Genomic DNA, 57671 nt, shown 5'->3' with positions numbered 1-57671 from the left:
CGATTATTGCCAATTTTTCAATTTTAACAAGTTAGTTAACTACTTGACTCACAAGCATTTACGACAAGGCTATTGAAGTTGTTTTTTTATATATAATTCTCCTGTCTAAATATCTGTATTGAAATTTATTATGTATTTATAGTGTCATTACAGAATTGACATAATAAATATTTGTGATAAATATTGCAATTCAATAAATTTACCAACATCCTATTAATGAAAATTAAAAGAAGGCCAAAAACTATGACTCCATATCTACCTGAAAGTGATTTATTCACTTCATAAAAATACCCTTAAATGCCTTATAATAAAGCATTTAGATTGACTAGAATTGTATATAATTTATATCGTGCTAATCCCAAATGAATCTACTACTTACAGGAAAGTTCTTCAACGAGCGTCCGGACTTCTTACTATGGTTAAGAAAAAATCATACCATCTTTATTGAGTTAGACCCGGGAATTATTTTTGAATTATTAGACAACCCTACTAATGCTTTTGATGCGATTATAATTGATGAGCATTTGTTTTCTTCAACTAAACAAAGTATTGAATTTGCATGGGGGTTAAACCGGAATTTTCCGGAGATTCCGACTATCATGATTATTTCGCCAAGAGATAATTATGAAGACATTTTTAGCCTCTATCAGAAGGGTGGTTTGTTTGATGTAATAGAACGCTATCAAGTTGACTCTAAAAGCCAATTTGCCGCCTTTAAAGCGATTCTTTTTAGAATTGAGCAATGTCTAAAAAGAAATAGCCTGATAAAAAATAAGTATGAAGAAAAAATAGTAAAACTGAATGATGATCTTCATTTAGCAAAATCAGAAGTCTCAAAAGATATAGAATCCCAAAAACATCATATTATTAATTATCTATTAGATTGTCTGAAATCAGAAAGAGAAATTTTTATTCAGGAACGTGAAATTTTTCGCTCCCTTTTCTTCAAAGACGCAGATATTGAGGATGTAGAAATACTAAAGCGTGTCCCCTATTTTGAGAAATCCTTTCTAGGTAAAAGTAAATTGGTTAAAAGCTTTTTTGATGAAACGATCAAAGCTATTTCATCTGGGAACAATATATTGATTTATGGTAAGTCTGGGATTGAGATTAAAGACCTAGCGACTTTTGTATATATATTCAGGAATCTTCCTTATGAAGTGCCTTTTATTGAATTAGATTGTGCGCTAATAAGCAAAGAGGATTTTGAGACTGAGGCATTTGGGCAATATAAGAGAATTCTTAATAATAGATATGTAACTAATGAAGGAAAACAAAAGATTGGAAAATTAGAACAAGCCAATCAAGGGTTTCTTTTTATTAATCATATTGAACAATTAAGTATAAGCAATCAAGAACTTTTATTCAAGGCTCTTAAAAATGGATATATGATTCCGGTAGGTGGATCAACTAAAGAGCACTGGGTTGAAATAGATTTTAATTTAATTGTAGGCAGTGTTAAAAATCTGCATACGATGATCAATAAAGGTGAGTTCAAATGGCATCTGCTTAATTATATAATGCAAGGTGAAGTTTTGAAAATACCTATGTTTCATGAACGATTAGAGGACTTCAAATTTATTTTTCATTATTCCTTAATTAATTCCGGAGCCAACATAGTATTAGACGAATCGGCTATTGAATATTTATCAAAACAGGAATGGCCCGATGGAGTGATTTCAATAGAGCATTTTGTAAATGTTTACTTGCAGAATTTGCGGAAGCCTGATTTCTTTGTAATAGACTGTTTTGAAATTGAAAAGCTTTTTAATAATTATATGAACGGTTTCTCAATAAATGAAGACAAACATCAATCTACATTATATCAAATTCATTTAAATACAAAAACTATCAGTACAGTCAGAAAGAATCTGGATTTTCTGGAAAAAACAGCTCGTGACTATTTTATTGACTTTGATGTAATTAAAGTTATTGATTTAGATAAATTGGCTTATCGCGAATTTCATACTTTAATAGCAGAAAAGAAATCTTCAAGAGGTAGAAAAAGAATAAATGAATGCATGACAGTAAACCGATATAAAACTTATAAAAACGGCAAAGTCAATCAACAAAGATTAGCTATTAAATACTTGTTTAAGCTTCATCCTGAAAAATGGTCTTTGCTTCGCAGAGTAACTTTTTTCAATGAAATATTGGCAGAAAATTCCGAAGTTTTCAGAAATGGAAGTACGGAGGCTCCTGTCGAAAAGTCGATAGTAAAAAGATTGACTTTCTAAATTTTACTCAAGACTTGCCACTTTCTGATAAAATTCTTGCAATTGATAGTCCTTTTTCAGTAAGATAATAATAACCGTTTTTCAGAGCACCTCTGAATTCAATCAGACGGTGCTCTTTTAGTATTTTTACCTCTCTGGCTATTGTCTCTCTGGAAACACCCAATTGCTTTATCAACACCTGGGTAGTACTATGTTTTGATTGGTTAAGGAATAAAACTATACTTGAAAGTCGTTCTTTCTTTTGCTCACTTAAATCCTCAAAAATAGACATAGGATTATTGGAAGAACTTTCTCTAGGTACAGAATTACTTATAATAGGAAATTGGCGCGGTCGAGAAATTTGCGGCGGGAAATCGCTTATTGAATCAATAACCAGAAAATCATCTTTTTTTGTTAAATCTACTTTTTTCTCTAGATCCTCATCTACAGCATTTTTCTTAGTGATCGGTGGTATTGAGGTTAAAAAAGTTGGCCCATCATGAAACTGCGGTTTTTCGTCAGAAAACTGTCTCACAAAAGCAGCAATTTTTTTTAACCCAAAACCCAATTCTTCTGCCAGTCCCAATTCTCTTAAAAATCTGCCAATAATTGGGTTTTTAGGTATTGGCTGATAATTATTGGGATCTATATTTTTATTCAGACTTGTTCTATTGCTATTGGCTGTAAAAGTGCCATCTACATGAGTAATGGCAAATTTGGCTGGTAGCCCTGAGCTATAATCCTGATGAGTCAGAAAATTGATAAAGACCTCACGATACATTAAATCTCGAATGCCTATTCTTGTGGTATTATTAATAACAAAAAAGTCAGGGAGGTGCTTGTGCACAAAATCCATCAAATGATAGTAGGTATCTATAAGATTTGTTGTAAAAGTTTCTCTGTCATAATAGCCATCAAAACCATCTTTTTCTCTTAAAGCATCTATTCTGAAACTTGGGAAAATTGCACGAATAACCTCGTCTTTTCCAAAAAGCAAAATAGCTGCTACAGTATAACCACTATCTTTGCTTTCTAAATCTATTCTCCATAAGCCAGAACTTTTCATTACATGTTCAAAGTCCATATTTAACCAAGGATGAGAAGGCCTTGTCTGCAATATCAGATTCATTGCTTTATTATAGACCTCCATATTGAAATGCTCAGACTCAATATATCTTACTATTTTATTATCAGGATAATAGAATCTTTTCCTCTCTTGAATTCGAAGCTGGTCGGAGATATTATCGACATGGATATTTAAGGTATCACGCCTTTCATAAATATAATTACCATTGTTGGTTGTATGAACCGACTGGCTATTTGGGATTTTCAGGTATAGGATTCTCTCTTGATGATAAAAAACCGTTTTTATCACAATTCGGGGTTTGGGATGAATTTTATTGGCATTATTAATTCCACCTATAATATTCTTTTCTAAAATATTAAATTCATTTTCTGTCAACCCTGTTAATCCATTCTCAAATGAATAGGCAATGAGAACCTCGCCTCCATTTGTGTTTAAAAATGCGCAAAGGGTATCAAAAAAATCAACTGGTAGTTTCTTTACGGTGCTTAATAATTGTGTTTGTTCATCATTCCCTCTTTCTATTAAATAGTTAATGTAATCGTTTGAAAACATGCGAATTCTTTATATATATCGAAAAGTAAGGTCATAAGGAATCAATCTTCTAGTTTTAATAGAACAAGCGTCGAGGAAATTTATAACCGTGGTCAGGTGTGTTTATAGGTTATGGTCGCATGACGAGTGGCAGCAAAAGTAGTAATTCACCCAGTAAATTAATTATTAAATATATTGTCTTTTTATTAAATATTTTAATAATCCTTAAGTTTTTTTGAGAAAAATTTTTCACAACTAAAATAAGCAACAATTTTACTATTCAACTCAATAGGACAAAATTACCCGATTGGTCGACTTTAATCTTATTTTTTGTATAAATAATCTAATAAGCTCAGATTTCTTCTTTAGATTTGCCTTGAAATCAATACGAAGTACCTGAACTAATGGATTATTCTTCTTTGTTGTTTGACAGAATTCAAAGTCAGGCATCAGCAAAAGAGTTAAGTTGGATAGAATCAAAAGCCAACGGAAGTTTACAATCTTTGCAAACGGCATTTGTTGCTGCACCAAGATTCATTAGTAAAGAATTCGTTCAATACCCCGAACCTATTAATGGTGTTTCATTTAACAATTGGACTTTTGATAGATTAGTTCGGGTTTATCTATTGTCTAAATTTAATAGCTCAGACAAAGACTCTTATATAAAAGCAATTGATACCTTATTTGATACTGCTGAAAATAATGAAGCAGTAGCTTTAATTTCTACTTTACCATTTTTAGCATATCCTGATTATTGGATGCTACGTGCAACTAATGCTGTGAGATCGAATATTGGCCCTGTTTTTGACGCCATTGCCTTTCAGAATCCGTTTCCTAAGAACCTTTTTTCAGAACTTGCCTGGAATCAAATGGTTTTGAAATGCATCTTTAATGATAAACCCATACATAAAATTGAAGGTGTATTAGACAGAGCAAATGCAGAATTGGCCCATTCAATTTCATATCTAGCGCATGAACGTTGGTCGGCCGGGAGAACAATTCCAGCATACGCATGGCGCTTGGTTATTAATTTTTTGAATGAAGAAATATTAAAAGATATACAGTATTTATTTTCTTCCAGTAGTGTACATGATAGAATTGCTGCAACTTTAGTTTGTATTGCAACAGATTTCCCTGGTGCTAAAGAAGAGCTGAAAAAACATAGAGATTTAGAACTAAAGGCGAAGACTGATGTGTTTAGTTGGGAAGGGTTAGAAAACTAACAGAGGAGATTACACAAAATACCACGAAAAAGATGTGTCAGAAGCATTCAGAAATATCACAGAATCCTTCACACTTTGAAGGAAGTGCAGAAGAATTCAAAATAGCCAGTACTGTTCAGGCTAATTATACCGATTATATTAAAGGTATGAAATTCTTCGACCCACATATACATATGACCTCCCGTACCACAGATGATTATACGGCTTTGATTGATGCAGGCGTGGTGGCGATTATAGAACCGGCATTCTGGTTAGGTCAGCCTCGTACAGGTTTATCATCATTTAAAGATTATTTTAGTAGTCTGGTTGGTTGGGAAAGATTCCGCTCTTCACAATTTGGTATTAAACATTATTGCACAATTGGTTTAAATTCTCGTGAGGCCAATAATGAAGCCTTGGCTGAGCAAGTAATGGAAATACTTCCTATTTTTCTATATAAAGAAGGGGTTGTAGGAGTTGGAGAAATTGGTTTTGATGACCAGACAGCCGCTGAAGAAAAATACTATCGTCTACAACTGGAGTTAGCGAAAGAAGCTAATCTCCCGGTTCAAGTACATACACCTCACCGTGATAAGAAAAGAGGAACAGAATTGAGTATGTCTATTGCTTTAGAGCATGGAATTGACCCTGGTATGGTTATTATTGATCATAATAATGAAGAAACCGTCGAAAGTGTACTTGAAAAAGGTTTTTGGGCGGCGTTCACCATTTATCCGTTTACCAAAATGGGAAATGAGCGCATGGTTGAAATCGTAAAAAAATACGGTTCAGAGAGAATTATGGTTAATTCTGCAGCTGATTGGGGCATTAGTGACCCCTTGGCTGTACCAAAAACAGCAGCTTTAATGAAAATCAAGGGAATTTCTGATGAAGACATTCGCTTAGTTACCTATCAGAATGCCATTGATGCTTTTGCTCAGAGCGGACAGATTAATGCAATTGATTTTGAATCACCCATGGAAGTTGACCAGAATTTGAAATTTAATGGGAATACAGTTCTCCGTGGTGGGCAGATTCCAAGAGTTGAGAAAAACTCAATAATTATTAGCTAATTTATACTTATGTAGATTCTTTGAATAGAATAATACGTATTTTAATTTTAGTGAATGTACATCATCGCTAAATAATATAATAAGGCCTTGAATATAAAACCCTATTTACAACTAACCCGACCAGCAAACATTATTACGGCCATATCCGACATTCTGGCTGGCATTGCTATTGCAGGATTTTCATTTTCCTTAGAACAAATTGATATCTGGAAGGCATTATTTTTATGTATTTCTACAATTGGATTATACGGCGGGGGTATTGTTTTCAATGATATTTTTGATTTAGAATTAGATTGTGTCGAACGGCCTGAAAGAGTTATTCCAAGCGGTAAGGTTTCTAAAGAAAACGCGATAGTTTTTGGCATTTCTTTATTGGCGGTTGGTGTAATAGCTGCTTGGATTAATAGCCCGCTTAGTGCAGGTATTGCCCTACTTGTAGCTATTTGCGCGCTTTTTTATGACAAAATAGGAAAGCATCATACTTTTTTTGGGCCGATCAATATGGGTCTTTGCCGTGGAGGGAATTTGATTCTAGGGATGAGCATCATAGAAAATGCAATTCCTGAATGGGGATTAATCAGTATTTTGCCAATATGCTATATTGCGGCAATAACCATGATAAGCCGTGGGGAAGTTCATGGTGGTAATAAGAATACGCTATATTTTGCGGCCTTTCTATATATATCAGTTAGTAGCTGCCAGCTATATGTTTCTTTTATATTAGGAAATATTTTGTTTGCTGTCGCGTTTGTAGCTTTGCACATATATCTGATTTTCAAGCCTTTACTTGGTGCGATTAATAATCCCATCGGACCAAATATCGTTAAGGCGGTAAAAGCAGGCGTTTTATCATTAATTGTTATGAATGCTGCGTGGGTAAGTGTTTCAGGCAATATTATTTTTGCTTTAGCTGTGCTTTGTTTATTACCTATTTCTATACGTTTAGCCAAGCTTTTTGCCGTGACATAGAAAACAGGATTTAAATTTTTGATTATTTTATTTTCAACTTATCAATGAGTGTCATTAATCAGGCTTTTCAAGTCCCATATTCATTTAATATAGTTTTTACGCAGAATCTTTTTTCGTCTGACAATAAAGAGTTTGTCAATTTCTTAACAAATTTTGGTGATACAACTTTTCAAAAAAAGATTTTATTCCTGATTGATGAAGGAGTTGAACAAAAGCATCCCTATTTAATAGAATCAATAAAACGATATTTTCAGAGTGAAAATCAAATTTCTTTAATCGATGAAATTCTGGTTTTACCTGGAGGAGAATTGGTTAAAAATGCCCCTCAATATTTAGAAAAAACGCTTCTGGCAATTAATGAATGCGGTATTGATCGTCATTCTTTTGTGGCGGCAATTGGTGGTGGTGCTTTTCTGGATATGGTTGGCTATGCCTCGTGTATTGCGCATCGTGGTGTGAAACATATTCGTATTCCGACTACAGTACTTTCTCAGAATGATTCAGGTGTGGGTGTAAAGAATGGTGTTAATTTTTTAGGTAAGAAAAATTTCCTGGGTACTTTCTCTCCTCCGGTTGCTGTTTTCAATGATTCCAATTTCCTAACAACATTATCAGACAGGGATTGGCGCTCGGGAATTTCAGAAGCGGTGAAGGTTGCCTTAATTAAGGATTTAGATTTTTTTGAATGGCTTGAAGAAAATGGTAGTGCAATGGCAGACCGAGAGTTGCTGGTTATGAATGAACAGATTTTCAGATCAGCGGCATTGCACACCAATCATATTTCAAGCGGAGATCCATTTGAAATGGGCTCGGCCAGACCGTTAGACTTTGGACACTGGGCAGCGCATAAATTAGAATACCTGAGCAATTTTGAAATTCGTCATGGAGAAGCTGTTGCTATTGGAATAGCGCTTGACTCTATATACTCAGAATTACTCGGTTTGATTTCGGGAGAAGACTCAGCCCGAATTATAAGCTTATTAAAAAAATTAGGTTTTACATTGTATCACGAATCTTTAGCAGAGAATGATAAATTGAATCTTTGGGAAGGATTGAATGAATTCAGAGAACATTTGGGTGGAAGACTAACTATTACCATATTGGAAAAATTAGGCAAAGGTAAAGAAGTGCATGAGGTAAATTTTGATTTGATGAAGCTTGCTGTTGATCGTTTGAAACTAACCCTTGACTAGACTATGCAAACTCCGTACGGACATTTAAGCTATTGCAGCAATATACATCCTGGTGAAGACTGGAAAGAGCATTTTGCCGTTTTGCAAAGCAGTATTCCTCAAATCAAGGCTGACATCTGCCCTGATGCATCTATGGGAATTGGACTTCGACTAGCCAATCAGGCAAGCATTGATTTATCGGTAAGTGAGAATTTTGAGTCTTTCAAAAACTGGTTAACAGAAAATGATTGCTATGTTTTTACTATGAATGGTTTCCCTTTTGGAAATTTTCACCATTCCGCTGTAAAAGACAAGGTACATGCACCAGATTGGACAACGAAAGAGAGAACAGATTATAGTATTCGCTTATTTCAATTATTAGCCAAACTGTTGCCTGAAAACTTGGCGGAAGGTGGGGTTTCAACTTCTCCTCTCTCCTATCGTTTCTGGTGGCAAGGTGAAGAAGCTTTGAAAGAGGCAACAATAAAAGCCACAAAAAACATGATTTCTGTGGTTGAAGCTTTGATAGATTTGAAAGAAAGTAGTGGTAAAACACTCCACCTTGATATAGAACCAGAGCCAGATGGTATTCTTGAAAATTCGGATGAATTTATTAACTGGTACAATAATTACTTAATTCCTTTAGGAATCGAGCAGCTGCAAGCAAAGGGGTTTTCGACAGAGCAAGCGACGCAAGCAATTAAAACACATATTCAATTATGCTACGATGTATGTCATTTTGCAGTTGGATTTGAATCTCCAATAGATGTGCTTTCCAAATTAGAGGCAGAACAACTGAAAGTTGGGAAAATCCAGATTAGTTCAGCTTTAAAAGTTGACTTTGCAAATCAAGCCAATGAAAAATTGGATGTGATTGCTCTATATAATGAACCTATCTACCTGCATCAGGTAGTAGCACAAAAAAAAGATGGAAGTTTTATTAAATTTCCAGATTTAAATGAAGCAATTGCTGGATTTGATAATACCATCAGTTCATGGAGAGTGCATTTTCATGTTCCTTTGTTTTTAGAGCAATATGGTTTGTTAAGTTCAACACAGTCAGATATAATAGATACTATTAATTTGCATAAAGAAAAACCATTTACTCAACATCTTGAAATAGAGACCTATACATGGGGCGTTTTACCTAAAGAATTTCAGGCTCCGCTGAACGAGTCTATTAGCCGGGAAATTAACTGGGTAAAAAGTATTCTCTAACCGATATTGAAATAACAACAGATAAGTCCTGTTCACGTTTAATTGGGTTCAAGTAGCTTATTTATATTTATCATGCAAAAAACCGTAGTTATTGATATTGTTGGTCTAAGTACCAGTGTGATTGGTGTACATACACCATTTCTCCAAAAATTTATTGCCAAAAATCAACTAACACATATTAAGCCTGCCTTCCCTGCAGTAACGACTACCTCGCAGAGTTGTTATATTACCGGAAAGAATCCTGATAAGCATGGTATCGTTGGCAATGGGTGGTACGACCGTGAGGCTTGCGAAATGAAATTCTGGAAGCAGTCTAATAAACTGGTGCATTCAGAGAAGATATGGGAGGCAGCGCGAAGAAAAAATCCTGATTTTACCGTTTCTAAGATGTTCTGGTGGTATAATATGTACTCGTCGGCAGATTTTTCTGCTACTCCCAGACCTCAATATCATTCAGATGGAGTAAAAGTTCCAGATTGCTACACCTATCCCGCCGATTTAAGAGATAAATTACAAGCTAAGTTTGGTACATTTCCTCTTTTCAAATTCTGGGGTCCAACTACAAGTATCGATTGTTCTAAATGGATTGCGAATGCAACGCTTGAGGTTGATAAAGAAAATGACCCGACTTTAACCTTAATCTATTTACCTCATTTAGATTATTGTTTACAAAAGTTTGGTGTCGACTTTGATAAAATTTCTAAAGATTTGCAAGAAATTGACTCTCTGGTTGAAGAATTAGTGACCTACTACGAGAAGAAAAATGCCAATATAATTCTACTGTCAGAATATGGTATAAATAATGTAAATCATCCGATTCATATTAATCGAATTCTCAGACAGAATGATTTGATCTCCGTGAGGGTGGAAAGTGGTCTTGAGTTACTTGATTGTGGAGCCTCTAAAGCTTTTGCGGCAGCTGACCACCAGATTGCGCATGTCTATATTAATGATTTAAGTCAGAAAGAACGAATTAAAGAAATATTATCAAAAGTTGATGGTATTGCTTTAATAATGGATGAGGAAGAAAAAAAGGCTCATCATATAAACCACGAGAGAGCTGGTGATTTAGTGTTAATGGCAAAAGCAGATAGCTGGTTTACTTATTATTATTGGTTCGATGATAAAGTTGCACCGGATTTTGCTCGTAGTGTAGATATTCATAATAAACCAGGCTATGATCCTGTTGAAATGTTTATGAACCCTGATAATCCATTTATTAAACTTAGGGCTGGGTATAAATTGGCAAGAAAGTTACTAGGTTTCAGATATAGAATGGATGTAATTCCATTAAATGCAAATTTGATCAAAGGTTCACACGGGACACTTGATATTAGCAAGGAGTATTATCCTGTACTAATTGGTAATCAGAAACGCAATAATGAGATTGCTGCGAAAGATGTGTATAATGTCATTTGGAAAAGCATTTTCGGAAAAGAAGTTTAATTTTAATTTTTTACGAATAAAACATTAAAAGTGCTTTACAATTCTAATTTATAGCTGCTCTTTTACTATGTTTCTTTGAAAAAATTGAACTACCAATTATTATTCAATTCTGAATCCCATTTCCGAAAGAGCCGCTCTTGCCTTACTATCAATGGTATTTTTATATTCATGGTTTTTATACGAAATGGCTTTTTCGAACCAGGCTTTTGCCTGATTTTTCTGGGCTTTCTCCTGAAAAATATATCCTAGCTGTAAAGCTGAACCTGCTCCGAAATACCAATGTTGCTTATCATTCAGAGAAATTGCTCTTTGATAATAAGCCGTAGCTTTATCTGTCTGGCCATTTTTCTGAAAGGCTTTTCCAGCTAGAAAATAGTATTCTGTTTTTTCTTTTTGTGTAATCAAGTCATCCTCAGATATTGTTTCAATAAAAGTAAGTGCTCTTGGAAAATATCCACCATCTAAGGATAATTTAGCCTGGAGCAATAATTTGTTTGGAAGTGTATGGCTTTTTGAATAATTCTCATAAAATTTTTCAGCGGCTTTATCAGCTTCGCTAACGGTATTTCCTGCAGAAGGTATTTTCAGCAAATAAGTCAAGGCTTGTTTTTCACCATTCAGGAGATAATTCGTCAAAAATAGCTTAAAATAAGTATCTTTCAGAAAAGTTTTTACCTTACTGTTTCTAAGATAATTTGCATAAAACCCAGTGGATTGTTGATAGTGCCCTTGCATTAAAGCAACATCAGCCTTATATAAATCGATTATAGGACAAGCCAGATACTCATTTCCTGTGGGAAGTCTTTTCAGAATTCGCTGTGCCTGTTCAGCATTATTCGACCTTAGTGAAACAGCCAAACCAATAAAATGAACATTCAGATTATCTGGCTGCGCATCAATAAACTTTAGTAAGGCAACTTGCTCTTTCTCATCCAGTTTTATTACAAACGCCTGAATATAATAAGAGCAGTATAGCGCTTCATTACCCCATATCGGGTCTTTCGCAGCTTTATCCAATTCTACGAGTCCTTGATTAACACTTCCTTTTAGTCCCAGAATTTTAAGTGCCCATCTGAAGTTGTCAGGTACAGAACCAATAATAATATGAAGGCAGCCTAATGATTTATAATTTGGCAGAAAGCCAGGAAATAGCTTTTGATTTTCTTCCAATAGCTTTGAGGCTTCTATAATATTATAGGCTGCTTTAAATTCATGTCCAAACCTTAGTTTGATTAATGCCCAGTGCATTTTTATTTCAGCTCGCAGGAATCGATTATAGGGAGATTTCTCATCAAGGTCTTCTATTAAATCAAGTCTGTCTTCTTCCCTGTGTTTTATTTTTTCATAATACTGCTCTTCATCCCAATTAAGCATTTCTACCAAATCAATGTAGTTTTCCAGATATGCTCTGAAAGGACTTTCTTTACTCTCGCTGAGCAAAATATTCTTGGCTGACTGAACTTTAAATTTAAAAACTTCCTGGTAAGCTTTCTGAAAATTAGGTGTCAATTCAAAATCTCCGGCATAAGAATACCAGGGAAAAATGAGTATGCCGATTAAAAGTCTGGTAGTAAAATTCATACGAGAATAATGCAAAGTTTAGATTGCTGCCGAATAGGTTTGCAATGCTTAATGCTTGCAAGGTTAGAGAGAATATTTTTAATATACTACTTAAAATATAGATTATATATTTTATTGTACTTTACTAAGTCCTTACTTTCTATTAAAATTGAATTTATTTTGGCGATTAAGCTATTTTTTGAAAAAATTGTTAAAGTTTGCTTATAAATATTGCGCTATAATATCGCCAATTATAGCATTAATTTACATATAACTTGTACTTTATCAAGAATATAGCAATTAGATTAAAAATACTTTGGAGTGGATTAAAATATTAATTTATTTTATCTATCGATTTAGTAGAGTAAACATTCAAAACTACACTTTAAACTAAATATTAACCTCCTAGTTTCTTAAACAATTAAATAAATTTAAACCAGAACAGACGTTTATTACAAAAAAATACCACCCTTGCTGGAACAAGAGTGGTAGGTCATAAAAAAGGCTCATTGCGAATGATTTCGAAAGCTAAAAATTAGCTTTCATTACCTTGTTTTATCTTTAACCAACACAAAGTAAATGAAAAAGAGCGTAAAAACACAGTTTTACGGCCTAATTTTCTTGAAACGGCACCCCAGATTTATTTCTGCTATAAAATCAGGAGTAAATAGTCTGATACATCTTAGGCAAGGTATCAGATCTGATAGTGGTGTAAGTTTTAAAACCTTTTCAGCTTCTTTTTACGACCACCCCGGAAATTTTGTAAGAAAGGCTTTTTTATTACAGATCTGTAATACCATTTCTTTCGCAATTCTGTCCTTTCAATAAGGACTAACACTGACGGCATTCAATGAAGGCAACTTAACGGTAAAGAGTTTATTGGCTCCGGGCTAAGGCTAGACCAATTAAATATCCCTACTCCTTTTCAGCATTTCTTATAACACACTTCGGAGGCTTTGTCTTTAAGACTTTGGGGAATACTTATTGCATTATTTAAAGAAATAACCTAGAAAATTCGGTCATTTAACAAAAGAACATTATGAAAATTTTAAAATTTACATTCACTATTTTATTCTTATTTTCCTTATCCTCACTCCTCTTTGCCCAGACAAAAACAATTACCGGGACAGTAAAAGATAAGGACAATAGCGAGGCTCTACCGGGGGTTTCGGTAACCATAAAAGGTAGTACTACCGGGGTCATTACAGACCTGACAGGTACTTACAAAATTAATGCTACTGAAGGAAACACTCTCGTATTCTCATTTATTGGTTACTCCACTATCGAAAAAACAGTTGGCAATAGCACAACACTTTCAGTCGACTTAGTTTCAGAAGCCAAATTGCTGAGTGAAGTTCGTGTAGTGGGCTACGGTACACAAACCAAAGCAGAGTTTACAGGTTCGGCAGCACGCATCAATGGTGATGTAGTAAAAGAGCAACCCATACAAAGTTTCGACCAGGCACTGGCTGGCCGTGCAGCAGGGGTGAGCATCGCACAGCCGAATGGCGTATTAAACAACCCTCCGGTTATCCGTATCAGAGGTATCAACTCGATTTCTTTAAGTTCATACCCTCTTGTAGTAGTTGATGGTATTCCAATCAATACCGGTAATATTTCTACCAGCACTGCCGTACCTAATAACCCTTTGGGAGATATAAATCCGGCAGATATTGAGTCAATTGATGTATTGAAAGATGCTGCATCAACAGCTATTTATGGTTCAAGAGCTGCAGGTGGGGTAATTCTGGTCACTATTAAAAGAGGTAAAACCGGAAAACCCCGTATAAATTATGAAGCCTGGGTGGGCGTATCTAATGTAGTTCGTTTACCTGAATTATTAAATGCAGAGCAATTCATCTCCATTAAAAACGAAGCTGTATTAAACGCTAAGATTTTAGGTGGCAATGCCAATAACGATAATGTAGCTTCTGCTTTATTTTTTCCGAATACTGATGCGAATAACAATCCTGTCGATACTCGTTGGTACGATTATATCTATCGCCAGGGAGTGTCGCAAAGTCATAATATCAGTGTTTCTGGTGGTACAAATTCTACCAATTACTTTTTCTCCGCCAATTATACAAAGCAGAATGGCTTTCTGGTAGGCAACGAGTTTGACAGAAAAGCGGTAAGATTCAATATCGATCAGGAATTGACTTCATGGCTTAAATTCAAAGGAGGTCTTTCATATAATACCAGTTATAATGAATCGCCGTATGCGGGTTCATTACCCGGTTCAATTTTTTTTCTGGTAGGCGTGGCTCATTTGGCAACTGCCCTACCGCCGAATGTAGGCCCATTCAATCCTGATGGCAGCTATAATGTAAACCCTGCCAGCCCTAATACGATTGGAGTTGGTAATAATAAATTCGTAAGTAACTGGGGAAATCCAGTGGCATTACTAAATGAGAACCGCTATACTTCTGCCAATGACAGGGTAATTGCAAACTTCGCATTGGATGCCGAGATTATTAAAAACCTGAGGCTACTTATTTCAACAATGATGTTGATGGTTTGATTCTGAGTGCACCACAGGCTGTTTCTAAGGGTATCCCAGGCAATGCTATTCTTGGTAACGTAGGCTCCATGTATAACAGAGGCCTGGAATTGGGTATAAATGCCAATATCTTACGTAAATCAGATTTCTCATGGAATGCTTAGTTTAATCTTACAACACTGAAAAACCGTGTAACGGCTTTAGCAGAAGGAAATACAGATATCGTTGGTACTACTCACGTATCTTACGAAACAACCAATATTACTCGCGTTGGCTATTCGGTAGGTAGTTTATATGGAGCCAGAACAGCGGGAGTGAATCCTGCAAATGGCCAGAGAATCTTTATCAATGCCAAAGGTGAGCAGGTGCAATTCAGTCAGGTAGTGTTACCGGGGCAAAGTCAATGGACTTATCTGGATGGCACCAAAGCTCCGGCCATAACAGGTGCAGACTATTATCTGATTGGCAATGCACTACCAACATTCTATGGTGGGCTTACCAACACTTTCAAATATAAAAGCTTCGACTTAAGTATTAACCTGAGTTATTCGGGTGGCAACTATATCATGAATGGAACACGTGCTACCCTACTTGACCAACGCGCTTACAATAACTCAACAGAAATCCTGAATCGTTGGCAAAAACCGGGCGATATTACGGATGTTCCTCGCCTGGTATATAATGACCAGACTTCAGGCGGTTCTTCATTTCCGGTTTCAACGAATGCCGAAAAAGCAGATTTTATACGCATACAAAATGCTTCATTAGGTTATCGTTTGCCTGATAACAAGGCATTTACAAAAATAGGCTTAAGCACAGTAAGAGTATATGCACAGGGTTCAAACCTTTTCTTATGGACCAGATATTCAGGCACAGACCCGGAATCTTCGGTGAATGGTAATTCAAACACCACGCCGGGTGTAGAGAAAAACTCTGTGGGTCAGGCACGAACTTTCACCTTTGGTATCAATGTAAACTTCTAAGACTGAGACCAAAAAATGAATCAGAAAAAAGGACAATTAAAATTAAAGAAGATGAAACAGGCATTTAAACATATCATATCTACAGGTTTTATCACAGGCTTACTTCTTGTATTATCAGGTTGTGATCAGGAAAAACTTCTGAACCCCTCTCCTGTCACTGCTATTAGTGGCGCCAACGCTTTTGATACTCCAGACCGTATTCTCGGTCTCGTGAATGGTGTTTATAAAGCAGCAAAAGGAGTTAATTTTTACGGAGGTAATTATTATACCTATACTGAGGCCCGGGGTGAAGAATTTATTAATAGAACCAGCAATACTTTTACAGCATTTGAAGCATGGAATCAGACCCTCAACTCAGGTTCTAATTTTGTAGCGGGTTTCTGGGAGGCAGGTTACCGTACTATCAACAATGCCAACGTATTGATTGATGGCTTGAAAGCAAATCCTAAAGTAGTGAGTGAAATATTAACCAAACAATACATTGCAGAAGCCAAATTTTTAAGGGCTTTAAGTTATTATGCTTTAGTAACATTATATGCCCGCCCATATAATGAAAACAAAGGTGCATCTAAGGGTTTACCTCTTCGCTTAACAGCCGAAAAATCAACCGCTAATAACGATTTAAAAAGAAGCACCGTAGCTGAAGTATATGCTCAGATAATAAAAGACCTGAATGAAGCAGAAGCTGATTTGCCTTTGACTTATTCATCCTCTCTATTAAATACAACACGTGCCCATCGTAATAGTGCCATTGCCCTTAAAACACGTGTGTACTTGAATAGCAGTAATTATGAGAAGGTCATTGAAGAAGCTAAAAAAATAGTTTCTGCCACTGCGCCTTTCAGCGCTGGTTCAGGGGTTAATCATAAGTTACAGAATATCGTTGAGATTTTTACGACAAATTATACCAGCACAGAATCTATCCTTTCGATTCCAATGACTGATTTAGATAATGTGACCGGGCAATCTTCTTTTCCCTATGTATTCAATGCCAATGCAGAATATAATCTGAATCCATCAGGTATCTGGGGAGAAAAAGAATGGAAATCTACCGATTTAAGAAGAACTTTTTCACGCACTGCCTCAGGGGTACAATTCCTGACGAAATACAATAAGCCATCTCCTTTCCTGGATTATATGCCGGTTATCAGATACGCGGAGGTTCTATTGAACTATGCCGAAGCTGCTGCTAAAACGGGAGATTTGAATAAATCGTTGGAATTACTGAAAGCCGTTCGTAATCGTTCTGATGTTTCTTATGAATTTCCATCTGCAGCTATTTCAACACAATCAGCACTTGTTACTACTATTCTGACTGAAAGAAGAATAGAGTTATTGGGAGAAGGTTTCCGTTCAAATGATTTGCTCAGAAATCTACTGCCACTTCCGGCTAAATCGAGCAGTTCATTAAACGCACCTGAAGTATTGCCATCGCAGGATAATTACATTTTCCCATTGCCAAATGTCGAGATAGTAACCAATAAATTATTGCTTGAATAAGCACAGGTTTTGTCTCTTTTACTCTAGTTATTCATCATTATACCAAGAGCTATGTTACGTTTTCTTTTCTTTCTATTGATTCCGGTAGGAATATATGCCCAAAGGGTTCGTGTCGGTGAACATCAGAACCATGAGAACACCGTGAATCATACAGAGGCGCACGACGGCGGTGTTACGCACGATGGACACAGCCACCTGGAGCATATTTTAGAGTATCGCAAAGAAACCGCCTATGTTCCAAATTTACCTCCTCCAATATTCTTCAAGGGTATTGGAGAGGTAGATTTTAAAATCACTACAAAATCGGCTAAAACACAGCAATATTTTAATCAAGGAATAGCCTTACTGCATTGTTTCTGGGATTTTGAAGCCTACCGTGCTTTCAAAGAGGCCATTAAACACGACTCATTGGCTATTATGCCGTACTATGGCTTATACAGCGCTATTGGAGCGATTGAGGGTGATGAGTTTAAGCCCGACCAGAAACTGGCACTTGATAAAATTAAAAAATTGAAAGAGAAGGCTACAGACAGAGAAAAACTATACGCTGAAGCCATTCTTCTGCGGGATGATGAAAAAACCGGAGGCAAAGCTGCTTATCAGTCTAAATTAGAACTAATTATTCATAAATATCCCGAAGACATAGACGCTAAACTATTTCTGGCGCTCAGTAAAATGGCCGGATATGATACCAGGCTCAATCCAAGAGATGGGCAGATTTACTCTGAATACTTACTCAAAGATATTCTTCGGGAGCATCCTGAAAATGCGGCAGCCCATCACTACTGGATTCACCTGAAAGAAAATTGCTGTCCGACAGAAGCTTTTCAAAGTGCTGAAACGCTATCAAGACTCGCACCGAATTCAGGTCATATGGTGCATATGCCAGGGCATGTCTATTACAAAGCCGGAGAATATCAGAAAGCTTACGAATCTTTTATTGCCGCAGTAAAAGTTGACTCTGTTTACATGAAAGAACAGAAGATTCCGGAGGTAGATGCCTGGAATTATATCCATAATATCAATTATATGCTTGCTAACTGTGCTGAAGATGGAAGATATGCTACGGCACTTTATTATGCCGAAAAGCTGAAAAGTATGCCGGCGACTAAGGAGAGAAAAAGAAAATATGAAGGCAGATTCTTTTATCAGGGTGTGATTGCTCCTGCTAAAATGGAATTATGTTTTGGTTTTTACCAAAAAGCTGCTGACAAGCTCTCTGCGATTCAGATTGATAAAGATAGTTTATTCACCAATAAAGCTATTGCTTATAAGAATGCCCTCTTTCACTTTGCTTCCGGTATGTGGCTGCCATTAAGAAAAACAATACGGCACTTGCCCGACAACATTCAGAAGCATTGGATGCAAATTTATGGAGAAATAGCAATCAATCCGTATCAAAAGACCAGATTAGTACCAAGCGCATTAATGATTTGAATGTAGCTTCTCTTGAATTGCAAGGGGTCATACAAAGTGCCGAAGGCAAGTATGAAGAAGCTATTAAGACACTCGAATCAGCCAGACAAAAAGAAGAAGACTTAGGTTATAGCGAACCTCCTACCTATGCCAGACCAGTGTTGATTAGTCTGGCCGAAGCGCATTTGAAAGAAGACAGGTTTGATAAAGCTGAAAAAACTTATCAGGAACTTCTGAAAAAACATCCTAATAGTGCCAATGGTATCTGGGGATTGTACAAAGTCTATAAGCAAACAAACGACCATCAAAAACTTCATGAGTATCAGGAAAAACTCAATGAAGTACTAAGACAAGGCGATAAAAGCCTGTTTCCACTGTAATCTGTCTGATTATCATACATATTTATTCACATTAAACATTTAATTCTTATGAACAATTACATAAAATCTCTGACTTTGCTACTATCATTTATAACATTCTCGTTCATAATAGAAACGCCTTATGAAGTTTCTATCAAAACCTGGCATCAAAAAAGAATCGAAAGTCTCAAAAGTGAAGAAGGCTGGCTGAATCTTGCCGGGTTATTCTGGCTTGAAGAAGGGGAAAATACGATTGGAGGAGATAAAAAGAACTCCATCGTATTCCCTGCCAATCATGCGGAACCATTTATCGGAAAAGTAATTTTAGACAAAGGCCAGGTAACGTTTCAATCTGCTCCAAATGCTACAGTTTTACAAGCAAATGACCCGGTAACAGAAGCGAGACTTTTTCCGTATATCAGCAATAGGCCTACTGTTTTAAAACATAAAACCTTGCGTTGGTTTATCATTCAGAGAGGTGATAAATATGCCATCCGGCTGCGGGATTTAGAAGGAGAATTTTTGTTGGGCTTTAAAGGAATCGAGACTTTCCCGATTAACGAAAGCTGGAAACTAAAGACTAAATTTGTGCCAACAGAAGGGAAAAAACTGAGCATCACAGATATAACCGGAAGAACGTATGAGCAGGATTCACCCGGAAAACTACTCTTTACTATTGATGGCAAAGAATACAGCCTAGCCGCAACCGGAACCAAAGAACATTTACACTTCGTATTCAGCGATGCCACCAGTAAGCATGAAACCTACGGCAGTGGCCGGTTTCTGGATGCAGAAGCACCGGATGCAGAAGGAAACATCTATTTAGATTTTAACAAAGCTTATAACCCACCTTGTGCTTTGACTCCTTATGCTACCTGTCCATTACCTGTGAAAGAAAATCAATTGACGGTAGCCATTAAAGCAGGTGAAAAATATAGTGGGTCTCACTAAGATTGTATTGGATAAGAAAGTACCATCCAGATTGAGAAATGCTAATTAAACAGATTTCACCGGGCGGCCGCCCGGTGAAATCTGTTTAATTATTCTATTCCGAAAAAACCTCAAAATACCTAAATGTCCGCCGTCTATAGAAGACATAAATTATGCGTAAGCAATTCCCCTTTAGGGGTTAGGGGTTAAACTCTCTGTTCCAACTGATACATCCCAGTGAGCATCCAGAATCTCAAAGCGCCGGGCTTCTTCTTTTTTGAATTTGGCCTGGTCAGGATAGAGCGTTTTTTTATAGGGTTCGGTCAGATTAGGGTCGAAAGCGGCTTGTACATTTTTGAATACCAATGTAATTCTATAATCCCATCTACCTTCTTCTATACCTTGTTGAAGAGGCTTTTCAAGTTTAATACTTAATAAATCACCTTTTTCGATGGCTTTTTTAATAGAGGATAATGATTCTTCTTATATAATTCTAAGAACTCAGCCTGATAACCCCATTTTACCCGATAGTAGCCTTCAACCGTGAAAGTTTCATCTTTTTGCGCTTGAGCAAATGCTGGCATGTTGAACAAACTAAGTAATGCTATTAAAATAATATTTCTGGTCTTCATATTTTGGATGGTTTAAATTATTATTTCGAAGTTTTATAAATTTGGATATTACTATTGGTTTCTCACAAAATGATACTTTAGGGTTCATATAGTAAATTGTACGTTTTTCACTTTACAAAATCGATAACTCTAGTAGATATACGCAAACAAGAATAACAGCCATTTGAATCAAACGGCTGTTTCTGGTCCAAAGAAATCTGCTACTTAGACATCTCACTCTTTTCGTTTGTTGATTTGAATATCGGATAACCCAGTTGAACATACCAAGGTTCTTCATGGTAATCATCAAGTCCTATTTTTTCAGGGAATTGTCTGGTTATCTTACCAGTTCCAAAAAGCACATCCCATATAAAAAACATATTCCCATAGTTGCCGTTGATGACACCAATACCGTCGTGGTCATTGGCAGCATGATGGGCATGATGCGTTGCCGGAGTTGAAATGATGCGCTCTATCACCCACATAATCGGGCTCAACCATTTAATTTTATAAAGAGGTTTATCCCATGGGATACTAGAGTAGGAAGCAATGCCAATCAGGATTTTCAGGAAATATCCCACAATAAAAGCCTCTCCAAAGCCCAAAAAGACTAAAGTGGCAGATACGATTCGTGAAGGGAATAATAATAAATATACCCACGAATTACGCCCTGAGAGCAGCACACTCATTTCAGGAGCACTATGATGTACCCTATGCCCCTTCCAAAGCCAAGGAAAAGTATGAGCTGCTCTATGCCACCAGTATTGAGTAAAATCTTCAAGCAAACAGGTAATTGCGAGACCAGCCCAAAAAGATACATCCGAAAAATAGTTATAATAATCAGAGAAAAAATAACTAAGTACATACGTAGTAAACAAGAAGCTAAGCGGGCGTGTAATTACACTTGAGAGAGCTAATCCGGCTACAGTAATATGCCATTCGTTCTTAGTCCATTTACCACTCTTAAAGGCTCCGGTAAAGAATTCTGCCAGACTAAAAAATATAAGTAGGCTAAGAATTTCATAATAGATTGTGCTTTCTGTAAATTTCATATTACAAAAATTTAATGGTAAATAATAATGATTGTAAGAAGTAAAATATGATACAGAGTAATTTGCTAAAGACAACAACAGTGAACGTCTTTTTTATTTACAATTTCTCTAATTGTTACGATGCTTAAAAATGAAATTGGCATGTGATTTTTTATTAATCTACTTAATCGATAGATAAAGTAAATTAATACTCACAACACTTCCAAAAATTTTGTTGATTTTTTTCCATTTTAATATATTTCTTTCTAGGAAAACTTGCCTTATGGCATCTCAGGAAAGTTTCATTGGTAAACTTCTCAATCTCTGACCAGTTAAATCAAAAACTGCTGCAGCAATAGCAGGAGCCACAGGCGATAAAGGCGGCTCTCCTACTCCCAGTGGCACCACTTCCCCTTCCACAATTACGACATTGATTTTAGGTGTATCAGCTAAAGTCACCATTGGATATTTATCAAAGTTGCTATTGATTATACGCGCATCCTCAATGATAATTTCCTCGTATAAAGCCGCTGTAATACCCATCATGGTAGCACCCTCTACCTGCATCCGAATACCATCAGGATTAATCGCCAGACCTGCATCTATTACTTGTGTTATTTTTACTACCTGAATTTTCTTATCCATAACCTTAACTTCAGCCACAACAGCAGAGATTGTTTTTCTATCATTGCAAATAGCCATTCCTCTACCTATACCACCAGCTTTTGTCTGGTTCCACTCGCTTTTTTCTCTCAGGGTTTCTAGTACTTTAACACATCTCTGATTGATTTTCTCCTTTCCTTGTAGCAATTCTATTCGAAATGCAATTGGGTCATTACTTGTTTTATAAGCTAATTCATTGAAAAAACTCTCAATAGCAAACGTATTGGCAAACATTCCTACGCCACGCCAGATTCCCACCTCTATCGGTAATTTATTGTGCCACATAGTAGCTGCTTTATTTTCTACATTGTACATGATACTTGCCCCATGACCTGCAGAAATAAAGTCTGCACCAAAAACAGTAGGACCCAAATCAGCTGGAATCTGTGCAAATATTTGGTCAGGTGTAGCCTGGTCATGCGTAACGGCTTCAACAGCACCAGTTTGAGAAATTTTAGCGGCTAATACATGATGTGTCTGAGGTCGATAAACTCCATTAAGAAACTCCTGCTCGCGGGTATTAAACAGCTGCACAGGTTTTCCAATAATCTTTGAAATTCTGGCTGCGCCGATGGCTAATTTTGTATCCATTCTTCTACCGAATGCTCCTCCTGCAAAGGTCAGTTCTATCTCTACATCATCAACAGATAAATCTAGTGCTGAGGCAACAGCCTTTCTCAATAAATCGGGTGCTTGAGTGCCTATAATAATTTTTAGCTTACCATTGTGATAATTGGCGATAGCACCATTAGGCTCCATGTGTGCATGAGCTCCAATAGACGTGCGATATTGCTCGGTAAAAACCTCATCGTTATTCTCTTTCAGTATTCCCTTTGCAGAACCAACTTTTTGAACACTCACCTCATTACCTACACCAACCTTCGTTAATTTTTCAATTTCAGCCTGTTGCCATTTTTCCGGAATATCCCATTCCACTCGTATTTTCTCAAGTCCTTTTTCAGCAGCATAACGGTTTTTGGCAATTACAGCTACCAGGTCCTCTTCCTGAATTACCCTTATAACACCTAGCTGTTTTAAAGCCTCCTTTATTTCCATATGCCTGATAATTGCTTCTATATAAGGTGATTGGAGTAAAGTCGCATAAACCATATCTGGCAAGGATTGATCTATGGCATAGATTGGTTCGCCAAAAACTTTTGGTCTCAGATCTGTACGCTTTACTTCTTTGCCTACAAATTTGAATTGACTGGCAGGTCTTAGCTCAGGTGTCGCAGGCTCTTCCCATTCTATGGTAGATTTCGCTAAATCTGCATAAGTAATTTTATGCGCTTCGGAAGACAATATCCCATCTTGCGTATTAACTTTAAATACAGAAACACTCCATTTTTTAGCCGCAGTTTCTTTGAGCATTTCTCTTATATATGCGGCCATTTCTCTGATTGACTTATATAACGAAGAGGTAGAACTACTCCCACCAGTACTGATTCTATCAACTGGCCCATCGGCAGTATTGGCATGAATCACTTTAATCTGATTTAATGAAACATCCAGTTCTTCTGCAGCCAGCATGGCAAAACCGGTAAAAATCCCCTGTCCCATTTCAATTTTAGGCGATTTGATGAGAACTGTATTATCAGGCAGTATTTCAAACCATATTAATGATTCATTATTGGCAATCAATGCGGGAGCATCCATATCTTCTGCCAGTTGTGCCGCAAATCTTCTTATAACACCACGTCCCAGATAAGTAGCCACTATCACCCCACCTAATACGATAGCCCCTCTCTGAAAGAATTTACGTCTCGAAAGCTTTTTAGTATTGGCAGTAGTCATAGCTTATCTTTAGGTTGAGTAGATTGCTTAATAGCCACAGCTCTTTTAATAGCTTTTATGATACGGGGTTGTGTACCACAACGGCAGATATTTGTAATACCCGATTTTATTTCTTCCTCAGTCGGATTATCGTTGGTTTCAATAAATTTAGCAGCAGCCATCATAAAACCCGGCTGGCAATAGCCACACTGAGGTACATTTTCATCAATCCAGGTTTGCTGAATAGGGTGCAGTGTTTCTTTATTGAGACATAGCCCTTCTAAAGTTCTTACTTTTTTATTGGCAACATACTGTACCGGAAACGAACATGAACGAATAGCGTCCCCATCAAGATGTAAGGTACATGCGCCGCACAATGCTTTTCCACAGCCGTACTTAGTTGCCTTTAGCCCTAATTCATCTCTAACTACCCACAAAAGTGGCATATCGGGGTCTACGTCAACAGAGATAGGCTTATCGTTTACAATAAAATCTATTTTCATTAATGCTTAGGTACTTTCTTTAAACTTACAGATAGAATTTGATTATCCTAAAGTCTGATTACTTGTTGTAAATTCCAAATAATTGTTTTGAAACTCTATCTGAAAGTTTCAGGCTTAAATAATACTCCTCCGTCTTTTTTTACCTGCCAGGCAGTAATTGGATTCATATGGTAGCCACCTTCGCTGCCCCTTGCTTCAAATAGTTGCTTTAAAGTTGGTTGAGTATAGCCTGTTTCGTCTGTTACCCGGCTTAAAATCTCAGTTTCCTCCCCTTTCCATTGCCATAAATGCCTGAATTGGATATGGGCTTTATCCAGAACCGGTTCATTAAGTTGAGCTATCTTCCAGTTTTTACCTGCATCTGTGCTTACTTCTACCCTCACAACTTTTCCTCTGCCAGACCATGCTAAGCCACGGATTTCTATCCAGCCTTTTTCAACTTTTTGTGGGTATGAGGGAAAAGTAATAATTGAACGTGCATCAATATCAAAACTGAAAATCCGGTATTTACCATCTTTGATTGGCTCGGTGTATTTCGATGTTTCCTCACGAGTATAATAGGGTGCATCTGATAGTTCTAATCTTCGAAGCCACTTTACACCAGTATTACCCTCCCAACCCGGTAGGAATAATCTTACTGGGAAACCCTGCTCTGGTCTTAACGGTTCCCCATTTTGTGCATAGGCAATAATGGCATCATCCCATCCTTTTTTTACCGGAATACTTCGCGTCAGAACAGCAGCATCGCCTCCTTCTGCCAGAAACCATGTTGCGTTTGGTTTTACACCTACTTCATTAAAAAGCGTTGAAAGCTTTACGCCAGTCCACTCGCTCTGACTGGTTAAGCCGCAGATTTCCTGAGGTGTAAGATTTTCTTTACCACCTCTGAAATTACCAGAACACTCTAAAAAGGCTATTCGCGAAACCGAAGGGAAACGCTTTAAATCTGTTACAGTGAAAATAAGTGGTTTTTCGACTAAACCATGAATAAGTAATTCATGCTTAGAAGGATCAATTGCCGGAACACCTGCATGATGACGTTCAAAATGCAAGTCAGATGGGGTAATAATACCATAAAAATCCTGTAACGGTGACCGTGATGATATATCAGATGGCTTTTTAACAGATTTCACAAACGGTGATCGGCTTCCAACTTCTCCCGCAGGCTTACCGAATTTCTTGGTTGGGTCATCTCCAATAAGATTTTCAGAAAGCCCTTTCTGGATGGTCTGACCCTTTGCCGTTTGAATAATAGCAACTGCGGCAGTAGCTGCCCCGCCCAGCAACTTTCTTCTGGATAGTTTCTTCGGAAATTTCTGAGCTATTTCAACTAATCTTTCCATTTTCATCTGATTTCAGGCCCTCCTTTGCGGTCGTCAGGGATAAATAAATCTCTGGCAGGCATCTCAATTTTAGGTAAGGTCTTAGCATTGATAACTGTATTTTCATCAATAATTTCATTGGCTCTTAGCAGATAGGCTGTCAGATGATAGACTTCTTCATTTGTGAGTGAACCTGGCTCATTAAATGGCATTGCCCGACGGATATAATCGAAAACAGTAGTAGCATAAGGCCAATAATTTCCAATTGTTTTTTCTTTCCGCGCAGCAGCTACTGGCGCTTTGTTTGTTACCAACGAACCATTTGGTCCACCAATACCACCTACTCCATGACAGGCAAAGCATTTAGCATCAAAAATTAATTTACCTTTTGCTGCTAAACCCGATCCTGCCGGTAGCCCCTTACCATCTGGTCGCACATCAATATCCAGACGGTCAATTTCAACCTGAGTTGCCTTTCTTCCGAAACCAAATGAACTGGGTAAGGTATCATTTGAAATCTCTCTCTTTTTTGAAACAATTGCATACTTTTCGGTGGAATTTTCCTGACTCATAGCTTGATAGCAAGCCTGAAAGGAGATTCCACCGAAAAGTAGCAATGATAATTTTATACTTGTTTTTTGATTATAAATCACGATTTATAAATAGAATTTAAAACTCAAAATGATGACATTACTAATAAATCTATAAGTATTAATCATATTTCCCAGCTTCAAGTGTGCTTCTTGATAATGCATATTTCTTATCATAACGATCTAAAACCACATGAATAGAGTCTTTATTTTCGTTGATACCTGATAGAATAACTCTTTCTCCACCATTCAGCACATTATACTTCAATACCATTCGATTACGTTTACCTGGGCGGCTTTCTGCCGCAATTCCTTTAGTACGACGTGCAGAATAGGCAATAGGCTCAATTTTCTTGTCTTCTGAGCCTATACTTGCCTTCGCTTCTTTTGGGATCCAATTATCAGTTTTCGATTTTTCTCCTTTTTTCCTGGCTTGAGCATTGGTTTTACCATCTCCACCAAAATCTGTTCTATTACCTAAAAACTCACGACCTTCCTGACGGTTACCACGGTTTTTATCCTGCAAATACAATACATGGTTTACAGTATCGGCTTCATAATAAAATACCCGCTGACCACCTGCTACTCCCGTTAACTCAAAAGTCCGGTTAATGTCTCTCATAGGAGCTCCGCCCCCATTTGATAAGTCTAACTCAACCGGTTTATTGGTTTTGAATGTCAGGGTTGTCCATTTTTCAAAAGTTGCCTGCTGCCATCTGGTAGTATCTAATGGTGAGTAAGGTATTGCCTGATTATTGATTTTAAATTCTGTTACGTTATAATTTCCCCTTAATTCTTTTATACCCTTCAAAGCTGGTTGTTTGTAAGGGTCATACAAAAAGTTTACAATTGCCAGATAAAGAAATACAGGTAGGAATAAGACAATAGTGGCAGTTTTTAAGGTAATACGAGTAATTCTCTGCCATGCATTTGAGAATACCGGATAGTATACAAATGGTACCGTATATTTTTCAAGAATCAACAGATTGTAGATTCTCGGAATATAAGCAATCAGCAAAAAGGCCGAGAATAATACGAAATATGAGCTGTATACATGTACACCACCATCGTATGCAAAATTAACATAAACAATATCAGCTAATGCACCGAAAAGCAGAACTGCACCCCAGAAGGTTGTAGCTCTGAAAAATAATAATGCTCCGGCGGCTACCTCAACAATACCTGTAAAGACTTCGTACCATGGCACAATACCTATAGATAACCAGTATATTTTCTGCAATGTCAAATCACCAAAATCGGTATTGAGCACACCCCATGAAGGATAAGGTAATTGTGTCGGTGTTAGTTTTGTGAAGCCAAAACCAATGATGCCAATACCTGCGCGGTAACGAACAATGACATTCAGCCAATAATATAGTTTGGTATATTCTGCACTTTCTTTTTGTCTGATTTTTGCAATAGCTGTCCAGATTATGCCTACGGCAATGGCAAAAATCAGCGTAATAATCCAAACGGCATAGCCATTAAGAGGTGAGCCAAAAATCCGGCTACCAAAAAAATTAAGCCCTGATCCGAAACGGGCAATATCATATAAATCACGATAGTGTAAATGAAGCCAGTCGAAAGTAAAAATCTCTTTGTACCAATCAAGGCTATTAGGTAATGTCATAGCTATGAAAAATACAAAAGCTATTCGAAAAGCTATTTTTTGCCAGTTTTTCCAGGGTTGTGGTTTAGCAGCTTTTTTAATTTCTAAAGTTTCTTCAGGTAATTCTACTCCCAAATCTTCCTGAACTATCTTTAAGTTTGAATCAGACATAATTGTATTGAGTTGAAATGGTAAGAATTATAATTTTAAGGCATTTCTGCGACCTGCTTTCTTTGCCTCGATTGTCAGGTATTTTTTATTGATTTTGTTCAAAACCGCATAGACTGAATCTTTTCCTGTACTTATTCCCGACAATACAATAGTTGAATCATTCAGCTTTTTGAACGATAAAGAGAATTTATCAAAAGGATGATTTTTGTTTCGGTTTTGCAGAGAAAGTGTTGATCTGGTAGAATCAAAATCATAGCTATAGTAATGACGTCCTTGTGTACCTGCCAGTTCATAGATGCGGCTGGCATCATCGTTATAAAGCTCTTCGGTTGGTAAATTCTCAATAATAACATGCTTATTCGATTTAATGCTTATCGTATTCCATTTTTCAAATACAATATTTTGCCAGCGGGTTGAATCTGTTTTTGAGTACGGAATCACCTGGTTATTCCATCTGAATTCGCTTACATTATATAATCCGCTGATATTTTCAATTCCTTTAGTTTTGGGGAAATGATAGCCTTTGTTTTTATAGCCAGCATATGTCCTGAGGCCATAAAAAACTACAAAAAACAAAATGAAAATCGTTTTTAGTCCAATACGATAGCGCTTCCAATTACCACTAAAAACCGGTTGGAAACGATTTGGAGCCGTTGGTTTATCAAGTGATAGTAGGTTGAACAAGCGAATAGCGTCAAAAGCGAAAAGGTAAAGTGCCAAGCTAACCAGATAGAAAGCATACACATATTCGCCGCCCTCATAAGCTATATTTGAAATAGCAACATTGCCTGCAAATGGTAATATAATCAAGGTAGCAATAGTTGTGGTTTTGCGATTCAAAAGCAATAAACCGCTGATAATCTCAACCAAACCTAGAAAAGACTGATAATTGGGTACAACTCCCAATCCAAGCGAAAATAATTTCCAGGCATTGAAATCACCATAATTGGTATTCAGATTACTGATAGATGGAAATGGTGCCTGAATTGGGAAGAATTTTAAAAAACCATAAGCAATAATACCTATGGCTAATCGATAACGTACCAGTACTCTCAGCCAGTAATAAAGTTTATCGTAATTTATTTCTTTGGTATAAATTTTATCCCAAAGAAATGTGCCGATAGCGGCAATAATGATAATAATTAACCAATTAATAAAGCTATCATAGCCTGTAAATGTTGGTGAATACCTTGATAAATAGAAAATATCACGGTATTGTACATGAAGCCAGTTAGTTGAGAACAGGTGCTTGAAGAACCGTAAATCTATTGGTAGCACATGTAAAAAGAAATAAATTCCGAAAAACTTAAAGGCTGTTTTTTCAGAATTACTCCAGTGACTTTGAGAGTTAAGTTCAAGAATTTTAGACATAGTATAAAATTTTAGGTAAGAATAGTCATCTTAGGATTTAATGAAATCTGCAAGATTACCTTCTTGCAGATTTCATTATTATAAATCTTAATACCCTGGGTTTTGGGTCAAAGCTTTATCTATCTGAATCTCTCCAACCGGAATAGGCAATAAAAGCCTGTTCTGGTCTGTTATATTGAAAACGGGTGTTGCACGACCTGTACGGACTATATCGAACCAGCGATGTGGCTCCAATGCAAATTCCAATCTTCTTTCGTTTTCAATATCTAGTAAAAGTTCTTCTTTGGTTGAAGCCGTGCTTAGATCTATGCTTGCGCGGTCGCGTATGGCATTCAAATCCGCCAAACCATCTGTTATTTTATCCAGATTAGCTCTGGCTTCTGCACGAATCAGGTATAATTCAGCGATTCGGAAAACATAGCTGGGATCAGTAGCAGGTGTACGGTAGTACAAATTCCCATACCAACGATTCTGGTTATCTTTTGCAACCAATGCACTGCGCCCACCCCCCACTTTTGGGTCGTTTAAAAGTGCCACTAGTGCATCGTTTGGTGCCCATTGGCGAGTACCTCCATTCGTTTGAGGCTGCCATTGCCCACGATGAGAATTCTGTTCGTTAGCACTGTAAAAAATCTCAAAGACAGATTCCTGTGTGCCTCTGGCATCATTGGCAAAAAATGAACTATAAGGTTTCAGAAGTTTATAATTAGTATCGCTGATTAGTTTTGAGGCGTATTCATCAGCCTTCGCCCATTCTTTCAGATACAAATGCAAACGCGAACGTAAAGCCCACACAGTTTTACGCGTTGCACGATAACGATCTGTTGTTGATGGTAGCAATGACTCTGCGGTTTCCAGGTCTTTTAAAACAAGCGCATAGGTTTCTGCCTGAGTGCTTCTCTTGACACCACTGTTTTCAGTCGGGTTGGCCGTCGGTTTGGTAATCAAAGGCACACCTCCCCAGGTACGGGCTAAATCAAAATACGATAGAGCTCTGATAAAATAGGCTTCTCCAACTATCTGATTCTTCAAGGCTTCTGTCAGAAGCGGATCCTTCACAATTGGTACTTTGTCAATAACATTATTGGCTCTGTTAATGGTACGATAGATGGCCGTCCATGCACCTGAGATAGTTGAGTTTTCAGGATTTATTTTTTTATTGATAAATTCCTGCACTTGCGATTGTGACCCTGTCCACTGGATATTATCACCTGATAAATAGCCGATTGATTGAAAGGTCGTTCCGTAATATCCCCCGTTACTCAACGCTGAATAAACACCTCTTAACGCTGTTTCAGCTGAGCTTTTATCAAAAATAGTTTGGGCGTCAGAAATAGACTCTAAAGGCTTTACATCTAAAAAATTACTGCAGGAAGCTGATAGGGCTAATAATCCAACAGATAATATATATTTGAATGATCTCATTTTTCTTAATTTCGTTTTTGATGATTACTTAGAAAGTAAGGCTTAAACCTGCCTGAAAGCTACGGGGCTGAGGAGGAGTTCCTAAATCAATACCTTGTGCATTCTGGTCACTGCTCGAGCTTGATTCAGGGTCAAGGCCAGTATATTTAGTTAATAAAAACAGGTTAGTACCGTTTATGTATATTTTCAAATTATCTGCCTTTAACTTAGCGGCAAGCGATTTCGGGAAGTTATAAGCTAAGTTCAAGCTGCGAAGGCGTAAAAATGAGCCATCTTCCAACCAGCGGCTTCCACCATCGCGGTAGTTATTTACATTTACTCCGTCTGGTCTTGGCACATCGGTAATATCACCCTGTTTCTGCCATCTGGCGTTGTTGCTGGCAAAAATTATACGGGCAGCGTCTCTAGCACCACCGCCTTCGCCAAAAAACTTATTGTGATTGTAAACTTTATTTCCGTATTGGAAGGCAAGGAATGCTGATAGTTCGAAGCCTTTATAGCTTAAATTATTAGTGAATCCACCGAAGAACTTAGGCCAGATACTGCCTAAAATCTGACGGTCCGCTACGGTAATTTGTCCATCTTTGTTTACATCTTCATACACCACATTTCCGTTCTCAGGATTCACATATAATTGTTTATATACCCAGAAAGAATACAATGGCGTACCTTGCTGCTGAAGAATCAACTCACGACTGCCATAACGAAGCGGGTTATCCAGTTTTTCAATTTTATTGACGTTTTGTGCTAGATTCAGGTTACTTGTCCATCTGAAATCACCTCTTTCGTAGTTTATAGTATTGATATTCAGCTCAAAACCCTTATTGCTGATTTCAGCTGCGTTGCTCCAGTAGTTGGCAAACCCTGTCGTGCTTGGCAATGCCAATTGCAGCAGCCCATCACGTGTATACTTGTTATAATAGTTTATTTCGAATCCAATTCTACCATTTAGGAATGAGGCATCTAAGCCTACATTAAACTGGTTAGTACGCTCCCATTTCAAATCCGGGTTAGCCAACTGCTGTGGTGCAATACCCGGATTACCTTGGTACGGTGCACCGCCAGTCCAGAGTCCTTGAGCAGCAAAGTTTCCGATACCATTCTGATTTCCAACAATTCCGTAGCTGGTGCGTAATTTTAAATCACTCAAAAACGCTACATCTTTCAGGAAATTTTCCTGTTTGATTCTCCATGCAGCACCAAAGGCCGGGAAGTACCCCCATTTACGGGCATTACCAAACCTTGAAGAACCATCGGCTCTCACGCTAAAATTGACAAGGTATTTTCCATTAAAGCCATAATCTGCTTTGGCGAAGAAAGAGGCCAAAGTACTTTTGCTCCAGTTCTGGCTACTGATGGTCGTAGCAGCCGAAGAAATAATTTTGAATGAATTATTGGCAAATCCGCGGCCTTCGGCATAAGTTCTGGTTAAAACATCGCTTTGCAGGGTATTCCCTACTATTAAGCCAAATGAGTGTTTTTTGCCGATTTTTTGGCGATAAGTAAGTGTTTGCTCATTTAATAAGGAAGTAAACTGGCTGATGGATGAAGTGGCAAGCCCACCCTGAGCACCTAGCAATAGAAATGTATTCCAGTATTCAGATTCATTATAATTATTATAATCAACTCCCCAACTTGAACGAAGTTTCAGGTTAGGCAATAGTTCTGCTTCGGCATATAAGTTACCAACATAGCGCAAGCTGGTTGAGTGGACATCGTAATTCTGAAGGAGTAATGTTAGGTTATCAAAACCTGCACGGCCCACGAAAACACCGTTTTCAGTAGGAGAAAGATAAGTTGGTGTATGTAATGCTGCTTGTAACAAACCGCCTTGTGGACCATCTCCTGCACGTGCCTGATTACGATAGGTGCGACTGAACGAATTACTTACACCAATCTGGATTCTATCATTTATTTTCTGGTCAAGGTTTACTTTAAAACTCGCTCTATTAAATGTAATAGGTCTTAAAATTGCTTCCTGAGAGTTGTATCCTCCACCAATATAATACCTGGTTGTTTTAGTACCTCCGACCAGTGAGATATCATAGCTTTGCAATGTAGCAGTACGGAATGCTTCACCTAATCTATCATATGTCTGTTGTTCTTCCGGTAATCCTCTCCCACCTTCTGAAACTGGTCTGAACGGACGGTTGGCAGTTGTTCTGTTCAATGAAGGCGTATCTTTTCCTGTATTAATCCACCATTCATTTACTAATTGCGCATGTTCCGGGCCTGTGGTCAACTCCCAAAGTTTTATGGCTTTGGCTTGTCCATAGCTTACATTAAAGTTTACTTTCGGCGCTTGCTCAAAGTTTCCCCTTTTGGTAGTGATTAAAATCACACCATTTGCCCCTCTTGAACCATATAAAGCTGTTGCTTCGGCATCTTTTAATACCTCAATACTCTCAATATCAACAGGATTCAGGTCAGCAATTGGTGAGGTTGATTTACCACCGGTGCTAATCGTTTGCAAGCTATTACTATTCACAAAAACCCCGTCAATTACATATAAAGGATCATTATCCGCATTAATTGACGTAGCACCACGCACTCTTACATTAACCGTTTCACCGGGTACACCCGTTGGCGAAGAAATCTGAACGCCTGAAACTTTACCCTGTAGTTGGGCATCAATGCTTCCAACCGGAATGGCGTTTACTTCTGTAGGGTCAACTTTTGTTATGGAGCCAATAAGGTTTTTACGTTCCTGAGTACCGTATCCAACCACCACTACCTCGCTCAATTGTTTGGCATTGGTTTGAAGTGTGATAGTAATGGTGTTTGTATTGGCCAAAACTTCTTTTAACTCATATCCTATATAATTAACTATAAGTATATAAGGAATTTTCTGTCCGGTTCTGAATTGAAACTTACCTTCAGCATCAGTAATAACACCGTGCGTTGTGCCTTTAATCTGAACGGTAGCACCAATAAGTGGTTCGTTAGTTTTCTCGTCAATAACCCGCCCGGAAAGTGTAGAATTAATGGTGGCATCGGTATTCTGGGCTATTATTATCGATGGAATCAGCAGAATAGCCAATAAAAACTGTACAAGTACATTTTTTTTCATTTACTTTGTAATGGTTAAATTAAACAATAAGGTACCGGGACGATTGCCTGGCAATCTCCTGAATCATTCCGCAAATGAGCCTTTTATTTGACCAGCCACTCTTGTTCCCGCAAGAGTGGCATTTTTAGGCTTTTTATAAACGTTGTGTGTTAACCGAGTTTCCTAAACGAACACTCAATTTCAATTCAATAGCTTCGATTTATCTTAATCTTTAATCGTCAGATTCTTTTTATTTGATTTTATAAGTGATGACCTCATCAGTTAAATCTTGCTTCAATAAATATTTTCAGTCTCCATAACCTAAGATTATAACAAAGCTACTATTATTATATTTAATCTACCAAATAAGTAGATTAATATTTTTCAATTTTATTGGTTTTCTTATATAAAATATAGAAAAAATTCCTTTATTCGCTCTTTAAGGTACCTTTAATTGCTAAAATATAGATTTTGGTACTCGGATATATTTTTGCAGAAATAATTAAAATGAAAAATAATACTGTTCTGGTAGCATTAAATCTAAAATATCGCTTAACTTACGAAGTATTGGAATAAGGCGATTAAATAATAGAGATATATTGGGCTAGTCCTTACTTAATTTCATTTGCAGGGTATTACACAAACAAAAAGCAGTTACATTTTTGATATGTAACTGCTTGATTATCAATGTAGCGGGGAGCAGGATCGAACTGCCGACCTTAGGGTTATGAATCCTACGCTCTAACCATCTGAGCTACCCCGCCAAAATATAAAAGAACCTAAAAATTAAGTGCTGTTTGCCCTCGTTTTTAAATTATGTTGCAAAATTAGGGAAAGTTTTCATACATTGCAAAAAATAAAATTCACCAACATGAATTTTAAGAAAAATTCATATAAATTCTTGAAATAATCATTCATTCATACTAAATAGAATCGGGTATGAATGATTAACGACTTTTTGATATGGGAAAATTTAAGTTTACACGGGAGTACGAGTTTAAGGCATCACCTAAAGTCTTATATCAATACATCAGCACTCCTTCAGGATTGCAACAATGGTTTGCATCAAAAGTCAAATATGTGAATGACGGAAATTTTGACTTTATATGGGATAATGAAAGTCATCCTGCACGTCTTACCTCTCAGAGAATGAACAAAGCCACTAAGTTTGATTTTCTGAATGAAGACCAACGTGGAAATTACGTCGAATTTAAATTAGAACAAAGTGAATTAACAAACGCTACTTTCTTTAAGATAATAGATAATTCTGACAATACTGATGCCTCTGAATTAGAAGATTTATGGGACGGAATGGTAGATAAACTTCGGGAAATAGTAGGTGGATAATTTGTTAAATATGCTTAACAGACTTGCGCAAACAAAATTCATTTAAGAATTTTGTGCGGGCAATGATTTATGTGTTTAATGAAGAAAATTGATTTCTTAGTAATAAAGTCTTTTATAGGACCTTTTATATTAACTACCTGTGTGGTAGTTTTTATTTTTTTAATGCGTTTCCTAATGCTTTACTTCAACGATTTTGTAGGTAAAGATTTAGGATATGATGTTTTTGCGAAGCTTTTTGTTTATTTTTCATTAATAACAGTACCTATCTCTCTTCCTCTGGCTACTCTTCTCGCTTCATTAATGTGTTTTGGGAATCTGGGCGAACATTCAGAGCTTACAGCCATTAAGGCATCAGGAATTCCGATTTCAAGAGTACTTTTACCAACCTTAATTTTTGCTTTTGGGGTGAGTATTTTCTCATTCTGGTTTAATAATAAGGTTAGTCCCTGGGCCAATTTGAAGGGTTACAGTTTGCTCTATGACGTTAAAACTACTAAAGTTACACTCAATATTAAGGAAGGAATTTTTTATGGAGAGTTGCCAGGGTATAAAATAAAAGTATTAAAAAAATACCCTGATGGGAAAACATTAAAAGGAGTGACTATTTATAATCATAGTACTAACGAGGGGAATATCAATGTGACGATAGCTGACTCTGGTAAGATGTATACAATGTTAGATAATAGTTATTTAGTGTTTGAACTATATAATGGAGTTAATTATGTGGATTATAAAAACACTTCAGGGGGAAATTATAATGATACACAATTTGTAAAAAACTCTTTCAAAAAAAACAGGCTGGTATTTGCGCTGGAATCTTTCGGGATGAAAAGGACTGATGAATCTCAATTCAAGTATCATGAATATATGAAAGATGTTCCTGCACTTTCTAAACAAGTAGATTCCATTCGTAAGGAAATTGCAATAGCAAAAAAAGTGCAACTTGGCTCGATGGATCAATTCTATACTCATCATTTGAAGCGAATTATTAAAGATACCTTAAGCAAAAGAGTTATTTTACCAGGTAAGTGGGTTGATGAAAGAATGAAACCCTTACATGAGGAATCAAAAATGATGGAATCGTTTGAGACAGCCTTTACTCAAGCCAAAAGTGTACAAGACCATTATAAAACGAATGTCGATATTGAAAAAAGTAAATTAAAAGATGCCAATCGAGCCGATGTAGAACTCTGGCATAAATTTACAATGGCGTTTTCCTGCTTTGTAATGTTTTTAATAGGCTCTTCTTTAGGTTCAATTATAAAAAAAGGGGGCTTTGGTATGCCGGTTTTAATCTCAATTACATTTTTTATTTTAATGTATGTTTTAATGCAATTGGGCGATAAATATGCCAAAGAGGGTTTATGGTACGTACTTGCAGGTGTTTGGATGCCAAATACTATATTATTGGCCTTTGGTATTTATTTCCTATATAAAGCTACGAACGATGCACGTCTATTTGACAGCGACATCTACGATGTTTATTTCGATAAAATCAAGACTTACTGGAAAACAAAAATCAGGAAAAAGCGCGAATTTAAGACTGTCTGAATACCCTGATTAATCTACCTATCAGACTATTATCTATTAGAAGGGATTAATTTCCAGCTGTGTGCCTACATTAATATTTTTGTCTATTAATTCAAGTATACGTTCAAAATCCTTTTCATTTTCTGCATAATCTAAGTTGTTGACATCAATAATCAGGAGTTTTCCATGAGTATAAAGATGTACAAAGTCTTCATACAATGCATTCAGTTTGAGTAGGTAGTCTGGATCTATATTTCTTTCAAAATCACGGTTACGTTTGTTTATCTGTCGCTGCAGTTTAGGTAAATCTGCTCTCAGGTAAATCATCAGATCAGGGTGAGTAATGGCCTGAGTAATGGTATTAAACATACTTCTGTAAGTCTGATAATCTGTTTCATTAAATTTACCGGATTCATATAAATTGCGTGCAAAAATATAAGCATCTTCATAAATAGAGCGGTCTTGAATAATGGTTTTATCTTCTGCCAGTTTTTTAATTTTCAAAACCTGTTCAAAGCGGCTATTGAGGAAATAAATCTGGAGATGAAAGGCCCATTTTTCCATATCTTCGTAGAACGGTGGTAGGTAGGGATTACCCTCAACGGCTTCGTACAATACCTCCCATCCATAATGTTCTGCTAATTTTGATGCTAATGTAGTTTTTCCTGCCCCTATATTCCCGGTAATCGCAATGTGCATTTAATGAAATTTTTATTTTGTAGATATTTTTTCCAAAATAAATGCTAAAATGACTAAAATCATAGAACATCAAAATAACTTTTGTAATTTTGCAGTATTCAAATCAAGTCTGCGCCTTGAAATATTGAATTTTATTATGAGAACAGAAGAAATAACAACAGAAAACAACACACCAAATCAATCGCCAATCGACGAAAAGGGCAAATACTCAGTATTACTCTATTATATATACTCTCCAATCGACAATGTAGTTGAGTATCGTGACGTTCACCATCAATATTGTATTGATAACAATCTGCTAGGCCGTATAATTGTTGCTCCGGAAGGGCTCAATGGTACAGTTTCAGGCTTAGTTGAGGATTGTGACAAATATATGGCCTGGGTTAAATCTGACCCTCGCTTTGCTAAAGTAGATTTTAAAGTTGAGAACCATCCAACACATGCTTTTACCAAATTGTATGTGAGGATCAAAAAAGAGATTGTTCATTCAGAATTGCCTGTTAATCCTTTGGAAAGAACTGGGAAGCATTTGGAACCTAGCGAATTTAAAGAGATTATCAAGAATGATCCGAATGTAGTATTGGTTGACATGCGTTCAAATTATGAGCATTCAGTAGGAAAATTCAAAGGAGCAATTACCTTTGATATGGAAAATCTTCGCGAGTTGCCAGACCATATGCAAGAAATTGAGCATCTGAAAGATAAAAAAGTTATTACTTACTGCACTGGAGGTATTAAATGCGAGAAAGCCAGTGCTTATTTACTTTCACAGGGATTTACAGATGTTTATCAGTTACATGGTGGAATTATCAAATATGGCTTGGAAGAGGGCGGCGAAGATTTTGATGGAAAATGTTATGTTTTTGATAATCGTCTGACAACAGAAGTGAATAAAATAAACCCGGAAGTGATTTCGAAATGCCATGTATGTGGAACCATCAGTGATAGAATGGTAAACTGTGCCAATCCGGATTGTAATGAGCATGTGCCTATTTGTGAAAAATGTGGACATGAATTAGAAGGTGCTTGCTCAGTTGTTTGTAAGGAAAATCCAAGAAAACGTTTCTACGATGGAACCGGTTATTACGCCAAAACAACCGAAGGCTATAAGCCAGAGATCGCATTCAGAACCAGAAAAAATACTAAAACTTTGCACATAGTTGAAGATCTGGGCCTATAATCTCAAAATCATTGATTGTTTTACCTTAAATCAGTTTAGAATTTAAATTGATTTAAGGTATTTTTGTATTTCAGCAACTGAAAATAATTTTACTTATGAAGCCGACCTTCTTTCCTCATCAATCAGATTTTCGTAAATGGTTAGCAGAAAATCATGAAAAAGAAAAAGAACTCATAGTCGGTTTTTATAGGGTTGATTCCGGCAAACCAAGTATTACCTGGTCTCAGTCGGTTGATGAAGCCTTGTGTTTTGGATGGATTGATGGTATAAGAAGGTCAGTAGACCATGAAAGCTATTGTATTCGGTTCACACCTAGAAGACCCACCAGTATCTGGAGTACAGTGAATATCAACAAAATGGAAGAAATGATCCCAAAGGGTTTGGTGCAAAAAGCAGGCCTGTTAGCATACGAAAAGCGAAAAGACCATAAGTCTAATATATATACCTATGAAAAAGAGGAGGCAGAATTTTCTCCTATAATCCAAGCAACTTTCAAGACTAATATCCAGGCATGGGATTTCTTTCAAAAACAACCACCCTATTATCGCAAATTAATGACAGGCTGGATTGTTACAGCAAAGCAGGAAGCCACCCGATTATCAAGGTTAGAAAAATTAATAAAAGCCAGTGAAGAAGGTAAGCGCTTATAATTTCTTGCGCATTACATAATCGTTCATAAAATATTCTCCTATAGGTATATCTTCTTCAGCAATGATTTCAAAACCCATTCTTTCATAAAAAAGCTTGGCTTTGTTGTAACGGTTCACATTCAAGTCAAGCCAATTACCTCCAGATTCTTTTATTTGCTTTTCAACTTCAATTAATAACTTTTTACCTAATCCCCCTCCTTGAAAATCAGGATTTAGATATAATTTATTCAATTTATAGATTTTCTCATCATCATCTTTCATTGAATATGATGCAAACGCTCTGGGTACATCGATTTGATTTTCATCTGAAGCATATTGGATGACAAACAATTGCCCTGCGTTCATCTGTTCTTCTAATCCTTCTTCACTATAAATTAAATCGAACATATATTGAGGTTGTTGCTTGCCTAAAATAGGCTCATAAGTAGCAAACCATGTTTTTTCAGCAATTTCTCGAATAATAGCAATGTCTTTGGCTGTAGCGTATCGATACGTCAGTTTCATATGTTAGAGAATTTTCTTTGCAAATATAAACTCTGCTAACATAACATTTTGTTAATTTGCATAAAAATTCCAATCTTACCTATAACCTCATTTTATAGGGCCATGAGTACGATATTCATTAAAAAATTTATATGAGACCACTTATTTTAGTAACCAACGATGATGGCATAACCTCAAAAGGTATTTCTGTTTTAATTGATGTAGTAAGTAAATTGGGCGATGTTTTTGTTGTTGCTCCTGACAGTCCGAATTCAGGTATGGGTCATGCGATTACGGTAGATAGCACCATCCACATAAAAAAATCTAAGATTTTTAAAGATATTGAAGCTTACGAATGTTCAGGCACTCCTGCAGACTGTGTTAAGCTGGCAAAACACCATTTTTTAAGAGGCAGAAAAATTGATTTAGTTGTAAGTGGTATAAATCATGGTATGAATGCCTCAGTATCAGTACTTTATTCAGGAACCATGTCGGCGGCGGTTGAAGCTGCCATTGAAGGGATTCCAGCGATAGGATTTTCACTAAATGATTTTAAATATGATGCTGATTTCAGACATGTGAAACGTTCTTTGAAAAAAATCGTTGAAAAGTCATTGAAAAACGGCATTCCTTCTCATACCGCATTGAATGTAAATTTCCCAGCTAAATCTGATGAGCCCATCAAGGGTATAAAAATTTGTCGCCAGACGAATGGTTACTGGAGAGAAGAATTTGATGCCAGAACCGATTTATATGGTAGACCTTATTTTTGGATGGGAGGAGATTTTGTGAATCGCGAACCGGAAAGTGAAGACACCGATATTTGGGCAATGGATAATAATTATGTCGCTATTGTTCCTGTTCAGATAGACAGAACTGCGTATCCAGAGATTAAAACATTAAAGAAATGGAAACTATAAACCTTAAAAAAGTAGGATTTGTCTATTAGATTTAGCAATTTTAGCTGATAGTCTTTGTAGAATTAAGATGATTTGCACTTCACCTATTTAATATTTATTAGTATATGGCAGTTTTAGGAAGTTTATTAAAGGGAAGCATAAAGTTTACGAGTACCATACAAAAAATAAGAAAAGTTAAACCGCTGAAATGGCAAAAAAAGGCCTTCACAAAACTAATTGCAAAGGCACGCTATACGCAGTTTGGTGAAAAATATCATTTTGACGAAATATTAAGTACTGCAATTTTTGAAAAAGGAACTGATTTTTATGCAAAATTTAAAGAATTAGTTCCGATATACGATTATAATAAAATTTACGATGAATGGTGGTATAAGGCCCGTAATGGAGAAAAGAATGTCTGTTGGCCTGGTAGAATAAAATACTTTGCCTTAAGTTCGGGTACTTCAGATGCGGCTTCGAAAGCTATTCCGGTTACTAAGGATATGATTAAGGCCATCCAAAGAACCAGTATTAATCAGATTATATCACTAGGCCATTATAATAAACTACCTGCAAATATTTATGAAACCGGGTATCTCATGCTTGGTGGAAGTACTGCACTTAATGAAGTTGATTCTCATTATGAAGGTGATTTAAGTGGTATTACTACCGGCACTCTCCCATTCTGGTTTCAGAATTTTTATAAACCAGGTCAGAGAATTGCCGCCGAGCGCAATTGGGGCAATAAACTGGAAGAAATTACTGAGAATGCCAAAAACTGGGATATTGGTTTTCTGGCAGGTGTACCAGCCTGGCATACCATCTTGCTTGAAAAAATTATCAAGCGCTATAATCTCAAAAATATTCATGAATTATGGCCTAACCTTACGGCTTTTGCCTGGGGTGGTGTTTCTTTGGAACCCTATAAGCAGGGTTTAGAGAAATTGTTTGGCAAACCTGTAATCTATATTGAAACCTATATGGCATCAGAAGGTTTCTTGGCTTATCAGGATCGCCCGGATGGTAACTTAAGATTAGTGTTAAATCAAGGTCTTTTCTTTGAGTTTATTCCGTTTAACGAGAATAATTTTGATGAAGACGGAAATATTGCCGCAAAACCACAAACCTTAATGGTGCACGAGGTAGAAGAAGATGTTGATTATGCGCTATTAATTTCAACTTGTGCGGGGGCCTGGCGTTACCTGATTGGGGATACTGTGAAATTTACCAATAAAAACAGAGCAGAAATAAAGATTACAGGAAGAACCAAGCATTTCTTAAGTTTGTGTGGTGAGCATTTATCGGTAGATAACATGAATAATGCTATTGAGTTAGTATCAAAAGACCTAGGGATTGATGTACGCGAATTTACAGTTATTGGTATTAAGCACCCTCCACTATTTGCACACCAATGGTATGTGGCGACTGATGATAAAGTAGATGAGAAACAACTATGTGAATTAATTGATAAAAAACTTTTCGAATTGAATGATGATTACGCCGTTGAAAGAGGGCACGCGCTAAAAAATGTTTTCTTAAGAGCGCTGCCGACTAAGGCTTTCTACGATTGGATGAAATTAAAAGGGAAAGAAGGCGGACAGCATAAATTTCCAAGAGTACTCAAAGGGAAATTGGTTGATGAATGGGAAGACTTTGTTAAGAAGAATTATGAGAAGGTTGGAGTTTAACTCCAACCTTTATTTTTTCTTATATACATCGTCGCTCGTTTCATTTGGTTTTGCTTTAAGAAATTCAGCAATCTGCTGTTCGGTCATTCCTAAATCAATACTTATACCCGGAATGTTTTTCTTTAGTTCTTCAGCACCTTTAGGGGTTACTTCCGTTTTCCATACATACAATTTCTTCAGATTTTTAAGTGAAGCTAATTGTCTGATACCTGAATCTGATATTTTTGTACCGATAAGATTCAGATATTCAAGATTCTTTAAAGCACTTAGCTGACTTAATCCATTATCAGTAATTTTGGTTTGCTCTAAATGCAATCTGGTAAGGTTTGTCAATTTAGCTACATCTGCCAAAGTTTTGTCTGTGATTTGCGTATCACTTAATCTCAACCAAAGTGTTTGGTCGGTGGCTTTTGTAATTATGGAAGATTCATTATCAGATAGTTTCGAATTATTGATATAGCTGATTTCAATAAAATTATTATTTTGAGCAAAAGGCAAAATTAGAGCACCTGATTTTTTCAAATCAGCTACGCTATTATCACTTATAGCATCAACAGATTCACTCAATAATTTCTCTTCAATATTAAATTTATCCTGCTTAACCCCACCTGATGCAGAGCTACCACCTGACGCCCCGCCTAAACTTAATAATATCGGTTTAATGGGGTCGCTTATTTGAACCTGAGAAACTTTTTTATCAAAAGGAGCTCCCTGCTCAATCCACCATTTCATTAATTCTAATTCGTTTTCAGTAATCTGGGTTTTGCCTTTCGGTGGCATATGATCATCATCTGATTCCGGTAAAAGAATTCTTTTGATAAACTCACTTCCCTCCACATTATTGGCTTCAAAAATAGCTCCGTGTTTTCCTCCTTTTTTAAACAAGTCTATTTCATCAATCCTTAAATCGCCTTTCATCTTATTGGCATTATGGCATTGTTCACATTTTTGTTTAAAAATAGGCTGGATAATGTCCTGATAAACCATCGCCTCATTGATATTCTGAATTTTCGGTTTATCGGCCAAACCGTCTGATTCTTTTTCTGTTTTTTCGGGCATACCCAACCAGGCTCTGAATGGCTGTGGCGTATTATCAGTCAGATAGGTTTCTCCATGTGTGAGGTTTCCACCGTGATGGCCCGCAACCATCATCAAAATCAGAGAAATAACTAAGGCCGGAGCATATAGAATTTTGTTTATCCCTACCCTTTCGTTCAACCAGGTATTTTTTGCTAACCAGGCGACCCAGCAGAAAACAGCTAACCATATTCCTTGCATTTTATGCTCTTCCAGCATTTCTTCATTATATCCTCCTTCCAATGAAAGAAAATATCCTGCAATACAGGCAAAAGTACCACTTACAGCAGATATGAATAAGACAACACGGATAATATCCTGGCTTACACTTATGCGACCAGTAATTTTTAAAATCTCAAAAACACTAGCAATAATCAGGAAGCCAATTGGTAGATGAACTAAAAGTGGATGAAAGCGGCCAAAAAATGAAGTCCACTCTGATATGGCGAGAATAGGCATCAAAACTTTATTTAGAGTTGAATAGTTCAGGTTGATTGTTTCTCAAAGATAATAACAATCATAAAAAAATAAAATAGCCAAAGTCGATGACTTTGGCTATTTTAAAATTATTTCGATTATCAATTAATAACCATCGTTCTGCTTTAATACAGGTTTACCGTCTTTCTGGCTATTCAAGATTTCATCTTGCGGAAGCGGGTAGTAGTTATTTTTAGCGGTGAATGTTTTACCTGCCATGTAACCACGTTTTCCGAATGTTCTACCTGATGGCTCTTTACCAGCAACGGCTTCTTCTCTGGCATATTTGTTAAGTACTGGTTCTGCAATACCCCAACGAACTAAATCGAAGAAACGGTGACCTTCCATGGCAAACTCTAAGCGTGTTTCCATATGAACAGCATTTCTTGCAAAATCGGCACCTTTGGCTGCGAAAGTTCCAGCTGGATAAAGTTCAATTTTGTAATTTACAGATGCATCCTGAACACTACCAGTTTTTGCACGGTTACGAATCATATTTACTAATTCTTCACCTCTTGCTAAGTTACCTAATTCAATCTCACATTCTGCTAACCAAAGAATTACGCTAGACAATTTAATAATTCTGAAGTTATTGTTTACGCTACGTTTGTTAGTTGAGTGAGTACTGCTACCTTCTTCTGCTAGGTAGTACATCCATTTTTTACCAATGAAAGGACCAGCATAGGTCTGGTCACGAACCCAGGTAGAGCCTGGCATTCCACCCCAGTCAAGGAAGTTAACACCTCTACGACCTACTGTCCAGTCTAAGCGTGGATCAACAGGGATTGATTTATCTAACGTAAAGGCTGTACCCGCAGTAATTCCTTGATCGTTTGGTAAATCAACATTGTTAAATGTATCTTCTGAGCCATCGACTTTAGAACCGATTAATGGTAAACCGTTTTCATCAGTTTTGAATGCATTCACCAGGTTGTGAGACGGTTGATAGAAACCGCAACATCCTCTACCAGGACCAGTTGATGAATAAGGCCAGTTAAGGTTATCACCTGCGTTACCGTTATCACCGTTTGTACCATCGTTAATAGAGAACTCTACTTCGAAGATTGACTCTGCATTGTTATTAGTAGTATTTCTGTAATTATCATGATAATTGGTCATCAATTTTTTACCAGAATTAGCTAAAACATCATCTAATAAAGCTTTTGCCGGAGCCCATTTCTTTTGGAAAACATATGCTTTTGCTAGGAAAGCTTTAGCTGACCACTGTGTTGCTCTACCTTTTTGAGTTTGAACAGCCGGAAGATTTTTTGCAGCGAAATCGAAATCTGCTTCGATTTTTGGCCATATATCTTCAGTGTTTGGAATCTTTGTAGAGTTTGGATCTGCCGCAACATAAACTTTATCGTCTATATAAGGCACATTTTTCCACATTTTCTTACATTCGAAATGATAGTATGCTCTTAAGAAGCGTGCCTCTGCAATTACCTGAGTTTTCTCAGCGTCGGTCATATCTTTAATTTCAGGGCTGTTAACGATCTGAATTACTTCGTTAGTACGAGCTACACCATCATACATACCCCACCATTTTCCAAGAAAATAAGTGTTGTCTGCCAACCAGTTATACTGTTCAATAAACGATTGTTCTGGTTGGTCACCAGCATCAGTACCTTTCACGGCATCATCTGAGGCAACTCCACCAAATACATAGTTAGATGCAGTTGAGGTACGGCCTGTATTACCAGAACCCACACCATCAAGCAAAGAGTAAGCTCCAACCAAAAGGGCGGTAACACCATTTTTGTTCTTAAGCTGATCTACTGAAGCACGTCCTTGCGGTTTTATATTGAAAAACTCATCAGAACAAGCAAGGTTAGATGCAACTAAGAGTGCTATTATAATTAATTTTTTCATTCTCTTTTTTAATGTTTTTAAATAATATTAGAATCCTAAACGCAAACCAACTAGGTATGATTTTGCAACAGGGTAAGCGCCCTCGTCGATACCCATGTGGATATCCTGGTTATCAGTACCTGATCTTCTTAGGTTAATATCCGGATCAAGGCCAGTATATTTAGTAATTGTAAACATATTCTGTCCTTGAACGTATATCTGAGCAGAGCTTAAACCAATTTTCTTAGACCAACCTGTTGGTACTGAGTAAGTCAACTGAACATTTTTCAAACGGAAATAAGAACCATCTTCAATGAAATAAGTAGAGATTTGTTGGCTGGTAGCATCACCAGAGTTCAAACGAGGAAGTTTAGCATTATCACCTGGTTTTTTCCAAGAATCGTACAACATTTCTTTTGATCTGTTACCTTGGAAAGTATTGAAGTCTGTCCAGTATCTAACATAATTAAAGATTTCGTTACCTTGTGAACCTTGTCCAAATAAGGTCAAATCCCAGTTTTTGTATCCTAAGTTGATATTAACACCGTAAGTAAAGTCAGGATGAGGATTACCAATGATAGTTCTGTCAGCAGCGGTAATAATACCATCGCCGTTAACATCTCTGAATTTGAAAGTTCCGGCTCTTGTATAGGTTCCGAATTTAGGAGCTGCAGCTGCTTCAGCATCATCTTTGATTACACCATCAACAATATATCCGTAGTAGCTTGCAATTGGTAAACCCGCTTTGGTAGCAGAAATAGCAGGAAGACGAGTAGTGAAACCAAAGATAGTAGCGTTAGGGTCGTTGTTCAACTTAACAACATTATTTTTATAATGAGCAAAGTTAACCCCAACAGTATAACGGAAATCGCCTACTTTATCTCTATAGTTCAAGCCCACGTCGATACCTTTGTTTTGTACTTCACCGATGTTTGTATAAGGAATAGTACCAGTACCTGCAGTTCTTGGAATCGCAATTTGCGTTAACATATCAGATGTAACACGATTATACAAATCAAGTACAACTTCTAATTTGCTATTGAACAATACCGCATCTAAACCAATGTTAGTTGAAGTAGTTGTTTCCCATTTACCATTAGGGTTACCGAATTGTACAAGGTCAAAACCACCTACGATTGAAGAACCAGTACCGTTGATATCGTATGCATTACGAATAGGATCCGCAGCATAAAGTGTATAAGCGTTATAAACGTTTGGAATCAACTGGTTACCTGTTTTACCCCAACCTAAACGCACTTTCATATCGTTTAAGAATTTCAGGTCTTTCATGAAAGAGTATTCAGACAAACGAACACCTACCGAGAACGCAGGGAACACACCATATCTGTTAGCTGCAGAGAAACGAGATGAACCATCGCGACGTAGTGTGAAGTCAGCCAGATAAATATCTTTGAAAGAGTAGTTAACTTTACCGAACTGAGAGAACAACGCAGAGATAGTGGCACCACCACCCGAGTTATTTAAACCAGAAGCAGACCCAGCATCAAGATAACGATATTCTAAATCATCGAAAGCGAAGCCACTTCTGTTAGCCTGGAAACCAAATGCATAAGTAGTAACGGCCTCTGTACCTACCAGAACATTCAATGAATGTGCACCAAATTCTTTATTATAATTTAAGGTATTAAACCAGGTAACTGATCTATCGTAGTTATTGATAACGTTCAAGCTATTGGCAGCTCTGGCTTCCGCAGCTTCAATATCACGGTGGAAATACTCGGATCTGTTCGACAGGTTGTATTCAAGTCCTAAGCTGGTTCTTGCTTTTAAACCTTTGATGATGTCTAACTCTGCAAATACGTTTCCGAAAACGTGAACACCTTTTGTAATGTTATCTTTTTCGCGATACAATCTTGCTAATGGGTTTGGTGCATTACCTAAGTTTACGCCTTTACTTCCTGCAAAACCGTTGTAAGGCGAACTGTTAGTACCACCTAAAGCAGCCGGACCACCCGTGATATCAAAAACAGGGATTATCGGGTGTACACGAATCGCAAACATGATAGGGTTTGACTCATCGTTATTAGTGATTCCTTGTCTTTCGTCGTATGATACTGTTACGTTCTCACCAAAAGTAAATCTACCTTTCTTGAATTCGGTATTTGCTCTGACAGAGTATCTGTTGTATTTAGTATATCTTAAAATACCATCTTGTTTAAAATAGTTAGCTGAAATAGCATATTTTGCATTATTTGAGCCACCACTTGCGCCAACCTGGAAGTTTGAAATTGGGGCTGGATCGAAGATTACATCTTGCCAGTTAGTACCCTCCTTATTTGCTTTTGTAATGTTGTACGCTGTTTTACCTAAGTTAGGGTCAGCAATATCATTTGTATAAGTATAGTTGGCAGGCAATGTTCCGTACACGTTCGGATAAATATAATCAGCAATCGTTTGCTCACCATTAGGACCGAATTTATATTGAACCGAAGGAGAAGTAACTGAGGGATTTTTTCCAGCACCTAAATCTGCCTGATATAAATACTCACCTAATTCTTTGGTATTCAACAAGTTAAGCATTTTACCAGGTCTTTGAGTACCTGTATAGAAATCAAATGTAAAACTCGGCTCACCTGGTTTACCTTTCTTAGTGGTAATGATAACCACCCCATTAGCAGCACGAGCACCATAAATAGAAGCTGCAGAAGCATCTTTTAACACCTGCATTGACTCGATGTCGTTAGGGTTTATCTGGTTCAAGGTTCCTTGTGTAGGCACGCCATCAATTACATACAATGGGCTGTTATTGTTAATTGACCCAAATCCACGGATACGAACCATGGTACCACCTCCAGGAGAGTTGTCGTTACCAACAGTAACACCAGAAGCTCTACCCTGTAGCATTTGCGTAACGCTGGCTGTTGGCGTTGCTGTTAACTCTTTAGCACCTACAACAGTTACAGCACCTGTAATGTCTTTTTTACGTTGAGAAGCATAACCTGTTACTACCACCTCGTTAAGTGCTTTGGTATCAGCATTTAAAGAAATGTTAATTTCAGAGCGGTTGCCAATGGCTTCTTCTCTTGTTTCATAACCAATCGATGAAAAAACGATAGTACCACCATTTTGCGGAACATCTAATGAATAATTTCCATTAGCATCTGTTGATGTACCTTTTGTACCACCTTTGATAAGGACTGTAACTCCCGGAAGACCAATTTGGGCATCGGAATCAACAACTTTACCAGTTACTTTTCTTTGAGCGTAGGCAGCAGACCCTAGGATAAAGAATAGCAAAATCAGGGCTCTCGCCCTAATTGGAATAGAGTAGGATTGTTTCATGAAAAAAATATAAAATTAGGTTAATAAAAACAGTGTAATAATATTACGATTCAAATATAAAATTTTGCTTTTTCTATTTCTAGTATTGAATGAAGAATTTATCAAGAAAATGTAAATTCTGGAGCAACAAAAAATAGGGTTAGAGTATTTAAGTTTTGGCGCAATATTAAAAACTATTACAATAGTATTATATTAAGAGTAAATATAAAAATAGGTGCATCAATAAAATTGGTTAAAAACTTATGCAAACGTTTTAAATTGTTAAAAATTAACAAAAAAATTACATTTAAAGAGTGCCTATTTTAAAATCCAAAGGTTACATATAAAAATTATCAATATATATTTTTGAAAAAGGTCCATATCAAAAAATATTTATTTGCATTTAAAGTTAGAAGGGAATTATTTACATAATTTTTTAACCTTGGGTAAAAAATTATAATTTCGCAAAATGAATGAGAAAAGTAATCCTTGGACAATCCTCGACTCAGAGGTAAAATATGAAAATAATTGGATAAAAGTCGTCCATCAGAATGTCTTGAATCCAAACGGTGGTAAAGGAATTTATGGCACAGTTCATTTTAAAAATGTAGCCATTGGAATTGTGCCAATTGATCAAGAAGGTAATACCTGGCTTGTAGGACAATATAGATTCCCGATTGAAGAGTACTCCTGGGAAATACCAGAGGGAGGAAGTCCGGAGGGAGAAGATATATTGGAGACAGCTAAAAGAGAGCTTTTAGAAGAGACCGGATTGATTGCCCAAAAGTGGACGATGATTTCAAAGCTTCATACCTCTAACTCTGTTTGCCGCGAAGAAGCTTTTATTTTTCTTGCAGAAGACCTTACCCAAACCGCAAGTCAGCCAGAAGAAACAGAGCAATTACAAATTAAAAAAGTCCCTCTCAAAGAAGCCTATGAGATGGTACTAGCCGACAAAATTACAGATTCTATGAGTGTAGCAGGCATACTCAAATCAATGCTTTTACGATTTCCCGAACTTTTGTAAACACTAAAACACCTATAACACCTATATGCTTGAAGCGATTTCCTTAGGATTTTTTACCGGAGTAGTACTTAGTTTTGGATTTGGGAGCGTATTTTTTGCATTGATTCAGAATAGCATTGATTATGGCTATATGGCAGGAGTAAAAATATCTTTAGGTGTTATTTTTGGAGATATTATTATGATTGCCATTGCATATTTAGGCACTTCATTTCTACCTGATATTCCGCATTTTGCTACTTATTCGCGTGTATTTGGTTCTTTACTGTTAGTGGGACTTGGGGTTGCACAATTCAGCAACTCTAAAACGCCTTCCAAAATACAGGATTTTAAAATAGCTCGTTTCTTTTATTTTTTTGGAAAAGGTTTCCTATTAAATGTAATTAATCCGGTAAATTTTATTTCGTGGATGGTTGTATCTGCTACACTAAAGGGTTATAAGTATGATATTTATGACGAAACCGCTTATTTTACTACCTGTGTAATCATGATTTTTGTCATGGAGGCTGCTTTTGCCATTTTTGCTGATAAAATAAAAAGTAGAATGAATAATCTGACAATTCAACGAGTAAAATATGTTTCAGGAATAGTATTTATTGGAATTGGAATGAAGTTGATTTACGACATATTTTAGTATAATTCATAAACAAAAATGGTAGCCTTTCCAAGCTACCATTTTTGTTTATGAATTATGTCACTTCTTAATGCCCGCTTTATCATTTACATCTTTCTGATGCATGGCCTGCAGTTGTTTCATGGTGCGTTCCATCCCGTCAACAGAGCCATCCAGGAAAATAACGTTACCTTTACCTTCTTCTGCAAAATGTTTCAACGATTCTGTCCAGAGAGAGAACAAGATTAATGAAGAATCCAGATTTGCTTTTTCCATCTCTTTAGCAGCAACGGCCATACCTTTTGCTACCTCTTCTCTAAACTGAGCCAGACCTTGTCCTCTCAATCTTGAGGCTTCACGTTCCGCTTCTGCCTGGATTCTGATATAATTACCTTCCGCTTCTGCAGCTTTGGTTTTAGTGATTAATAAAGCTTGTCCTTCATTCTCAGCTGCTGCTTTTGAGTTATTTGATGCCACCACTTTTGCCATTGAACGGACAATTTCTTCATCGAATGTAATATCATTGATTTGTAAATCAATTAAATGATAGCCCCAGCCTAATAAAATATGATCAAGGTTTTCTTTTACGTCTGCCACGATTTCGGTTCGTAGGCTTAAGATTTCAGCCTGTTTTTTGGTTGCTACGAAGCTTCTGATCGAGCCTTCAATTGAGCGAACTAACGCTTGCATAAAGTTAGCCTGATCAATAAACTTAAAAGCTACGTTTTTGATTGACTCTTCTTGTTGGTCTGTTACAGTGTATAGTAACATCGCCTTGAAGTACACATTCGCCTGATCATTCGTAATAGCTTGGAATTGGAGTTCAGCAGAGCGGTTCTGAATAGAGATGGTTCGAAAAACGTATTCGATAAATGGAATCTTAAAATTAAGTCCCGGTGTCATGATACGTTGATACTTCCCAAAAATGGTAATAACAGCAACATTTCCTTGCTGCACTATTACTACGGACAGATATAATACGATGATAACTACGACTAAAGTTATGATAGCACTCATGGGATTTGATGGTTTAGTTAAAATTAATGTATCAAATGTAGTTTGCTTGCCGAAACCTACGAACTTTTTTATGGATAAATGGTAATTCTGCTAGAAATATATGTAGAAATTTTATTTGATGTAATCTGAGTGAAATTTTAGTCCTGCCAAAGCCTCAATACATAAACAGGCCCAATGAAATTTCATTAAGCCCGTTTAATTATATCAGCATTTTTAATTCTTAAAACGCATAATAATATAATACTTTATCACTTTTGAAAACCGCCACTCCTACATACTCCTTTGTATAGGCCGCTTTACCCGTCAATTTACCTTCAAAACGTCCAGTAATAATGACTTTTTCACCTAATTCTTTGAATTGCATATTGGTAAAATTATAAACCTCGAATTTATTCCGGTGTTCCATAAATGCTTTTGCGCCTTCTTTTCCTTTAAATACAGATTTTGGAACCTCTGAATCATCTGAATGAAAGCTAATCACCACATTTTCATCACACATATTTATAAAAGCGTCAGCATCTTTATTGATTGCAGCAGCAAAGCCTTTTCTGGCGATTTCAGCTCTAGAATTTTTTGGAAGTTTGGCTGCTATAGAGATAATAACAAGAACAGATAATACAATGAATTTTTTCATAGCTTTTGTATAAATTTTGTTTGATTTTCTGATACAAAAGTATTCAGCCTACAAAGGCCATGAAATATACAATTGATTGATGGTTTCGATTAACTGTTGAATGGTCGATTTTTATTGAAAACCGGCAAATGAAAAGAGTAGCCTTTACAGCTACTCTTCATAAATAATAATTCTATTCTAATACGATTATAATTTTGCTACAGGCTTATAGATAAAGCGTTCAATCGGGTTCTTAACTGGTTTAACCGTTTTTAAATATTCATAAATCGACCCTAAATCTTTCTCACTCATACCGGCATACATTGTCCAGGGCATAATTGTATTGAACTCTCCTTTACCTACCGGATGAGCTTTATAAGTGCTATCAGCATAAGTTTTAAATCTTGTAATAAATGCTTCTTTAGTATAATTACCTATACCTGTTTCTTTATCAGGGGTTATATTGGCAGAGGTAACGGTTTTACCGTCTCCTAAATTAAATGACCAACCTCCGGCGAAATCCATACCGGACACTTTTTGTCCTTTATCGTCTGGTTTAGTATGACATTCAAAACACCCCGCGCTATATACGAGATATTTACCATATTCTACTTCATTACTTGGATCCGGTAATTTCCCGTGATTTGCTTCCGCCGGAATAGTATTCAGAATAAAATTCATTGGGAAGTCGGCCCTTGGCTCTTCTGTTGTATTTTCTATTGGTTTCAGTGTGCGCACAAATGCAATAATCGAATAAATATCTTCCTTATCCATTTTGCCATAATATGCATAAGGCATAACAGGGAAAATCGGCGTTCCATCTTTCTTGACTCCAGAAGTGATTGCACGATAAATTTCTCCGTCAGTCCAATCTTTTAAATTAAATGGAGTAATATTCCTGGCGATGAATTTGCCTGGGAAACCAAATTTCTGATCAAATACTTCGCCACCTTTTCCATCAGAACCGGCTACCAGTGGAGCTGAAAATACGCTATAATCTCTGGCACTATGGCAATCCATACAAACTGTAACATGATAGGCCAAATACTTGCCGCGTTCTATCCTTTCAGGAGTGGCTTCTACATGCAGGTCTTGGGGGGCATCAATGTTTGGAAGTGCAAATTTTACATAGGATAATGCTGCGGCACCGGCTACAACAACAAACAGCAGAACGTAGCCTACGATACGTAGAGTTTTTTTCATAAAGCTAAGGGAGTAATTAACTGGTAGTAAATAAGTTATGATATTAATGACAAAATTAAGAATGTTTTTCTCACCTCCAAACTATTAATATACCAATTTATCCAATGGTCATACTGCCTTATAATAATGAAATCAAATACTTAAAATCTTTAGAAACTCATTCTTTTTCTCTTCTTCCTTAAAAACACCTCCATAAAAAGCAGTAATAGTAGAACTTGATTGGTCACCTACACCTCTTGATGAAACACATTGATGATCAGCATCTACAATCACCGCTACATCTTCAGTCATTAAAGCAGATTTAAGAGCGATTCCAATTTGCATGGTCATGCGTTCCTGAACCTGAGGGCGACGTGCATAATAATTTACAATCCTATGAAGTTTTGACAAACCAATTACTTTACCACTTGATATATACGCTATATGAACTTTCCCGATAATTGCCACAAAATGATGTTCACAATTAGAATAAAACTGAATGTTCTTTTCAACTAACATTTCATTGTAATTATAATCGTTAGTGAAAAGCGTCATAGTTGGTTTATTCTCAGGATTAAGCCCGGAGAAAGTTTCTTTTACATACATTTTCGCTACACGATGCGGTGTACCTCTCAAGCTCTCGTCTAAAAGGTCGAGGCCCAGAATATGCATAATTTCTCTGAAATGCGTTTCTATTAATTCAATCTTTGTGTCATCATCTAATTCAAACGCGTCTTCCCGAAGAGGTGTTTCCGGATTAGAAGAAAAGTGGTTTTCGCCTATTTCGTCAATAGACGAATGTTTGAAGTCAATATTTTTATTTTTATCATTCATCAAATTCCACACGATAATTCTACTGCAAAAATAAGTGAATATGCCACGAATAAAATAATATTTATACCCTAAACTTTTGAAATTGTGGAATAAGTCTATTTTTTTGCATAAAATCTTTCTTAACCAAACTATGAACAGACGCGACTTTATTTCTGCAAGCCTAGCTACATCAACCGTACCTTTTATTGTAAAAAAGAATCCTATAGAAGACAAAAAAATAAGACTAGGCTTTATTGGTGTAGGTTTAAGAGGCAGAACTCACCTCCAACAAGTGATGTATCGCCCTGATGTTGAAGTGACTGCTATCTGTGATATTGACAAAAATTCCATTACTGAAGCCAACAAAATTATCCAGAAATTCAATAAGCCGATTCCGGTGGCATATACCAAAGGTGAAAGAGATTTTGAGAATATGGTGAAAAGAGATGATTTGGATGGTGTAGTGATTGCAACCCCTTGGGAATGGCATGTGCCAATGGCTATTGCGGCGATGAAAGCTGGAAAATATGCCGGAGTTGAGGTATCAGCTACGGTAACATTACAGGAATCTTGGGATCTGGTTGATACTTTTGAGCAGACAGGTTCGCATTGTATGATATTAGAAAATGTTTGCTACAGACGCGATATTATGGCTGTTCTGAACATGGTGAGAAAAGGAATGTTTGGCGAAATGCTTTATGGACATTGTGGTTACCAGCATGATTTACGTTTTGTAAAACTGAACGATGGTAAATCTGCTTATGGAAAAGGCGTAGAGTTTGGAGAAAAGGGTTTTAGTGAAGCCCGTTGGAGAACCCAACATTCTATAGATAGAAATGGAGATTTATATCCTACGCATGGTTTAGGACCTGTGGCCCATTGGATGGATATTAATTACGGGAATCAATTCCTGTATTTAACTTCAATGGCAACAAAAGCACGTGGGATGCACAACTATATTGTAGATAATGGAGGAGAAAACCACCCAAATGCTAAAGTAAAATTTAAATTAGGCGATATTGTAACCACTACGATTCAATGTGCGAATGGGGAAAATATTGTGATTATTCATGATACAAGTAGCCCTCGCCCCTACTCTTTAGGTTTCAGGGCTCAGGGAACTAAAGGAATCTGGATGAATGATGGCAACCAGATATATATTGAAGGTACTTCTAAAAAGCATGATACATGGGAGCCTTTTGCAGATTATGCAAAACAATATGATCATCCATTATGGAAAAGATTTGAACAGGATGCTGTTAATGCAGGACACGGAGGAATGGACTTTTTCGTTATAAGAGCATTTATTGAATCAATTAAAAGAAAAGTTGCGCCTCCAATTGATGTCTATGATGCAGCGGCCTGGAGTGCAATCAGCCCACTTTCTGAATTATCTATTGCCAGAGGAAGTTCATCAGTTGAAATTCCTGACTTTACCAGAGGCAAATGGCGTAACAGAAAAAGAACATTTGGTTTGAATGATGATTATTAAAATTAGTTATAACCTAAACAAATTAGTCTTACAGATCAGTCACCTGATTTTTTAACCCTATTGATATGGAACAAAATAATAAAAGTTATTTAATGCCCTTAGTTATGATTGGGGTATTGTTTTTCACCTTTGGATATATTACCTGGACAAATGGAACGCTTATTCCGTTCTTAAAAATTGCCTGTGAACTAGAAACAGATACACAAGCATTCTTAGTTACTTCGGCATTTTATATGTCTTATTTCTTTTTATCGATTCCATCTTCTTTTATTTTGAGCAAGGTTGGCTTTAAGAATGGTATGGTTATAGGTCTAATTATTGTGGCTTTAGGTTCGTTAATTTTTATTCCGGCCGCAAATTCTCGTACTTTCTCGCTTTTTCTCACCGGGTTATTTGTACAAGGTGCTGGACTTTCGCTACTACAAACAGCTGTAAATCCGTATGTGAGTATTTTAGGGCCAATTGAAAGTGCTGCTAAGAGAATAAGCATTATGGGTGTAGCTAATAAATTTGCTGGAATTCTAGCTCCAATTATATTAGGTGCCGTTGTATTAAAAGGTATTGGAGATTTAGAAGGCAAGCTAAAAACCGCGCAGGGAGATGAAAAGGAAATCCTGTTAAATGACCTTGCGCAAAGAATTAACACACCATATATCGCTTTGGCTATTTTTCTTATTTTGGTGGCTGTTTTATTCTGGTTTTCAAAGCTTCCAGAAGTAAAAGAAGAAGGGGAAGATAATAAGGAAAGTAAAACTCAAAAAGATTCGGTATTTGCATTCCCGAATCTTATATTGGGGGTATTTGCTATCATATTTTACGTAGGTGCAGAAGTGATTGCAGGAGATGGCATTGGCCAATACGGCAAAAATATTGGTATTAGTCTGGATGAAGCCAAGAATTTTACGGCTTATACTCTTGGAGCCATGCTAGTCGGATACTTTGTGGGAATAATAGCAATCCCAAAATATATTAAACAGGAAAATGCGCTTAAATATTCAGCCATTCTTGGGTTAATATTTACAATAGCGGCCATATTCACTAGCGGCTATACTTCTGTTTATTGTATTGCCCTAATGGGACTTTCAAATGCACTCATGTGGCCTTCTATTTTCCCATTAGCTATAAAAGGTCTGGGTAAGTTCACTAAAATTGGCTCTGCGCTGCTCATTATGGGCATAGGACCAGGTGGTGGAATAATTCCTCTAGCTTATGCTGAAATGGGTGGTGAGGTGAACCCACAAAGAGGGTTTTGGATAATGGCAATCTGTTATATATTTATATTATATTTTGCCATTAGTGGGCATAAGAAAAAGAGCTGGTAAGAAATTAACTCTCATGTTTATTTGTTTAACTTGTCACGTCCTGAAATAGCGATACATTAAAAAGTATCGAAGATGGGAAATCAAAACAACTATGTGAAGCGTACACAAAAAGATTATACGCTAAGCTTTAAGCTTCAAGTCGTTAAGGAAGT

Annotated in this window: 46 protein-coding genes and 1 tRNA gene; 24 read left to right on the top strand and 23 right to left on the bottom strand. The window is 36.8% G+C overall.

The features are described 5' to 3' along the window. Window positions 1–599 precede the first annotated feature (599 nt). Window positions 600–2237: a sigma 54-interacting transcriptional regulator gene (locus D0T08_RS20135; RefSeq protein WP_158561316.1), complete on the top strand. Its 1638-nt coding sequence runs from the start codon at window positions 600–602 to the stop codon at window positions 2235–2237. Between the two features lie 7 nt (window positions 2238–2244). Here D0T08_RS20135 and D0T08_RS20130 read toward each other — a convergent pair whose 3' ends face one another. Beyond that, complete coding sequence (locus tag D0T08_RS20130) at window positions 2245–3855, bottom strand: RNA-binding domain-containing protein (RefSeq protein WP_116984489.1); 1611 nt, start codon at window positions 3853–3855, stop codon at window positions 2245–2247. A gap of 383 nt (window positions 3856–4238) precedes the next feature. Between D0T08_RS20130 and D0T08_RS20125 the strand changes: the two genes are divergently transcribed. The 6 genes from D0T08_RS20125 to D0T08_RS20100 all read left to right on the top strand — a co-directional run bounded on the left by D0T08_RS20125 (window position 4239) and on the right by D0T08_RS20100 (window position 10914). Further along, a complete protein-coding gene (locus D0T08_RS20125) occupies window positions 4239–5057 on the top strand; it encodes an EboA domain-containing protein (RefSeq protein ID WP_116984488.1) in 819 nt (272 codons plus the stop codon). 32 nt (window positions 5058–5089) lie between these two features. Continuing rightward, on the top strand, window positions 5090–6109 hold the full coding sequence (locus tag D0T08_RS20120; protein WP_116984487.1) for a TatD family hydrolase: 1020 nt from the start codon (window positions 5090–5092) through the stop codon (window positions 6107–6109). 87 nt (window positions 6110–6196) lie between these two features. Further along, a complete protein-coding gene (eboC, locus tag D0T08_RS20115) occupies window positions 6197–7078 on the top strand; it encodes a UbiA-like protein EboC (protein WP_116984486.1) in 882 nt (293 codons plus the stop codon). Between the two features lie 44 nt (window positions 7079–7122). After that, window positions 7123–8271: a 3-dehydroquinate synthase gene (locus D0T08_RS20110; RefSeq protein ID WP_116984485.1), complete on the top strand. Its 1149-nt coding sequence runs from the start codon at window positions 7123–7125 to the stop codon at window positions 8269–8271. Between the two features lie 3 nt (window positions 8272–8274). Then, complete coding sequence (gene eboE / locus D0T08_RS20105; RefSeq protein WP_116984484.1) at window positions 8275–9468, top strand: metabolite traffic protein EboE; 1194 nt, start codon at window positions 8275–8277, stop codon at window positions 9466–9468. A gap of 72 nt (window positions 9469–9540) precedes the next feature. Then, on the top strand, window positions 9541–10914 hold the full coding sequence (locus D0T08_RS20100) for an alkaline phosphatase family protein (protein ID WP_116984483.1): 1374 nt from the start codon (window positions 9541–9543) through the stop codon (window positions 10912–10914). 99 nt (window positions 10915–11013) lie between these two features. Here D0T08_RS20100 and D0T08_RS20095 read toward each other — a convergent pair whose 3' ends face one another. Continuing rightward, window positions 11014–12495, bottom strand: a complete 1482-nt coding sequence (locus tag D0T08_RS20095) for a lipopolysaccharide assembly protein LapB (protein WP_116984482.1) — start codon at window positions 12493–12495, stop codon at window positions 11014–11016. 1018 nt (window positions 12496–13513) lie between these two features. On the opposite strand from D0T08_RS20095, the gene D0T08_RS28180 reads away from it, so the two are divergent. From D0T08_RS28180 to D0T08_RS20070, 7 genes are all read left to right on the top strand, one after another. After that, window positions 13514–14995, top strand: a complete 1482-nt coding sequence (locus D0T08_RS28180; RefSeq protein ID WP_310586277.1) for a SusC/RagA family TonB-linked outer membrane protein — start codon at window positions 13514–13516, stop codon at window positions 14993–14995. Then, window positions 14992–15138: a hypothetical protein gene (locus D0T08_RS28175; protein WP_310586276.1), complete on the top strand. Its 147-nt coding sequence runs from the start codon at window positions 14992–14994 to the stop codon at window positions 15136–15138. The genes D0T08_RS28180 and D0T08_RS28175 overlap by 4 nt, the downstream gene beginning before the upstream one ends. Before the next feature lie 150 nt (window positions 15139–15288). Continuing rightward, entirely contained in the window at window positions 15289–15957 is a 669-nt protein-coding gene (locus D0T08_RS28170; protein WP_310586275.1) for a hypothetical protein, read from the top strand. 15 nt (window positions 15958–15972) lie between these two features. Further along, on the top strand, window positions 15973–17457 hold the full coding sequence (locus tag D0T08_RS20080) for a RagB/SusD family nutrient uptake outer membrane protein (RefSeq protein WP_229239008.1): 1485 nt from the start codon (window positions 15973–15975) through the stop codon (window positions 17455–17457). 51 nt (window positions 17458–17508) lie between these two features. Further along, a complete protein-coding gene (locus D0T08_RS27640) occupies window positions 17509–18894 on the top strand; it encodes a hypothetical protein (protein ID WP_158561315.1) in 1386 nt (461 codons plus the stop codon). Next, window positions 18891–19253 carry a lipopolysaccharide assembly protein LapB gene (locus D0T08_RS20075; RefSeq protein ID WP_158561314.1) on the top strand — a complete coding sequence of 121 codons (363 nt, stop codon included), beginning with the start codon at window positions 18891–18893 and terminating at the stop codon, window positions 19251–19253. The genes D0T08_RS27640 and D0T08_RS20075 overlap by 4 nt, the downstream gene beginning before the upstream one ends. A 48-nt stretch (window positions 19254–19301) precedes the next feature. Then, window positions 19302–20183 (top strand): DUF1684 domain-containing protein, encoded by an 882-nt coding sequence (locus tag D0T08_RS20070; RefSeq protein WP_116984479.1) that lies wholly within the window; start codon window positions 19302–19304, stop codon window positions 20181–20183. Window positions 20184–20354: 171 nt separating this feature from the next. On the opposite strand, the gene D0T08_RS27635 is transcribed toward D0T08_RS20070, so the two are convergent. From D0T08_RS27635 to D0T08_RS20020, 12 genes are all read right to left on the bottom strand, one after another. Next, window positions 20355–20528 (bottom strand): hypothetical protein, encoded by a 174-nt coding sequence (locus D0T08_RS27635; RefSeq protein ID WP_158561313.1) that lies wholly within the window; start codon window positions 20526–20528, stop codon window positions 20355–20357. 65 nt (window positions 20529–20593) lie between these two features. After that, window positions 20594–20794, bottom strand: coding sequence for a hypothetical protein (locus tag D0T08_RS27455; RefSeq protein ID WP_147322820.1), 201 nt, complete (start codon window positions 20792–20794; stop codon window positions 20594–20596). 200 nt (window positions 20795–20994) lie between these two features. Next, window positions 20995–21825 carry a sterol desaturase family protein gene (locus D0T08_RS20065; RefSeq protein WP_116984478.1) on the bottom strand — a complete coding sequence of 277 codons (831 nt, stop codon included), beginning with the start codon at window positions 21823–21825 and terminating at the stop codon, window positions 20995–20997. 270 nt (window positions 21826–22095) lie between these two features. Then, window positions 22096–24261 (bottom strand): molybdopterin cofactor-binding domain-containing protein, encoded by a 2166-nt coding sequence (locus tag D0T08_RS20060; RefSeq protein ID WP_116984477.1) that lies wholly within the window; start codon window positions 24259–24261, stop codon window positions 22096–22098. Further along, window positions 24258–24743, bottom strand: a complete 486-nt coding sequence (locus D0T08_RS20055) for a (2Fe-2S)-binding protein (protein WP_116984476.1) — start codon at window positions 24741–24743, stop codon at window positions 24258–24260. The genes D0T08_RS20060 and D0T08_RS20055 overlap by 4 nt, the downstream gene beginning before the upstream one ends. A gap of 95 nt (window positions 24744–24838) precedes the next feature. After that, on the bottom strand, window positions 24839–26086 hold the full coding sequence (soxC, locus tag D0T08_RS20050; RefSeq protein ID WP_229239007.1) for a sulfite dehydrogenase: 1248 nt from the start codon (window positions 26084–26086) through the stop codon (window positions 24839–24841). Between the two features lie 2 nt (window positions 26087–26088). Beyond that, complete coding sequence (locus tag D0T08_RS20045; protein ID WP_116984474.1) at window positions 26089–26637, bottom strand: c-type cytochrome; 549 nt, start codon at window positions 26635–26637, stop codon at window positions 26089–26091. Window positions 26638–26776: 139 nt separating this feature from the next. Beyond that, window positions 26777–28435: a hypothetical protein gene (locus D0T08_RS20040; protein ID WP_116984473.1), complete on the bottom strand. Its 1659-nt coding sequence runs from the start codon at window positions 28433–28435 to the stop codon at window positions 26777–26779. A 27-nt stretch (window positions 28436–28462) separates the two neighbouring features. Beyond that, window positions 28463–29806: a DoxX family protein gene (locus D0T08_RS20035; protein ID WP_116984472.1), complete on the bottom strand. Its 1344-nt coding sequence runs from the start codon at window positions 29804–29806 to the stop codon at window positions 28463–28465. Window positions 29807–29893: 87 nt separating this feature from the next. Then, a complete protein-coding gene (locus tag D0T08_RS20030) occupies window positions 29894–31231 on the bottom strand; it encodes a RagB/SusD family nutrient uptake outer membrane protein (RefSeq protein WP_116984471.1) in 1338 nt (445 codons plus the stop codon). Between the two features lie 28 nt (window positions 31232–31259). Beyond that, window positions 31260–34301, bottom strand: a complete 3042-nt coding sequence (locus D0T08_RS20025) for a TonB-dependent receptor (protein WP_116984470.1) — start codon at window positions 34299–34301, stop codon at window positions 31260–31262. 669 nt (window positions 34302–34970) lie between these two features. Further along, window positions 34971–35044 (bottom strand) — tRNA-Met (locus D0T08_RS20020). A gap of 199 nt (window positions 35045–35243) precedes the next feature. Between D0T08_RS20020 and D0T08_RS20015 the strand changes: the two genes are divergently transcribed. Together D0T08_RS20015 and D0T08_RS20010 are read left to right on the top strand one after the other, a co-directional pair. After that, window positions 35244–35627, top strand: coding sequence for an START-like domain-containing protein (locus D0T08_RS20015; protein WP_116984469.1), 384 nt, complete (start codon window positions 35244–35246; stop codon window positions 35625–35627). Between the two features lie 78 nt (window positions 35628–35705). After that, entirely contained in the window at window positions 35706–37178 is a 1473-nt protein-coding gene (locus D0T08_RS20010) for an LptF/LptG family permease (RefSeq protein ID WP_116984468.1), read from the top strand. A gap of 36 nt (window positions 37179–37214) precedes the next feature. Here the strand turns inward: D0T08_RS20010 and D0T08_RS20005 are convergent, their stop codons facing one another. After that, window positions 37215–37856: a deoxynucleoside kinase gene (locus tag D0T08_RS20005; protein ID WP_116984467.1), complete on the bottom strand. Its 642-nt coding sequence runs from the start codon at window positions 37854–37856 to the stop codon at window positions 37215–37217. A gap of 136 nt (window positions 37857–37992) precedes the next feature. On the opposite strand from D0T08_RS20005, the gene D0T08_RS20000 reads away from it, so the two are divergent. After that, entirely contained in the window at window positions 37993–39036 is a 1044-nt protein-coding gene (locus D0T08_RS20000) for a rhodanese-related sulfurtransferase (RefSeq protein WP_116984635.1), read from the top strand. 95 nt (window positions 39037–39131) lie between these two features. Next, window positions 39132–39686, top strand: coding sequence for a YdeI family protein (locus tag D0T08_RS19995; protein ID WP_116984466.1), 555 nt, complete (start codon window positions 39132–39134; stop codon window positions 39684–39686). Here the strand turns inward: D0T08_RS19995 and D0T08_RS19990 are convergent. Next, complete coding sequence (locus D0T08_RS19990; RefSeq protein WP_116984465.1) at window positions 39681–40190, bottom strand: N-acetyltransferase; 510 nt, start codon at window positions 40188–40190, stop codon at window positions 39681–39683. The genes D0T08_RS19995 and D0T08_RS19990 overlap by 6 nt on opposite strands. A gap of 131 nt (window positions 40191–40321) precedes the next feature. Between D0T08_RS19990 and surE the strand changes: the two genes are divergently transcribed. Further along, on the top strand, window positions 40322–41089 hold the full coding sequence (gene surE / locus D0T08_RS19985) for a 5'/3'-nucleotidase SurE (protein WP_116984464.1): 768 nt from the start codon (window positions 40322–40324) through the stop codon (window positions 41087–41089). 104 nt (window positions 41090–41193) lie between these two features. Continuing rightward, entirely contained in the window at window positions 41194–42756 is a 1563-nt protein-coding gene (locus D0T08_RS19980) for a GH3 auxin-responsive promoter family protein (protein WP_116984463.1), read from the top strand. A 9-nt stretch (window positions 42757–42765) separates the two neighbouring features. Here D0T08_RS19980 and D0T08_RS19975 read toward each other — a convergent pair whose 3' ends face one another. The 3 genes from D0T08_RS19975 to D0T08_RS19965 all read right to left on the bottom strand — a co-directional run bounded on the left by D0T08_RS19975 (window position 42766) and on the right by D0T08_RS19965 (window position 49464). Further along, the gene (locus tag D0T08_RS19975) at window positions 42766–44292 is read right to left on the bottom strand and encodes a c-type cytochrome domain-containing protein (protein ID WP_116984462.1); all 1527 of its coding nucleotides are present in this window, start codon (window positions 44290–44292) and stop codon (window positions 42766–42768) included. 123 nt (window positions 44293–44415) lie between these two features. Further along, the gene (locus tag D0T08_RS19970; protein ID WP_116984461.1) at window positions 44416–46182 is read right to left on the bottom strand and encodes a RagB/SusD family nutrient uptake outer membrane protein; all 1767 of its coding nucleotides are present in this window, start codon (window positions 46180–46182) and stop codon (window positions 44416–44418) included. A 27-nt stretch (window positions 46183–46209) separates the two neighbouring features. Beyond that, a complete protein-coding gene (locus D0T08_RS19965) occupies window positions 46210–49464 on the bottom strand; it encodes a TonB-dependent receptor (RefSeq protein WP_116984460.1) in 3255 nt (1084 codons plus the stop codon). 448 nt (window positions 49465–49912) lie between these two features. Here D0T08_RS19965 and D0T08_RS19960 point away from each other — a divergent pair, with 448 nt between their 5' ends. Together D0T08_RS19960 and D0T08_RS19955 are read left to right on the top strand one after the other, a co-directional pair. After that, on the top strand, window positions 49913–50470 hold the full coding sequence (locus tag D0T08_RS19960) for an NUDIX hydrolase (protein ID WP_116984459.1): 558 nt from the start codon (window positions 49913–49915) through the stop codon (window positions 50468–50470). A gap of 25 nt (window positions 50471–50495) precedes the next feature. Further along, a complete protein-coding gene (locus D0T08_RS19955) occupies window positions 50496–51101 on the top strand; it encodes a LysE family translocator (protein WP_116984458.1) in 606 nt (201 codons plus the stop codon). 60 nt (window positions 51102–51161) lie between these two features. Here the strand turns inward: D0T08_RS19955 and D0T08_RS19950 are convergent, their stop codons facing one another. The 4 genes from D0T08_RS19950 to folE form a co-directional block, all read right to left on the bottom strand. Beyond that, window positions 51162–52097: an SPFH domain-containing protein gene (locus tag D0T08_RS19950; RefSeq protein ID WP_116984457.1), complete on the bottom strand. Its 936-nt coding sequence runs from the start codon at window positions 52095–52097 to the stop codon at window positions 51162–51164. Between the two features lie 220 nt (window positions 52098–52317). Further along, the gene (locus D0T08_RS19945; protein ID WP_116984456.1) at window positions 52318–52731 is read right to left on the bottom strand and encodes a nuclear transport factor 2 family protein; all 414 of its coding nucleotides are present in this window, start codon (window positions 52729–52731) and stop codon (window positions 52318–52320) included. A 186-nt stretch (window positions 52732–52917) separates the two neighbouring features. Next, window positions 52918–53913: a c-type cytochrome gene (locus D0T08_RS19940; protein ID WP_116984455.1), complete on the bottom strand. Its 996-nt coding sequence runs from the start codon at window positions 53911–53913 to the stop codon at window positions 52918–52920. Window positions 53914–54045: 132 nt separating this feature from the next. Beyond that, complete coding sequence (gene folE, locus D0T08_RS19935) at window positions 54046–54726, bottom strand: GTP cyclohydrolase I FolE (RefSeq protein ID WP_116984454.1); 681 nt, start codon at window positions 54724–54726, stop codon at window positions 54046–54048. A gap of 130 nt (window positions 54727–54856) precedes the next feature. On the opposite strand from folE, the gene D0T08_RS19930 reads away from it, so the two are divergent. After that, entirely contained in the window at window positions 54857–56197 is a 1341-nt protein-coding gene (locus tag D0T08_RS19930; protein ID WP_116984453.1) for a Gfo/Idh/MocA family protein, read from the top strand. Window positions 56198–56262: 65 nt separating this feature from the next. Further along, window positions 56263–57519, top strand: a complete 1257-nt coding sequence (locus D0T08_RS19925) for a sugar MFS transporter (protein ID WP_116984452.1) — start codon at window positions 56263–56265, stop codon at window positions 57517–57519. Window positions 57520–57671 lie beyond the last annotated feature (152 nt).

Origin of the sequence: Emticicia sp. C21 (genome assembly GCF_003418935.1) — a bacterium.
Lineage (GTDB): Bacteria > Bacteroidota > Bacteroidia > Cytophagales > Spirosomataceae > Emticicia.
Note: the sequence above shows the minus strand (reverse complement) of the source record. Positions and strands in the feature narration are given on the sequence as shown.

Coding starts and splice junctions, on each gene's coding strand:
- D0T08_RS19960 (WP_116984459.1), top strand. CDS start 49,913: ATGAATGAGAAAAGTAATCCTTGGACAATCCTCGACTCAGAGGTAAAA.
- D0T08_RS20035 (WP_116984472.1), bottom strand. CDS start 29,806: ATGTCTAAAATTCTTGAACTTAACTCTCAAAGTCACTGGAGTAATTCT.
- D0T08_RS20120 (WP_116984487.1), top strand. CDS start 5,090: ATGTGTCAGAAGCATTCAGAAATATCACAGAATCCTTCACACTTTGAA.
- soxC (WP_229239007.1), bottom strand. CDS start 26,086: ATGGAAAGATTAGTTGAAATAGCTCAGAAATTTCCGAAGAAACTATCC.
- folE (WP_116984454.1), bottom strand. CDS start 54,726: ATGAATGATAAAAATAAAAATATTGACTTCAAACATTCGTCTATTGAC.
- D0T08_RS20100 (WP_116984483.1), top strand. CDS start 9,541: ATGCAAAAAACCGTAGTTATTGATATTGTTGGTCTAAGTACCAGTGTG.
- D0T08_RS20070 (WP_116984479.1), top strand. CDS start 19,302: ATGAACAATTACATAAAATCTCTGACTTTGCTACTATCATTTATAACA.
- eboE (WP_116984484.1), top strand. CDS start 8,275: ATGCAAACTCCGTACGGACATTTAAGCTATTGCAGCAATATACATCCT.
- D0T08_RS19940 (WP_116984455.1), bottom strand. CDS start 53,913: ATGAAAAAAACTCTACGTATCGTAGGCTACGTTCTGCTGTTTGTTGTT.
- D0T08_RS20135 (WP_158561316.1), top strand. CDS start 600: ATGATTATTTCGCCAAGAGATAATTATGAAGACATTTTTAGCCTCTAT.
- D0T08_RS20015 (WP_116984469.1), top strand. CDS start 35,244: ATGGGAAAATTTAAGTTTACACGGGAGTACGAGTTTAAGGCATCACCT.
- D0T08_RS20040 (WP_116984473.1), bottom strand. CDS start 28,435: ATGTCTGATTCAAACTTAAAGATAGTTCAGGAAGATTTGGGAGTAGAA.
- D0T08_RS19955 (WP_116984458.1), top strand. CDS start 50,496: ATGCTTGAAGCGATTTCCTTAGGATTTTTTACCGGAGTAGTACTTAGT.
- D0T08_RS19970 (WP_116984461.1), bottom strand. CDS start 46,182: ATGAAAAAATTAATTATAATAGCACTCTTAGTTGCATCTAACCTTGCT.
- surE (WP_116984464.1), top strand. CDS start 40,322: ATGAGACCACTTATTTTAGTAACCAACGATGATGGCATAACCTCAAAA.
- D0T08_RS20005 (WP_116984467.1), bottom strand. CDS start 37,856: ATGCACATTGCGATTACCGGGAATATAGGGGCAGGAAAAACTACATTA.
- D0T08_RS19945 (WP_116984456.1), bottom strand. CDS start 52,731: ATGAAAAAATTCATTGTATTATCTGTTCTTGTTATTATCTCTATAGCA.
- D0T08_RS20080 (WP_229239008.1), top strand. CDS start 15,973: ATGAATCAGAAAAAAGGACAATTAAAATTAAAGAAGATGAAACAGGCA.
- D0T08_RS20055 (WP_116984476.1), bottom strand. CDS start 24,743: ATGAAAATAGATTTTATTGTAAACGATAAGCCTATCTCTGTTGACGTA.
- D0T08_RS20130 (WP_116984489.1), bottom strand. CDS start 3,855: ATGTTTTCAAACGATTACATTAACTATTTAATAGAAAGAGGGAATGAT.
- D0T08_RS20065 (WP_116984478.1), bottom strand. CDS start 21,825: ATGAAATTTACAGAAAGCACAATCTATTATGAAATTCTTAGCCTACTT.
- D0T08_RS20095 (WP_116984482.1), bottom strand. CDS start 12,495: ATGAATTTTACTACCAGACTTTTAATCGGCATACTCATTTTTCCCTGG.
- D0T08_RS19980 (WP_116984463.1), top strand. CDS start 41,194: ATGGCAGTTTTAGGAAGTTTATTAAAGGGAAGCATAAAGTTTACGAGT.
- D0T08_RS20125 (WP_116984488.1), top strand. CDS start 4,239: ATGGATTATTCTTCTTTGTTGTTTGACAGAATTCAAAGTCAGGCATCA.
- D0T08_RS19925 (WP_116984452.1), top strand. CDS start 56,263: ATGGAACAAAATAATAAAAGTTATTTAATGCCCTTAGTTATGATTGGG.
- D0T08_RS19975 (WP_116984462.1), bottom strand. CDS start 44,292: ATGCCTATTCTCGCCATATCAGAGTGGACTTCATTTTTTGGCCGCTTT.
- D0T08_RS20010 (WP_116984468.1), top strand. CDS start 35,706: ATGAAGAAAATTGATTTCTTAGTAATAAAGTCTTTTATAGGACCTTTT.
- D0T08_RS20110 (WP_116984485.1), top strand. CDS start 7,123: ATGAGTGTCATTAATCAGGCTTTTCAAGTCCCATATTCATTTAATATA.
- D0T08_RS28180 (WP_310586277.1), top strand. CDS start 13,514: ATGAAAATTTTAAAATTTACATTCACTATTTTATTCTTATTTTCCTTA.
- D0T08_RS20000 (WP_116984635.1), top strand. CDS start 37,993: ATGAGAACAGAAGAAATAACAACAGAAAACAACACACCAAATCAATCG.
- D0T08_RS20025 (WP_116984470.1), bottom strand. CDS start 34,301: ATGAAAAAAAATGTACTTGTACAGTTTTTATTGGCTATTCTGCTGATT.
- D0T08_RS20045 (WP_116984474.1), bottom strand. CDS start 26,637: ATGAGTCAGGAAAATTCCACCGAAAAGTATGCAATTGTTTCAAAAAAG.
- D0T08_RS19990 (WP_116984465.1), bottom strand. CDS start 40,190: ATGAAACTGACGTATCGATACGCTACAGCCAAAGACATTGCTATTATT.
- D0T08_RS19950 (WP_116984457.1), bottom strand. CDS start 52,097: ATGAGTGCTATCATAACTTTAGTCGTAGTTATCATCGTATTATATCTG.
- D0T08_RS19995 (WP_116984466.1), top strand. CDS start 39,132: ATGAAGCCGACCTTCTTTCCTCATCAATCAGATTTTCGTAAATGGTTA.
- D0T08_RS27640 (WP_158561315.1), top strand. CDS start 17,509: ATGTTACGTTTTCTTTTCTTTCTATTGATTCCGGTAGGAATATATGCC.
- D0T08_RS27455 (WP_147322820.1), bottom strand. CDS start 20,794: ATGAAGACCAGAAATATTATTTTAATAGCATTACTTAGTTTGTTCAAC.
- D0T08_RS20060 (WP_116984477.1), bottom strand. CDS start 24,261: ATGACTACTGCCAATACTAAAAAGCTTTCGAGACGTAAATTCTTTCAG.
- D0T08_RS20030 (WP_116984471.1), bottom strand. CDS start 31,231: ATGAGATCATTCAAATATATATTATCTGTTGGATTATTAGCCCTATCA.
- D0T08_RS19965 (WP_116984460.1), bottom strand. CDS start 49,464: ATGAAACAATCCTACTCTATTCCAATTAGGGCGAGAGCCCTGATTTTG.
- D0T08_RS19930 (WP_116984453.1), top strand. CDS start 54,857: ATGAACAGACGCGACTTTATTTCTGCAAGCCTAGCTACATCAACCGTA.